Below are 56,313 nucleotides of genomic sequence, written 5' to 3' on the forward strand. Positions count from 1 at the left end.
GGACACCAGCACGCTTGATCAAGAAGTAGTCAACTACGAAGAGGTGGGGACTTCTACATGGCCACCAGCGGCGACACCCACTTGGCCGTTGACACCCCGACAGCCCCGTGGAGGCCTTGCAGGCGAGGTAAGGCCCGCAGGCACACCGGAGGCCACTCACGGGACCGTGGGCCGCTCACCATGCTCTCGAAGTCCGCGCAACGCACACTCACAGGGTCGTGATGCGGATTATCGACAAGACGACGTCCGAGGAGAGCGCGGCATGCGGCGGTGCCCACTCGCTCGGACAAACCCCCACACTTCCACTCCAAGATCCGAATCTCTCCGAACGATCTTTCTTCACGGCCAAACCCAGGGGGTGGAGGGCCCGCGGAGTGCATGCCTGGTCGGATGTGTACGCCTGAGGTTGTGGCGGTGTAAATCCGGAGGAACCGCGTGTGGCGAGCGGGCACCCTGTTGCGTCGACGACGGTAACCTCTCCTGGAGTGACCGGCATCGGCCCGGTGGATGAGGAGAAGCAGTGAGTCAGCATCGGCGGGGACTGGGCAAGGGACTCGGGGCACTCATCCCGACCGGTCCCATCGTTGACAACACCGGGACAGTCGCCCCCACGAATGGCGCAACGGGGGAGACCGCCGGCCCGAGGCCGATTGCCGGAGCGTACTTCAGAGAGATCGCCCTCAGCGCGATCGTCCCCAACCCACGTCAGCCGCGTGATGTCTTCGACGACGAGCGCCTCGTTGAGTTGTCCGCGTCCATCCGCGAGGTCGGTCTACTGCAACCGATCGTCGTGCGCTCGGTGGGTGGCGGCAAGTACGAGCTGATCATGGGAGAGCGCCGTTGGCGCGCCTGCCAACTGGCCGAGCTCGATCCGATCCCCGCGATCGTCCGCAACACCCAGGACGACGAACTCCTCAGAGACGCCCTGATCGAAAACCTCCAGCGCGAGCAACTCAACGCCTTGGAAGAAGCCGCCGCGTACCAGCAGCTCCTCGACGACTTCCGGGCGACACACGACCAGCTCGCCCAGAAGGTCGGCCGATCCCGTTCCCACATCACCAACACCCTTCGCCTGCTCAACCTCCCGCCGGAGGTTCAGCTCCGCGTCGCCGCCGGCACCGTCAGCGCCGGCCATGCCCGCGCCCTCCTCAGCCTCGATAGCCCGGAAGAGCAGATCCAACTGGCCAAGCGGATCGTCGCCGAACTCCTCTCGGTCAGAGCCGTAGAAGAGATCGTCTCTCTCGGCAGCTCAAAGGCGGCCCCCAAGACCACCCGCGACCGCCAGCCCAACAAGCCGACCGCACCAGGCCTGGTCCACCTCGCAGACCGCCTCTCGGACCACTTCGAGACCAAGGTTAAAGTCGACCTCGGCCGCCGTAAGGGACGCATCGTGGTGGAGTTCGCGACGATCGACGACCTTGAGCGCATCATCGGCACCATGGCTCCCGAGGCCGCCCGCGCCATGAAGGACACCGAAGACTGACCCCTGTTTCACGTGAAACCATTAGCCGTTTCACGTGAAACCATGGCCCCTAAGGCGCGGCGTCGCCTGGGGAACGACGGCGAGCGCATGCAGAAAGCCCGGCCGCGACATCAGCGAGGTGCTCGCGATGTCAGTGACCGAGGCCGAGAAGCCCTTCGGCGCCGACGAGGCGCGTACGCCGGGGCCCGCTGAACCCGATCTCCGATCTCTGATCTGTGGATGTCCGCCGGAGTAGCTCGTGTTTCACGTGAAACACCACCAGCTCCAACTCCACCAACCGCCGCCACTCGTAAGGAAAGTCGCCGAGCTTCGAGCGGCAATCTCGATGGACGCCCGGAGCGGCAACCCGAGCAGACGCCCGGAGCGGCCACGCGCAGGCCTTGCCCGGCCGGTCGACGATCTCGCGTCCCCGAGCAGACGCCCGGAGCAGACGCCCGGAGCGGCCACCCGAGCGGCCACCCGGAGCGGACGCCGGAGCGAGGCTCCCGAGTGAACCCCCCGAGTGGACCCCCCGAGTGGACCCCCCGAGTGGACCCCCCGAGTGGACCCCCCGAGTGGACCCCCCGAGTGGACCCCCCGAGTGGACCCTCCGAGTGGACCAGCGGACGCCGGAGCGAGGCTCCCGGTGGCCACCCCGAGCGGGCTCCCGAGTGGCGTGTCGGCGGCACCTGTGCGCGGGCCTCCTTAACCCCGGTTACCTGACCTTGCAGGGCTTCGGCGGTGTGGGCCGAGACGCGATCCACCCTGTCTCAGGCGCCTGCGCGGTGTAGTGAGTCAGGATGTCGCCTCTGGAGCCGCCCGGCACACAACTGGCCCGCGCCAGCGTGGCGCCGGTCTCCATGTCCAAGAAGGTGCGCGTGTACGCGGGGAGCGACTTCGATCCCCACGAGCGCAGAAATCAGGTTGGCCACCAGTGTGACTGCTATGACCATCGCGGTCGTGGCCACAGCCGAGCCCACCGCCCACACCCACACTCGCGTGCGGCAGCGGCCGGTGGCGAGGCGGGAGCGCGCGCCGTCACCGGCGAGGTGGCGTGAGCGGCGAGGAAGGCGCGAGGGGCGAGGTGGCGTGAGCGGCGAGGTGGCGTGAGCGGCGAGGAAGGCGCGAGCGCGAGCGACCACCTCGGGCGAGGGCGGAGGCCCCGTCCGGCAGTGCCCGGGCGAGCAGTTCGAGCTCATCCATCGATGTCCTCCTTCAGCGCGCCGAGCGCCGCGCGAAGATGCTTGCGTGCCCTGTTAAGGCGGGACGCGACGGTTCCGTAGGGAATGTCCAAGGCGGAGGCGACCTCGGCGTGGCTCAGGTCGCCCAACGCGATCAGCAGCACCACGTCGCGATCGCGCTGCTTCAGTGCGGCCAGCGCCCCCGCGAGCGGACCGGTGAAGCGCGCGGCGTCCACCCGATCGAGCACTCGGTTCAGTGCGGGATCCTCGTGGCCGTCCCAGTCACGCTCCGCCGCGCGGCTGAGTGCCTTCCACCGCGTGGTCTCGGTACGGCGGTGCCGTGCGACCAAGTTGGTAGCGATGCCGTACAGCCAGGGCCTGACCTCTCCCACATCTGGGTCGTATTCGCCATGCAACGCCGCGAGGAACACCCCGGCGGCGCTAGGTCATCAGCGTCGTCCGCAGGCAGGCGACGGGCGATGTACCGGTGGATCTCGGCGAAGTAGCGGTCGAAGAGATCGGCCGGAACCGCCGGTTGATCTCTCCCGCTACGCGTGTTGTACACGATCACACCTATTTCTTGTCGCGACGGTGAGAATGCCTTCACGCGCGCTGATCCACATCACCCGGGAAGCCGGCCCGGCCCATCCTCCGGGCGCCTGAACCAACCAAGCTCACCAGTGCTCATGATGATCTACTCCCGGACATCTACTCCCGGACATCTACTCCCGAAGGTTGCGTCCCTTCCCGCCGACAGGAAGAGCACCCCTCCCCGCTGTTAGGAAGATTTGAGCAACCCCTCGTGAAACCGTTCAGGCCAAGGTGTCAGACCGCAGCTCATAACTTGCCCCGGCCCGCCAACTTCATCCGGGAGGGACGCTTCCCGTCGCCCACCGTCTCCCTCGCTCGCGGGACTACGCCAGCTCATAACCTGTCCCGGCCGCCAACTTCATCCGGAAAGGACGCTTCCCGTCGCCCACTGCCTCCCTCGCTCGCGGGGCTACGCCGCCATGGGCGGTGTTCCACCCAATGGAGGATCAACGATCCCGTTGCGCGTTTCCGATGTGGGCGAGCAGGAGCCCGGTGCGGACCTCGCCGAGCTGCCCGGTTTCGACCGCCGGTTTCGACCGCCCGGCTCATCCTGGGCAGCATGGCCGCGCTCTGCGGGATGTCATCCATGGACGTTCCGCCTGCGGAGGGTGCTGTGAATGGGTTGCCGTTGTGCTGGCGGGTGGATGGTTTCACGTGAAACAAGGGCGTCGGTGGTGCGTCCGGCGTCCGGCGTTCGACTGAGTCTGGCGACGCCCTGCTGCGAGGCCGCGGGGCCCCGAGGCCGCGAAGCTGCCTCGGGCCAGAGGTCGAGGCCAGAGGTCGAGGCCAGAGGTCGAGGCCAGAGGTCGTCCTGATGCCAGGTCGTGAGCAACTGCTTGGCGGCCACCGTCGGCTTGGTCACCTGGCGCGACTGCGCGGCCGGGGGAGGGTTGTTTCACGTGAAACCGTGGGCTGCGGGCTTGTGGAGTGCGTGGGCGGGGAGCTCACGCGATTGTCCGGCCCAGGGGATCAGGGGATCACGAGGGACTTGCGGATGTCATCGAGGAAGTCGTCTATGTGGTCCGGGGTGGTGTCGAAGGCGGTCATCCAGCGGACGGTGCCGGCGGTCTCGTCCCAGTAGTGGAACAGGTAGCGGGTGAGGAGGGCGGCCGTGGCTGGTTTGGGGAGGGTGGCGAAGACGGCGTTCGATTGGACGGGGTAGGCGAGGGTGACGCCGGGGAGATCGGCTATGCCGTTGGCGAGGCGGGTGGCCATTTCGTTGGCGTGGGTTGCGTTGTGGCGCCAGAGGTCGTTCGTGAGGAGGGCCGAGAGTTGGGTTGAGACGAAGCGCATCTTGGAGGCCAGCTGGAGGGACTGGCGGCGGAGGAAGGGGATGGCGTGGGCGAGGGAAGAAGAGGAGAGGACTATTACTGCTTCAGCTGCCAACGCGCCGTTCTTGGTGCCGCCGAAGCTGAAGATGTCTACGCCGACTTCCGTGGTGATGGCGCTGAGGGTGGTGTTCAGGTGGGCGGCTGCGTTTGCCAGTCTGGCGCCGTCCACGTGGAGGAGTAGGCCGGCGGCGTGTGCCGTATCGGCGAGGGCGGCGATTTCTTCGGGGGAGTAGCAGGTGCCGAGTTCGGTTACCTGGGAGATGGAGACCACGCGGGGTTGGGAGTTGTGGTGGCTGCCCACGATGTCGAGGCGTGTGGTGATGTCCTGGGGGCGTAGCTTGCCGTCGGCTGTTGGGGTTGTCAGGAGCTTTGCGCCCAGTAGGCGTTCTGTCGCGCCTGTTTCGTGGGTGGCGATGTGGGCGGTGTCGGCGCAGATGATGGCGTCGTAGCGGCCGAGCATGGGTGCGAGGCCGACCATGTTGGCGCCGGCTCCGTTCAGGACGGCGAAGCCTTCCGCCCCAGGGCCGAAGACGTCCTTGATGTGGTCCTCGAAGGTTGATGTCCAGCGATCGCCACCGTAGGCGGGTGCGTCCCCTTGGTTCGCCGCAGCCATGGCTTCGAGGATGGTGGGGTGGACGCCTGCGTGATTGTCGCTGGCGAAGCTCTTGGGATAGGTCGAATCGATCGGCACTTGCCCAGGCTACTTTTGATGTTGGATCGCGAAGGCTAAGGGGGCGTGGTCCCGGGGTGCCGGGCGGGGAACCCGGGAACCCGGGAACCCGGGGGTCCGGGGTCCGGGGGTCCGTGAAAAGACGGGCGGACGAGAGAAGGCGGGCGGACGGGAGAAGACGAACACCGGGCGTGCGAAGGCCAGACAGGTCAGCGGCCAACGCTGCAGACCCGGAGGCATGGGTCGTGCCTCAGGGTTGAAGGCGGCGTGAGGTCAGTGCCAGGGGAGCGCGGGGGACGCGTGGACGTCAAGCGTGTACGCGGGCGGCGGCGTTCTGGAGGAGGATGCGACACAGGTCGCCCAGGTCTTGGCCCGCAGCCTCCGCGGCCATCGGTAGCAGCGACGTCTCCGTCATCCCGGGAGCCACGTTGACCTCCAGGAAGTGGGGCTGGCCTGAGGCGTCGACGATGAGGTCGGTGCGGGAGACGTCGCGGAGGCCCAGGGCGGTGTGAGCCTTCACGGCGGTTTCGGCGCAGGCGGCGGCTGCTTCGGCGGAGAGGCGGGCGGGTGCGAAGAACTCGGTGTGGCCGGCGGTGTAGCGGGCCGCGTAGTCGTAGACGCCCTCGTCCGGGACGATCTCCACGGCGGGCAGAGCGATCGGGCCGTTGCCCAGGTCGACGACCGAGACCGCCACTTCGACACCTTCCACGTAACGCTCGATCAGCGCCGTGTCGCCGTACGCGAAACAGCCGACCATCGCGGCCGGGAGCTCTTCGGCGGTGCGGACGATCGAGGCGCCCAGGGCGGAGCCGCCGCGGGCGGGCTTGACGAACAGGGGGAGGCCGAGATGTTCGACGATGCGGCCCAGGACGACCGTGGCGCCGAGGTCGTGGAAGGTCTCCTTGGGCAGGGTGACCGACTCGGGGGTGCGCAGGCCGACCGAGCGTACGACGCCCTTGGCGGTGGGCTTGTCGAAGGCGACGCGGCAGGCGTCGGGGTCGGCGCCGACATAGGGGACGTTCAGCAGTTCGAGGATGGAACGGATGGCGCCGTCCTCACCCGCGCCGCCGTGCAGCGTGACGAAGACCGCGTCCGGTGGGTCGGCCAGGATGGACGGCACGAGGGACGCGTCGGTGTCGCGGGCCTCCACGTCGATGCCCACCGCCCGCAGCACCTCACTCACCCGGCGACCAGAGCGCAGGGACACCTCCCGTTCGTAGGAGAGGCCCCCGGCCAGCACGAGCACGTGGCCCAGATCGCTCATTTGTTCTCCTCCGCTGATCGCACGCTGTCCAACCGTACCGGGGCTGGGGTGGAATGGTGTACGGCAGGCACTTTCTACCGTGCGGGCCATGACCAACGGAATGCATAGATATGCACTGCGAGGGAGAGCCGGCGTCCCAACCGAGACGCCGGCAGGCGAGAGAGGATCAGGCCAGGTCGGGCCCGGGCGTGTCCACGCCCGCGTGCCCCCGAGCCGACCCCGTCCCGAACGTGTCCCGCAGCTGGATCTCCTGCTCGATCACTCCAGCCAACCTCCGGACCCCTTCCCGGATCCGATCCGGCTCAGGGAAACAGTAGGACAGCCGCATCTGCCGAGCCCCACTCCCATCGGAGAAGAATCCGGTCCCTGGCACGAACGCCACCCGCTCCGCCACCGCCCGCGGCAGGATGGCCTTCGAGTCCAGGCCCTCCGGCAGCGTCGCCCACACGAAGAAGCCCCCGGCCGGTCGTGTCCAGGTGACCTCGGGGGGCATGAGCGCCGAGAGCGCGTCGAGCAGCGTGTCGCGTCGCTCGCGATAGAGCTCCTTGAACGATTTGATCTGCTCTTCCCACGGCTGCGTGGCGAGGTACTGGCCCACGGCCAGCTGGGTGAAGGACGAGTGCGACAGTACGGCCGACTCCATCGCCAGCACGAGCTTGTCGCGGACGGCGTGCGGCGCCAGCGCCCAGCCGACCCGGAACCCCGGGGCGAGCGTCTTGGAGAACGACCCGAGATAGACCACGCCGTCGGGATTGTCGGCCCGCAGCGCGCGCATGGGCTCGCCGTCGAAGCCGAGCAGCCCGTACGGGTTGTCCTCGATGATCAGTACTCCGGCCCGCTGGCAGATGTCGAGCACCTGCTGCCGCCGCGCCAGGTTCAGGGTGACACCGGCGGGGTTGTGGAAGGTCGGGATCGTGTAGAGGAACTTGATCGGGGCGCCCGCGGTCTCCAGCGCGTAGATGGTCTGCGCGAGCGACTCGGGAATGAGGCCCTGATCGTCCATGGCGATATGCACCACTTTGGCCTGGTACGCGGCGAAAGTGCCGAGGGCGCCCACGTACGACGGGCCTTCTGCCAGCACCACGTCACCCGGGTCGATGAAGATCCGGGTGACCAAATCAAGCGCTTGCTGCGAACCTACGGTGACGACCACGTCGTTCGCCCCGGCCTGGATCCCCTCCAGCCGCATCACGTCGCAGATCTGCTCGCGCAGGTGCGGATCGCCCTGGCCGGAGCCGTACTGCAGCGCGACGGGACCGCGCCTGGTGACCAGATCGGACACCAGCTCGCCGACCATGTCGAGGGGGAGGGCCGTGACGTACGGCATGCCGCCGGCGAGCGAGACCACCTCGGGCCTCGACGCGACGGCGAAAAGAGCTCGGATCTCGGAGGCGACCATCCCGGTAGCTCGTGCGGCGTACCGATCGACGTAGGCATCGATGCGCGACCCTTGGGTCGCGGGCGTCTGACCGTGATCCAGCTCTCCTGTCACGGTCCACCTCCTTGGTGTCATTTGTCGCTGAACTACCAGATTACGGTAGTCGGACATGTCGGCTGTGACCGGGCTCGACCGTCGTGCTACCCGATGGCGGGGCGTCACTGGGCTACGATGCCAGCTGGAGACGCGTTTTTCGCGCGCTTTTCCGGGTCAACGATTGGGGCCGTAGTTGTCGCGTCGGCTGGTCAACATCACCCTGGACAATCTGGACGATCTGCCGCGCCGCTGCCGGCGGTGCGTCTTCTGGGAGCTCGACCCGGTCAGCGGGGAGCGCGCGATCGACTCCGGTGGTCCAGAGCTGGAGAAAGAGGCATGGCTCTCCGGCACACTGCTCGAATGGGGCAGCTGCGGCAAGATCGTGTACGTCGACGGGGTGCCCGCCGGATTCGTCGTCTACAGCCCGCCGCTCTACAGCCCCCGCTCGGTGGCCTTTCCCACCTCACCGGTCAGCGCCGACGCGGTGCTGCTGATGACCGCGCACATCATTCCGGAGTTCTCGGGCGGCGGTCTGGGCCGGATGCTGATCCAGGGCGTGGCCAAGGACCTGACGCGACGCGGAGTGAAGGCCATCGAGGCGTTCGGCGACCTCAAGTGGGAGGAGCCGAGCTGCGTGGTTCCGGCTGACTACCTGCTTTCCGTGGGCTTCAAGACGGTACGCCCGCATCTGCGGTTCCCCCGGCTCCGGCTGGAGCTGAAGACGGCCGTCTCGTGGCGCGAGGACGTCGAGGTGGCCCTGGAACGCCTACTCGGCTCCATGAGCCCGGAACGCGCCCTTCGCCCCGTCTGACGCCTTCTCAAGGACGCTGCGGCCCAAAGGGCCAAACAGACAGAAGCCCCCTGGGCGCACCAGGGGGCTTCCAACTGCAACGCTGCGGGCGTCGTCAGATGATGCCTTCGAGCTCGCGAAGCAGCATGGCCTTCGGCTTGGCACCGATGATCTGCTTCACGACCTCTCCACCCTTGTAGACGTTCAGGGTGGGGATCTGGAGCACACCGTAGTCACGCGGGACATCCGGGTTCTCGTCGATGTTGAGCTTGACGATCTCCAGCTTGTCGCCGTGCTCCTTGGCGATCTCCTCGAGGATGGGCGATACCTGACGGCATGGGCCGCACCACTCGGCCCAGAAGTCAACGAGGACGGGCTTGTCGCTCTTGAGGACCTCGGCCTCGAAGGTGGCGTCGGTTACTGCCTTCACGGTGCGCTCCTTAGTTTTCGTTCGAGGCCAGCCAGCGCTCGGAGTCGAGTGACGCCGAGCAGCCGGTGCCAGCCGCGGTGATGGCCTGCCGGTAGATGTGGTCGACGACGTCGCCCGCGGCGAAGACGCCGTCGACGTTGGTCGCCGTGCTGGGCGCGTCGACCTTGACGTAGCCGTCGTCGTCGAGGTCGATCTGGCCCTTGACCAGCTCGCTGCGCGGATCGTGGCCGATCGCCAGGAACAGCGCGTCGGTGGCCAGCTCGCATTCCTCACCGGTCTTGAGGTTGCGCAGCTTGACGGCCTCGACCTTGTCGGCGCCGAGGACGTCGACGACTTCGGTGTCCCAGATGAAGCGGATCTTGTCGTTCGCGAACGCCCGCTCCTGCATGATCTTGCTTGCCCGCAGTTCGTCACGGCGGTGCACGACGGTGACCATGCGGCCGAAGCGGGTCAGGAACGTGGCCTCCTCCATCGCGGTGTCACCACCGCCGACGACCACGATGTCCTTGTTGCGGAAGAAGAAGCCGTCACAGGTGGCACACCAGGAGACGCCTCGCCCGGACAGGCGCTTCTCGTTGGGCAGGCCCAGCTCGCGGTAGCCGGAGCCCATCGCCAGGATGACCGACTTGGCGTAGTAGGTCTCGCTGTGGGTCTTGATCACCTTGGGGTTGGCCTCAAGGTCCACTTCGAGTACGTCGTCCGCGACCAGCTCGGCGCCGAACCGCTCGGCCTGCTTACGCAGGTTGTCCATCAGATCGGGGCCCATGATGCCGTCGGGGAAACCGGGGAAGTTCTCGACATCGGTGGTGTTCATCAGCGCGCCGCCCGCCGTGACCGAGCCCTCGAAGACCAGCGGCTTGAGCTCGGCGCGCGCGGAGTAGACGGCCGCCGTATATCCAGCGGGGCCGGATCCAATGATGATCACGTTACGCACGTCGCTCAACGCTCTCACGCCTTCCTAGTCTGCTCTTGCCTGTCGCCTCAACAGATCCTAGGCCGCCGTGATTCCCGGCCCCGTCCTCAACGCACGCCGAAACCGAAAGAGCCCGCCGAAGCGGGCTCTGACGTGGACGTCAACACATGCGCATCAAGGGATCAACGAGCTACCAGCGCCCCACCATCGGCTTACGCAGGTTCTTGCAGTTGAACGGGTCGACGATGTCGATGCGGAGCGTCTTGGCCGACTTGTTCTTCCAGGAGGTCATGATGATGGCCTCCGACCCGTTGTACTGGCCCTGGTCGACCGCGAAGACCTTGAGCTTCGTACGGTCCGCCACCCGGCTGACGCACTTGTTCACCACGGCGATGTCCGAGGAGCCGCCACCCACTATGGGCGCGGGCCCGAAGAGGCCTTCGAGCGGCTGGCGCAGCTCCTCGTCGCTGTAGTTGTGCCCGCTGTCGGTCAGCGCGTACGCCCTGGGCCGCACATCCGCCTTGGGCGGCGGCGATGACGCCTGCCCGGTCTGCAATTGCTTCCCACTGGCGATGGTGCCACCACCACCGCCCGCGAGCATGCTGGTGGAGAGCACCACGGTGCCCACCACAGCCGCCGCGGCAGCAGCGGCGACCGCGGGCATCGCCCATCGGCGCCGTCGTGCGGCCGTGCGTTTGGCAGGGACGATGGTGCCGTCGTCGGAGACCACTCCGAGGCGTACCGGCTCCGGCTCCCGCGGTGACTGCTCCCATGGGGAGTCCCGCATGAGCTCATCCCAGTTGGGGGGTTCCGCCAGGCCGACACCTCCCCCGCGCGCGGATCCCGCTTCGGCGGCCAGAGCCTTGTCGATGCGCAGTGCGACTCCCATCGGCATGGCCGGTGTCGGAGTCGCCGCGAGCACCTCGCGAACCGCTGCCAGGTCGGCCAGTAGCTCCCCACAGGGGTCGCATACCGCGAGATGCTCGCGGACCTGGCGGGCCGTGCCAGCGTCTAGGAGACCCTCGGCCAACTCGGCCAGGATTTCCAGATCGTAGTGCGTATCACCCGTCACGAAGTTCTGCTCCCTTCGCGGATGAGACGCGACTGAGGTCCGATCGGTTCCGCAGATGCGAAAGAATTGGGGCAAGTTTCGCGCGCCCCCGCGCGCACCGGCTCTTCACCGTCCCGCTGGGCACTTCAAGCACCTGAGCTGCGTCTTCGACCGAATAGCCCATCATGTCGACGAGAACCAGCGCGGCCCGCTGGTCGGTCGGAAGCAGTTTCAGCGCGGCCGAAACCTCCATCGAAACCTCACGCTCACCCGTCTGGTCGGGCATCGGCGTGTCACGCTCGGCGGCCTCGATGAGCTCGTCATCGGCGACCGGTCTGACGGACTTGCGGCGCATCCGGTCGAGGCAGGCGTTCACCACGATCCGGTGCAGCCAGGTCGTGACCGCGGCCTCGCCGCGGAACGTGCTCGCCTTCCGGTAGGCGGAGACGAAGGCGTCCTGCACCGCGTCGGCCGCTTCGTCGGGATCGCCCAGCGTGCGCAGGGCGACGGCCCACATGCGGTCACGGTGTCTCTTGACGATCTCGCTGAAGGCGTGAGGATCCCCGTTGATGTGCGCGGTCAGCAGCTCGGCGTCGGTGACGGCGGGCCGATCCGCGGAGGAAGGTGGCTCGGGTGGGGAGTTCACAAGAGGGATTCCTGGGTTATGCCGATCCGGGAGAATGCACCACTACTTCATAGATGGTGCCATGAAACTTGCCCGCATCTGCCGGAAGACGGGTAAACCAGATCAAAACGTACTTGCCGCTTGCGGCTTGATCAGGCTTCAAGGTGATCTTTCCGGACCCGTTCTTCTCCTTGGCGACGGTCTTCAGCGAGCCCAGCTCGGGCGAGTCGCCGACCTTCAGCTCGACGCTCGCGCCCGATGTATCGGCCAGCGTAGCCACCACGTCGCCGATCGGCATGCTCTTGCCCATATCGAGCAGCAATCCCACGCCGGCCTTGAGGTTGCCCAGGTCGGCGCTGTTGTAGTTCTCCGTTTTCCAGAGCGTGCTGGGCTTGCCGTCGATGGCGAGCGGCGCCATCTCGTTCTTCTCATCGCGGTCGGCGAGCGGATCGAAGCCGGTCGCCTTCTCCGGCTTCACGACGACCATCGGCTGCGCCGACGCGGAGGCCGAGGTGCTCGGCGAGGTCTCCGCCTGCGGGGCGTTCGGACTGCCCAGACTGCGGCCGATCGTCCAGGCCCCGACGCCGACCGCGGCGATGACGAGCAGCACCACGACGGTCATCAGCACCCGGTTGAGCATGCTGCCGCCGCTGGGCGCGCGGGGCGGCATGGGTCTGGGCTGCGTCGGCAACGGCGGGCGCGGCGGGCGCCGATCGGTCTCGATGCCCTCGGAGTGCGAGGCCGACTGCACCGCCGGCGTCTGGGGATAGGCCATCGGGATCGGCATGGGCCGGGCGACGTTGGCGAGCGCGTCGGCGATCTCGGACGGGCTCGACAGGGCGGCCTGCCCCTTGCGGGACTCGGGCAGGCAGGACCTGATGGTGACCGCGTCGAGGTATCCGGGCACTCCGGCGGTGACCTGGCGGGGCGTGCAGAAGTGCCCGTCGATCATCGGCGCCGTGGGCAGGCCGCCCTCTTCCTCGTCGCCCGGCCAGTGGCCGGACAGCCCCGCGTACAGCAGACGGCCCAGCCCCTCGGCGTCGTCGAGGGCGGGCTGGTCGGTGGTGAGGCCGGACAGGGCGGCGTCGACCGCGACGCCGAGCACCTTGACCGTGTTACCGGTCGTCCACACCAGGTGCGCGGGGCGCAGGCACAGGTGGTAGAGGTCGGCCTCGTGCGCGTGGGTCAGCGCCTCGGCGGCCTCGGCGACCAGGCCGGCGGCCCGCTCCGGCTCCAGCGGGCCGGCCGCGAGCAGGTCGGACAGGGTGTCGCCGGTGACCCACTCGCTGACCACGTACGAATGATCGTCGTGCTCGGCGGCGTCGAACACCTGCGTCAGGCGCGGATCGGTGAGCCTGCTGGCGGCGCGGGCGGCCGTGACCACCTCGTGGACGCGGGGAAAGTCAGGGGAGAAGGTGTGGACCGCGACGGGCCGGGCGAGGATCTCGTCGATGGCCTTCCACAGGGTGGCTCCATCGGACTCGGTGACCCGGTCTTCCAGCCGGAAGCGTTCGGCGAGACGGGTGCCGGGTTCGACCGACGACGTGCTCACTGACTGACTCCGCTCGGCCGCTCGGGGGTGCTCATGACTCGACTCACCTGCGTGGGGGTGTACCACGAAGGCACGCTATGCCGGGTGGATCCGCCCACGCCCCTCCTGCTTCCATTCGCGCCGTGTCGGCACCATGCTAGTGCCGCGCCGGTTCCACCCGCGTTCCTTACCTGCCTACCCGCCCGGCAACCATCCCAACGATCGAGTTGATCTCCGGGATGCGCATGCGATGGGCCACACCCAGATACAACAGCATGCCCAGACCGCCGCCCACAGCCAAGGCGATCACCGAGTTGAGGAAGGTGAGCCCGCCGAACACATCCTGAACCGCCCAGACGGCCACCAGCGCCAGCGCCGCCGCGGGCAGTGCGGACAGGTACATCCTCGTCAGAGCCATCCCGATCTTCCAGCCACCCAGCCCCTGGACCCGGCGGGCGGCGAGGATCCAGGCCCCGCCGGCCCCGATCGTGTAGGCGACGGCATAGGCGAAGGCCAACCCCATCACCGTGTATCGGGCCGGCAGCAGGACGTTGAAGACTACCATCAGCAGCGCGTTGACCGCGGTCGTCGCCGCGCCCACGTAAACGGGCGTCCGGGTGTCGCCGAAGCTGTAGAAGACCCGCAGCAGCAACTGGAAGATCGAGAACGGCACCAGCGCCAGGCCGTAGACCTGCAGCACATTGCCGATGTAGATGGCCGCGTCAGCCGAGGTGACGCCGTGGGCGTACAACGGCACAGTGATCGCCGGGCCGAGCACCATCAGCAGCAGCGAGACCGGGACCATCACCGAGCTGATCAACCGCACGCTCGACCCGAACTCGGTGCGGACCTCGCCGAGCTGCCCGGCCTCGACCGCCCGGCTCATCCTGGGCAGCATGGCCGTGATCACCGAGACGCCGATGACGCCGTAGGGCAGCTGGAAGAGCTGGAAGGCCAGGGTGTACGGGCTGATGCCGTGGCCGGGCACCGCGTCGCCCGCCGCGCTGGACAGGTTGGTCGTCAGCATGAAGCCGAGCTGCGTGACCACCACGTAGCCGATGGTCCAGATCCCGGCCCGGCCCATCTCGCCGAGCCGCGCGTTGCGCACGTCGAAGCGCGGGACGAAGGAGAACCCGATTCGCTTGAGCGCGACGATCAGCACGGCCGCCTGGGCCACGATGCCCGCCGTTGTGCCCAGGCCGAGCAGCGCGATCTGGCCGTTGGTGACCAGGCCGATGTCGCCCCCCGTCTTGCCGGCCACCACCATGTAGAGCACGAGCACACAGATGACCACGAGGTTGTTGATCACCGGCGCCCACATGGGAGCCGCGTAACGGTCACGCGTGTTGAGAATGGCCCCGGCCACCGCGCCGACACCGAAGAAGGCCAGCTGCGGCAGGATGAACCGGGCCAGCAACACCGCGACCTCGAACTTGCGGCTGCCGGGCAGCCAGTCGGTGGTGTAGAGGTCGATGAGCAGCGGGGCCGCCAGCACGGCGAGCACGGCGACGACCAGCAGCGCGGCCGTGGCCAGCGTCATGAGGCGCTGCTCGTAGGCCCGGCCGCCGTCGTAGTCGCGCTGCTGCGCCTTGACGATCATCGGCACCACGACGCTGCTGAGCACGCCGAGCAGCAGCAGGTCGAGAATGCTGTACGGGATCGCGTACGCGGCGTTGTAGGCGTCACCCATGGCGAAGGTGCCGATCGCCGAGGCGAGCACCATCGTCCGCACGAATCCCGTGACCCTGGACACCATCGTGCCCGCCGCCATGATGGCGCTGGCCCGCAACATGCGGCTCATACGGTCTCACTCTCCCGGCTCTTGGCGGCCCGAGCGAGCCGTTGCTGCGATCTGCGCCGAAGCACCCGTGTCACGACCGCGGCGAGCATGACCGCCAGCGCCGCCCCGACGATGACCAGGGCGATCCCCGTGTAGCCGGTGGTGCGGATCGTCAGCTTGACGGGCTTGCCGTACGGCAGACCGTCCCTGGTCGTCAGCTGGACGCTCACCGTGGCGTCACCGCTGGTCGTCGCGTTCATCGGCACCTGGACGCCGCCGTTCTGATCGTTGGGGATCGTCAGCAGCTTCTTGACCGGCGTGGTGTCGATCTGGAGGACTCCGGGGTTGTTGCTCTTCACGTCGATGTAGAGAGCGATCGTCTCACCGATCGAATTCTTCACGCTGATGGGCACCTGGCCGTTGCTTCCGGCCAGCTGGCGCAGCTGGTCGGGGGCGGCCCCGGTGATCGAGATCTTGTTCATCTGGGTCTGGACGGCCCCGTCGACCAGCTTGGTGGCCGCGCGGCCCGCGCGCGTGTTGTTGCGCCAGGACGAGGAGAGCATCCTGAGCACCGCGGCGTCGAAATCGGAGTGCGGCTTGGGCTCCGCGGCGATCAGGGCGGTGAGCTGCGCCTTCTCGGTGACGTTCTTGAGCGGGGCGAGGTATTTGGCGCTGAGCTCGTCCTTGCGGTCCTGGTCGGTGTAGGTGAGCCCGGCCCTGGGCACGGACGCCTTGCTCGGCTTGAGCGAGTCGAGCGAGGTCAACCTCAGCCACGGCAGCCGGTTCGCGGTATTGAGCAGGCTGTTGACCAGCTTCGGGTTGGGGTCCCAGCGGCGCGAGGGTGCGATGACCAGCGACCGGGGACTGATCTGACCAGGCTCGGCGGCGACCATCGCGGTCTCGGCGATGAAGCGCTGCTTGCTCAGGAAGACCGACTCCGGCGTGGTGGAGTCGGGCTCGAAGGTGCGCGTGAGCTCCGCGTCGGCGACCAGCGCGGTGACCGGCCCCTGGACGCTGTCGAGCGTGGTGACGGCGTCGGGCGTGAACGCGACCGGCGGCTGCGGCGGCAGGTTCGTGGAGTTGAGCAGGACCCGGTCGACCTTGGCGACGGAGAGCAGGTCGAGCGCGTCGGGATCGAGCACGCCCGCGACCGGCCAGTTCGTCGTCAGCGACACGTCGCCGCGCTTGAGCAGCTCCGTGGCGACCTGGCCGCCCATCGTGATCGCCGTGGCGGTCTGGCCGTCCAGCCCCTGGTGGGCGAGCGCGGCGACGTCGGGATCGGCGTACGGCGTGGCCACGACCGGGGAGGAGGCCAGCGCGGTGCGCAGCGAGTTGAGCCACTGCGCGGCGTTGGGGTCGGCGGCCTGGTCCTTGCCCTTGAGCCGGTGCTTGCGGGACAGAGCCTGCGCGTCGTCGAGGAGCGCGGGGTCCACGAACCAGGTGACGCTCTTGGGCGCCGTGGCGGCGATGCCGGCCAGCTCGGCGAGCCGGCCCTTGCCGGTCAGCTGCGTGCCCAGCTTGTCGTCGACGAAGTTGTCGTTCTCGGCGCGATGCGTCTGGTCGATGATGGGCAGCGCGATGGCCAGCCGGTTGCGCGGCGGTTTCTGCGGGGTCGGCGGCGCGTACGTCAGGTAGGTGCGCTGCGGCGTGGTGATCGGCGCACCGAACCGGGCCACTTCGACGGAGATCGGATAGACACCGAACGACCGCAGCCCGAGCTGCACGGGCGTCGCCAGGAGCTCGAAGGTCTTGGAGGCACCCGCCTCCAGCGCCGGGATGTCCATGAAGGAGACCTGCGTAGAGAGCCTGCGAGGCAGGGTCGCCGGGTTCTGGTCGGCCTGGTAGGCGGACATGATGGCCCGGTCGGTGAACCTCTGCTCCCAGTAACGCAGCTGAACCCGCAGGCTGGTCATCGCTTCGGCCGTGTCGTTGCGGACCACTCCGGCGATCTTGATCTGCGTGGTCTGGCTCGTAGGAACGTCGGGTGTGATGGACGTGATCGACACGTCCATCGACTGCCTGCTCGCCTTCCCGGCGGCTATGCCCGGCGTCTTCGTGGCAGCAGTACTCGGCGTCGTCGCGGCCATGGGCGCGAGCAACGCGGCGGACAGTACGGCGAGGAGCGTGACCTTACGGATCACGCGTCCGCCCGAGCTGGAGTACGACGCACGCCCGCAATGGTACGGGCTCAGTGCCGTATCGCGACCGCCTGGCGGGATCCTCTGGGCCTTGGGATGCGCAGGTTCACCGTCTTGCCGGGCAGGAGTGTCAGCAGGTCAAGGGCGCGCATGGTGAGGGCCGTGTGGCGTTCCCCGGTGGCTGTGAAGATCGCGTCGGCATCGGGGCGCAGGCGGTCGTCAACCGCCACGGCCACGCCCTCGGGCAGCAGCAACGGGCTGACGAGCCCGGCCGCGTAGTCGGTGACGGAATTGACCAGAAAGTCGGGGGCGGGGCGTACCTCCCGTACGCCGAGCGCGCCGCAGACGGCCCCGGCCTGCGGTGGGTCCGAGACGGCGGAGACCACGGCGACGACGACCTCGCGGCCGATTCTCGTGGCGACCTCGAACACCGTGACCGCCACGCACCGCTCGGGCGCGGCGGAGACCGCGTCGGGCAACTCGTCCACGCAAGTCATGGGGCGCGGAAGGCGTACGATCTCATGATGGACCTGGTGTGCGAGGAGCCAGCGGTGGATCGCGAGGGCGTCCTTCATAGAAGACCTCCTGGCCTGGTTCCATGGCCCCCGACGGTCCCCTGACCGACGGTAACCCCGACTCGATATTGCTCGGGGGATATGTTCCGGAATCAAAGGACCTACCCAGCTTGTCCGACTCAAATCTGACCGAAAGCCAGCAGCGGGCCATGACCGACCTGTTCCGCAAGATCGCTCCGGTGGCCGACGAGCTCGGCCGGTTGTTCGCCGCGCATGGGCACGAGCTGGCCCTCGTCGGCGGCCCGGTGCGCGACATCCTGCTCGGCCGCGTGGGCAACGATCTCGACCTGACCACCGATGCCCGGCCCGAACGGGTCCTGGAAATGGTCCGTGATTGGGCTGATTCGGTATGGACGATCGGCATCGACTTCGGCACGGTCGGCGTGCGGAAGGGCGGCTCGCTGCTGGAGATCACCACCTACCGCAGCGAGTCGTACGACCCGAAGTCCCGCAAGCCGGAGGTCATGTACGGCGAGACGCTGGAGGCCGACCTGGAGCGGCGCGACTTCGCGGTCAACGCGATGGCCGTGCGGTTGCCGGGGCACGAGTTCATCGACCCCTACGGCGGCCTGACCGACCTGTCGGCCAAGCTGCTACGCACGCCGGGCACGCCCGAGCAGTCCTTCGACGACGACCCGCTGCGCATGCTGCGCGCCGCCAGGTTCGCCTCGCAGCTCGGCTTCACGGTCGACGCCAAGGCCCTCGCGGCGATGACCGACATGGCGGAGCGCATCGAGATCGTCTCGGCCGAGCGCATCCGTGACGAGCTCGACAAGCTGACCTGCGGCACCTACCCGCGCGAGGGCCTGCGCCTGCTGGTCGAGACCGGGCTGGCCGCGCACGTGCTGCCCGAGCTGCCCAAGCTGCGCCTGGAGATCGACGAGCACCACCGGCACAAGGACGTCTACGAGCACACGCTGACGGTCCTCGACCAGGCCATCGCCCAGGAGGACGACGGCAAGCCCGACCGGATCCTGCGCTGGGCCGCGCTGCTGCACGACATCGGCAAGCCCAAGACGCGGCGGCACGAGGCGGGCGGGCGGGTCTCCTTCCATCACCACGAGGTGGTGGGGGCGCAGATGGCCAAGAAGCGCATGTCCGAGCTCAAGTTCCCCAAGGACGTGGTGGCCGACGTGTCGCAGCTGGTGGAGCTGCACCTGCGCTTCCACGGCTACGGCACGGGCGAGTGGACCGACAGCGCGGTGCGCCGCTACGTGCGCGACGCCGGTCACCTGCTCGACCGGCTCCACAAGCTGACCAGGGCCGACTGCACGACGCGCAACAAGCGCAAGGCGACCGCGCTGTCGCGTACGTACGACCAGCTTGAGGAGCGCATCGCCCGGCTGGCCGACGAGGAGGAGCTGGCCAAGATCCGTCCGGAGCTCGACGGCAACGAGATCCAGCGGATCCTCGGCGTCGGTCCCGGTCCGATCGTCGGGCGGGCGTACAAATTCCTGCTGGAGCTCCGCCTGGACAAGGGGATGGTCGGCAAGGAGACCGCCACCGAGGCGCTGCTGGAGTGGGCGCGGGAGAGCGGTGCGTCACCCGCCGACGACACGGCGCCGGCCTGATCTCAGCAGGAGGCCGTGGCGCGGCGCCCCGGATGATCAGCGGGAGGCCGTGGCGCGCGGCGTCGGGATGATCATCCGGTAGATCAGGGCGCCCGCCAGGTAGCCGGCCGTCACGATCACCACGGCCGTGTAGGACTTGCCGTTGGCGGGCAGGATCGCCGCGGACAGGGCGGCCGCCAGCACGTACATGCCGTTGAAGAGCATGTCGTAGATCGAGAAGGCGCGGCCCAGGTAGGCGTCCTCCACGTCGCGCTGGACCGTGACGTCGGCGCAGATCTTGACGCTCTGCCCGGCGATGCCGAGCACGAACCCGGCGATCGGCAGGCTCCACGGCTGGAACGGCACGACCAGCACCGCGGTGAGCACGCCGGCGATGACCAGCGCGATCGGCACCCACCGCTCGATCGTGAACCGCGCGGTGGCCCACGGAGTGACGATCACCGCGAGGAAGAAGCCGACGCCCGAGGTGGCCACGACCAGGCTGAGCCCACGCAGCGCCACCTCGGAATCGCCGCCGGAGAAGTAGTAGCGGTAGAGAATGATGCCGAGCGCGGTCGCCATGCCGTACATGAACCGGTGTGTCGCCATCGCGCCCATCGTGGCGGCGGCCGTGCGGTGGCCCACCAGGTGCTTGGCGCCGTCGGCGAGGCCGATGAGCACGTTGCGTACGGCCTCGCGGGCCTGCGGCCGCTCGGGGTCGAAGGAGGGGCCGAGCAGCGAGCGCTCCATCGTGCGGGCGATCAGCGCGCTCATCCCGGCGACCACGCCCGAGACGGCCAGCAGCAGCGCCACGCCGAAGTCGCCGCTGCCGAACAGCTCCCGCAGCAGGAACCCCACGCCGGCGCCGAGGAAGGTGAAAACCGTGCCCGAGGTGGGCGTGACCGCGTTGGCGGCCATCAGCCGGTCCTCAGGCACCACGTGCGGCAGCGACGCGCCGAGGGCGGCCAGGAAGAACCGGTTGGCCGCGAGCACGCCGAGCGCGGCCGCGTAGAAGACCGTGTCGGGCACGTCGGCGGCGACCAGCGCCGCCGCCACGACCAGCAGCGCGCCGCGCACGAGCGGCGCGACGACGAGGATCTGCCGCCGCGACCAGCGGTCGATGAAGACGCCGACGAACGGGCCCAGGATGCTGTACGGCAGCAGTAGCACGGCCAGCCCCGCGGCCACCTGCAGGGCCGTGGTCTGCGTCTCCGGACTGAAGAAGGCGAAGCCGACCACGGCGAACTGGAAGACCCCGTCGGAGAACTGGGAGACCAGCCGGGTGGCGAACAGCCGTCGGAAGTCCCTGCCCTTCAGGACCACGCGAAGATCGGCGACGAATGACACGCAGTCAGCCTACTTCCGCCCGATTCACAGGTTGGTACAGCAGGCAGTCATTCGTCGCCAGTGGCCAACATGATCACGTACGCTTCGTAGCGTGACGAAGGAAGAACACGTGGTGTTGGTCGACGGCGACGGCAACGCGATCGGCACCGCTCCCAAGACCACGGTGCACGGCCAGGAAACCCCGCTCCACCTGGCGTTCTCCAGTTACGTCTTCGACGAGGACAGCCGCGTCCTGCTCACCAGGCGCGCCGCGCGCAAACTGACCTGGCCGGGCGTGTGGACCAACAGCTGCTGCGGTCACCCGCTCCCCGGCGAGCCGCTGGACCAGGCGGTCATCCGCAGGCTGTCCTACGAGCTCGGCCTGACGGTCGAGCGGGCGGACCTCATGCTGCCGGCGTTCACCTACCGCGCGGTCATGCCCAACGGCATCGTCGAACACGAGCTCTGCCCCGTCTATCGCGTGACGGTCGACACTTCCGCCATCCCGAATCCGGAAGAGGTTGACGAAATCCGGTGGATGCCCTGGAAGGAGTTCGCGGACGGCGTCTTGAGCACCTTGCTGGCGATCAGCCCGTGGTGCCGCGAACAGGTCCCCATGCTGAACGAGTTGGGCACCAACCCCCTGGACTGGCGCCCGGCTCCGACGGAGGAGCTGCCTCCGGCCGCCCGAAGCGCTGCCCATGACGCTCTGTGAGGCGCCGCGCGGAGCGCACGGCGCCGCACCACGGACCTATCTGTCGACCTCGCCGCGGATGAACTTCTCGACGTAGTCGCGCGCGTCGTCGTCGGAGTACTGGACCGGCGGCGACTTCATGAAGTAGGAGGACGCGCTCAGGATCGGCCCCGCGATCCCCCGGTCGAGGGCGATCTTGGCGGCCCGCACCGCGTCGATGATGATCCCCGCCGAGTTGGGCGAGTCCCATACCTCCAGCTTGTACTCCAGGGTGAGCGGCGTGTCGCCGAACGAGCGCCCCTCCAGCCGCACGAAGGCCAGCTTCCGGTCGTCGAGCCACGGCACGTGGTCCGACGGGCCGATGTGCACGTCGGCCTTGGCCATCTCGTGCGGGATCTGCGAGGTGACCGACTGCGTCTTGGAGATCTTCTTCGACTGGAGGCGCTTGCGCTCCAGCATGTTCATGAAGTCCATGTTGCCGCCGACGTTGAGCTGGTACGTGCGCAGCAGCTCGACCCCGCGGTCCTCGAACAGCTTGGCCAGCACGCGGTGCGTGATGGTGGCGCCGACCTGCGACTTGATGTCGTCGCCGACGATCGGCACACCGGCCTGGGTGAACTTCTCCGCCCATTCCGGGTCGGAGGCGATGAACACCGGCAGCGCGTTGACGAACGCCACCTTGGCGTCCAGCGCGCACTGGGCGTAGAATCGGTCGGCCGCCTCGGAGCCCACCGGGAGGTAGGACACCAGGACGTCCACCTGGCTCTCGCGGAGCACCTGGACGACGTCGACCGGCGACTCGTCGGACTCCTCGATGATCTCGCGGTAGTACTCGCCAAGTCCGTCGTAGGTATGACCACGCTGGACGATCACCCCGGTGGGCGGCACGTCCGTGAACTTGATCGTGTTGTTCTCGCTGGCGCCGATCGCCTCGGACAGGTCGTGGCCGACCTTCTTGGCGTCGACGTCGAACGCGGCGACGAACTCGACGTCGCCCACGTGATAGTCGCCGAACTTCACGTGCATCAGGCCCGGCACCCGTGTGGCCGGGTCGGCGTCCTTGTAATAGTGAACGCCCTGAACCAGTGACGCCGCGCAGTTGCCAACACCGACAATGGCCACGCGAACCGAACCCATCGCACTCGCTCCCTTACTCATCAGTTGATCTCTCGGGGTTCTCCTCAGAGGAGCCCCGTCTCTCTGTCGCGATCAGCTCGTTCAGCCACCGCACCTCGCGTTCGACCGATTCGAGCCCGTGACGTTGCAGTTCGAGCGTGTAGCTGTCGAGGCGCTCCCTGGTGCGGGCCAGGGCGGTGCGCACGCTGTCGAGGCGTTCCTCCAGGCGGCTGCGGCGGCCTTCGAGGATCCGCAGTCTCACCTCCGCCTCCGTGTGCCTGAAGAACGCGAAGTGGACGCCGAAACTCTCGTCCTCCCACGCGGACGGCCCTGCCTGCGTCAGCAGGTCCTGGAGCCGTTCCTTGCCCTCCGCGGTCAGCTTGTAGACGATCTTCGAGCGGCCTCCGACGATCGCGGCGGGCGCCGGCTGCTCCTCCACGATGAGGCCCTGTTCCAGCAGTGAGCGCAGACAGGGGTAGAGCGACCCGTAGGAGAAGGCGCGGAACATGCCCAGCAAGGCATTGAGCCGTTTGCGCAGCTCATAGCCGTGTAGCGGCGTCTCGTGCAGCGACCCGAGCACGGCCAGCTCCAGCACTCTGCCCTGTCCGCTGGCCACTGGAACCGCCCCCTCTCACGTCGATGTATCGAGCCGATACATCCCGATGATACGTCGCGCCGCTATATCGCCGCAATTAACGACTTTGCCAAGGCGTTGGGAGGATTCAGCAAAACGCCGTAGTCTGGCGCTCATGTGGTCACTGGGAAAGGTGGTGGACTACGGCCTTGCCAAGCGGGCGGTGGTCGGCTCCCTGCACCCCAGGCGTACGTCGCCTGGGGATATTCGTGACGCACAGCCGCACCTCCTTCGCGCGGCGCGCCACTTCGGCGAACCGACCGAACACCTCTGCCCGGTGTGCGAGAGGGAGAACGTCACCAACGTGACCCACGTCTCCGGGGAGTCCCCGGAACGCCATGCCGGTGAGGCAAAGGTCGCGTCGGAACTCGCCGATATGGCCCATGATTACGATGAGTTCCGGGTGTACGTCGCCGAGGTCTGTCAAGGTTGTTCCTGGAACCACCTGACGGTGTCGTTCGTCCTCGGCAACGGACCGCCGGACCGCGTCGGGCGACCGTAGAAGACCGAGGACGGCGAAGGAGCCCCACGCCCATCCGCCGTGCTATCCGACGACGTTGTGAGGACGTGTGAGTAACAGCAGCAATGAGGGGACGGCTCGGCCTGGAAGGCGCCGTCGCTCCAACTCATCCCGTTCTGTGCCCCAAGACAACTCGCCGCAAACTGGCGAAGCGGGCTGGGGGGCGGCACAGCCTCAGCGTCGGCCGGAAGCCGCGTACGAGCAGACCGGCGCGATGGCCGCCCAGCCATACGCGGGCCCGCAGCAGCCGGGCCCCCAGCAAGTGGGCTCCCAGCAGCCGGGCATGCCGCAACCAGGCCCCCAGCAGCCGGGTCCGGGCGGTCCCGGCCCCCGCCAGCCGGGACGGCGCGAGGCCGCGCCCCGCGAGCCGGGGCGGCGCCAGGGCAGCCGCGAACGGTCGCGCGGCGAAGGCGAATACGACACCCGCGCCCGCAGCAACCAGGAGACCATGATCAGCGACGCCCCCAGGCGGGCGCGCGGGCGAGGCTCCGGCGGACCTCAAGGGCCTGGTGGCCCCGGCGGTCCCGAAGGTCCTGAGCGGCCCGAGGACGAGCGGCCGAAGTGGCGCCGCTTCATCCCCAGCTGGAAGATCGTCATGGCCTCGACGACGGTCCTCGCGGCCGGCATCTTCGGCATGATCGCGGTGGCCTACGCCAATACTCCGGTGCCCGACGAGAACGACACGCAGGCCGGGGCGACCGCCCAGGGCAGCACCGTCTACTACTCAGATGGCAAGACGGTCATCGCCAAGCTCGGCACGCCCCGGAAGATCATCGATATCAGCCAGATGTCCGAGAAACTCCAGCACGCCACGGTGGCCATCGAGAACGACACGTTCTACGAGGACTCCGGCATCTCCATCTCCGGCATGGCCCGCTCGCTGTGGATGACCGCGACGGGCCAGCAGTTGCAGGGCGCCTCGACGATCACCCAGCAGATGGCCCGCGGTTACTACGGCGGCCTCAGCTCGGAGGTCTCGATCAAGCGCAAGGTCAGCGAGATCTTCATCGCGGTCAAGATCAACCAGACGAAGTCCAAAGAGAAAATCCTTCAGACCTACCTCAACACCGTCAACTTCGGCCGGGCCTACGGCGTCGAGGCGGCAGCCCAGGCGTATTTCGGCACGAAGAAGCACGCCTCGAACCTCACCCTGTCGGAGGCGGCCTACCTGGCCGCGCACATCCAGACGCCGAGCTGGGGCTCTGAGGACCCCGCGCTCAAATACCGCTGGAAGACCGTCCTGGACTACATGGCCAAGCAGTGGCCGGACAAATACGCCGCGGAAGCGAAGACGGCGGAGTGGCCCAAGATCAAGAAGTCCAACACGGACAGCGCCTACGCGGGTCTCAACGGCTACATGCTCGAGGCGGTCACCCGGGAACTCGAGGCGCGCGGCATCACCATGGACGCCATCAAGAGCAGCGGCTACGAGATCGTCACCACCTTCGACAAGAGGCTCATGCAGGCCGCCAAGACCGCGGTGCTGGAGTCGACGCGGGGCAAGTCGAGGGAGTACCACACCAGTCTCGCCGCCGTCGACCCCAGGAACGGCCGTGTGGTGGCCTTCTACGGAGGCACTGACTACCTCAAGGACCCGTGGAACGAGCCCTTCGACTCGGCCAAGCAGGCCGCCTCCGCGTTCAAGCCCTACGTCCTGGCCGCGTGGCTGAAGGCCGGGAAATCGATCAACAGTTACGTGCCGGGCAGCGTTACGGTGCCGAAGGAACTGCCTGGGCAGCAGCCCGGCGGATTCAAGAACAGTCACAACGTGGGCGCCTCGATCGACGTGGTCAAGGCGACCGCGCAGTCCGTCAACACCGCCTACGTGTCGATGGCGTACGCGCTGCCCGAGAAGCTCGACGATGTCAGGAACCTCGTTGAGGCGGCCGGGTTCAGCAAGGCGCGCATGGATGAGGACGTCCGGAAGCACGGCTTCGGGTTCGCCATCGGCAGCGCACCGGTGACCGCCGTGGAGCAGGCGGCCGGCTACTCGATCTTCGCCAACGGTGGCAAGTACACCAAGTATCACGTGGTGGAGAAGATCAAGCTGAACAAGCAGATCGCCTACCCCGAGCAGAGGGCCGTCAAGAACGTGATCAGCCCTGAGGCCGCCGCCGACGCGACGGTCGCCATGCAGGAGGTGCTGCGGAGCGGCACCGCGGCGGGCAAGGGCCTGGGCAACCGCCCGGCGGCGGGCAAGACCGGCACGAACAACGACGAGAAGGAAGCCTGGTTCGTCGGTTACACCCCGCAGCTTTCTACCGCAGTGGGTATGTACCGCGAGGTGTGCAAGACGAAGAAGGGCACCGTCGTCCAGCCCATCAACTCGAACTGCCCCAGCACCCCGAGGGGCAAGCCTTCCAAGAAATACAGCGCCGAGAAGCCCTACACCACGGCGTTTGAGACGACTCTGGGCTTCGAGGGTGCGGACACGCCCACGACGATCTGGCGCGCGTTCATGACTGCCGCCCTCCAGAACAAGCCGGTCGAGCAGTTCCCCGACAGGTCCGACATCGGGCAGCCGGAGAACATCGTGCCGAGTCCCACACCCACGCCGACGCCCACCGAGGACGACCCGTCCCTCGACGACCCCAACGCCAACTGTGGCGTCGTCCCGCCGTGCACCGGCGACGACCCCGACCAGATCATCACGGTCGACCCCAACGAGAACGGCGAGCCGCAGGACGACGGCGGCGGTTTCGACGGGCGGGGCAGCCAGGGTCAGGGGGTCAACCCGGTCATCGTTCCCGGTCCGATGCCGAGCAGACGCGAGGACTGGTGAAGTCGAGCACCGAGGTCCGCCCACCGCTCATGAACCGGGCCGTGCCGTACCTTCCCCTGGGGCTGTTCGCGGCCCTGGGGGCCACGCTCGCCTACATCGTGCGGCTGCCCTGCCGCACGGGCGGGTGGAACGACCAGGTCTCGACGTACACGAACTTCTGCTACACCGACATCTACCCGCTCTACTTCGACCGGCAGCTGGCGACGCAGAACCCCTACTTCGCCGACGTGCCGTTCGACAAGCACGTCGAATACCCGGTGGTCCTCGGCGAGGTCATGCAGGTGATCAGCTGGATCGCCCGCTGGCTGGAGCGCGACGTGGTCGCCCAGGCGGTCAGGTTCTACGACATCACCGTCATCCTGCTCGGCGTCTGCCTGGTGGCCGGCGTGCTGCTGATGGCGGCGGTGGCGGGGCCGACCAGGCGGTGGGACGCGCTCTGGTACGCGCTCGCCCCGTCGATCGTCCTGGCCGCCTACATCAACTGGGACCTGGTCGCGGGCGCGCTGTCGATGGGCATGCTGCTGGCCTGGGCCCGGAAGCGGCAGGTGCTGGCGGGCGTGCTGCTCGGCCTGGCGATCGCGACGAAGTTCTACCCGATCATGTTCGTCGGCGCGCTCTTTCTGCTCACCATGCGCACCGCGCGCTGGCGGCCGTTCCTCGTCACGATGGGCGCGACCGCCGGGTCGTGGCTGGTGGTCAACGTGCCGTTCATGGTGCTGGCCTGGGACGGCTGGCGCCGGTTCTACGTCTTCTCCGAGGAACGCGGCGTCGACTGGGGCTCGCCCTGGCTGTTCTTCCAGAGCAAGGGCTGGCCGATCCTGGGCGACACCGACGTCAGCCGCCTGGGCATGGTCTCGCTGGGCCTGCTGTGCCTGGGCATCGCGGCCCTCACGCTGATGGCGCCGCGCCGGCCGAGACTGGCGCAGATCTGCTTCCTCGCGCTGGCCGCGTTCATGATGACGAACAAGGTGTGGTCGCCGCAGTTCGTCCTGTGGCTGGTGCCCTTCGCGGTGCTGGCCAGGCCCAACTGGAAGCCGATCGCGCTCTGGCAGGTCGCCGAGATCTGGTACTTCTGCGCGATCTGGCTCTATCTGCTCTCCCAGTCTCCGGTCAGCCGTCCCGACCTGGGCATCGGTGACAACACCTACTTCACCGCCGTATGGGGACGGGTCCTCACGATCGCCATCATGATGGCCTTCGTGGTACGTGACATCCTGCGTCCCGACAAGGACGTCATCCGGCAGACCGGCATCGACGACCAGGTCGGCGGGGTCTTCGACGGCGCCCCGGACCGGTTCACCCTGCGCCCGGCCTAGCCATGATCACCCGCTCGGCCGACCGCGACGCGACGCTCCTCTGGTTCGCCTCGCGTGGCGGGCTGCTGGTGGCGACGCTGCTCGGCGTCGCGCTGCACGACTACGTGGGCACGTGGCGGAAGTGGGACGCCGGGCTGTTCATCACGATCGCCGAGCACGGCTATGACGGCGACCCCGGCAGGCCGCCGGACGCCGGGCTGCCCGCGTTCTTCCCCGGCCTGCCGCTGGCGATGCGGGTGGTCCACCTCGTGGTGCCGGACTGGACGGCCTGCGGGCTGATCGTCTCGCTGGTCGCCGGGCTGGTGGCGGTGGTGGCGCTGGCCAGGCTGACCGAGTGGGAGGGCGGCTCGGGATGGGCCGCGGTGGCCGGGCTGCTGCTGTTCCCGATGGCCGTCTTCCTGGTCGCCGGTTACAGCGAGGCGCTGTTCCTGGCCTTCGCGATCCCCGCCTGGCTGGCCGCCCGCCAGGGCCGATGGCCGCTCGCCGCCGCCCTGGCCGCGGGCGCCTCCTGCGTACGCATCACCGGGCTGTTCCTGGCTGTCGCGCTGATCGTGGAGTTCCTCACCAGCAGGCAGCCCGTACGGCGGGCGCCGTGGCTGCTGGTCCCCTTCCTGCCGCTGGTGGCGTACTCCTTCTTCCACTACAGCCGCTCGGGAGACTGGCTCGCCTGGAAGCACGCCCAGGAGGCCGGGTGGGGACGGCAGATGGTGTGGCCGTGGCAGGCGTGGAGCACCACGTGGCAGTCGGCCCTGGGCGCCGGTGACTTCGCGGTCGCCTTCCGGATGGAGCTGGCCGGTGCGGTGGTGACCGTGGCCGCGCTCATCTGGCTGCTGGTCATGCGCCGGTGGAGCGAGCTGGTCTACACGGGGTTACAGGCAGGCGCGCTGATGACCTCGGCGTACTATCTGTCGATCCCGCGCTCGCTGCTGCTGTGGTTCCCGCTGTGGGTGGCGTTCGGCCGGCTGGTGGCCCGGCATCCATGGGTGATGGTGGTGTACGCCCTGGTGTCGGGGCCGCTCATGCTGCTCGACGTGGTCCGCTTCCTGAGCGGCGCCTGGGCAGGATGATCTCCATACCCACTTCCGGGACTCGGTAATCCAGATAAGTTATCCACAGGCTGTGTGTAATCGTTAGAGGTTCTTCCTCAGGAACGCGATGTCGTCGGCCTGGCCCTCGCCGGGCGTCTCCACCACGATGGGCGCGGCGGCCGCGCGGCAGACCGCCAGGATGAGCTCGGGGTCGATCTTCCCGTTGCCCAGGTTGGCGTGCCGGTCGGCGCCGGAGTCGAACTCGTCGCGCGAGTCGTTGCAGTGCACCAGGTCGATGCGGCCGGTGATCGCCTTGACCCGGTCGACCAGGTCGAGGAGCTCCTCGCCGCCCGCGTGCGCGTGGCAGGTGTCGAGGCAGAAGCCCACGTCGAAGCCGTCGAGCGCGTCCCAGAGCCGGGCGATGCGGTCGAGCCTGCGGGCAATCGCGTTGTCGCCACCCGCGGTGTTCTCGATCAGCACCGGGATCGGGCACTCCATGCGCTCGAACACCTTGCGCCAGTTGTCGAACCCGATCTGCGGGTCCTCGTTCTTGTTCAGGTGGCCGCCGTGCACGATCAGGCCCTTGGCGCCGAGCCCGGCCGCCGCCTCCAGGTGCTGGGCGAGCAGCTTGCGGCTGGGAATCCTGATGCGGTTGTTGGTGGTGGCCACGTTGATCAGGTAGGGCGCGTGGATGTAGATGTCGACGCCCTCGACCGGCTCGGCCGGCAGCACGGGCTTCTTGTAGCCCTGTGGATCGCCCAGGAAGAACTGCACCACCTCGGCCCCGATCGCGGCCGCGTGAGCGGCTGGGTCGTCCTGGCCTACGTGAGCTCCGATGCGCACCATGTCACGAGCTTATCCGTTTGGAGCAGAGGGCTCAGGGAAGTCGCCAGGCGCCCCCTACGCGAGGAGAACGATATGACGCGCTGGCGCTGGCGCTCACTGATCTTCTTATTCTGGGTTCTTATCGGCATATATGTGGCCTGGGTCTACCACTACATCACGCCGGGGATCCTCCGGAACATCGCCGAGGCGCTCCTCGCGGTCTTCCTCTGGTTCCTGGTGCTGCTCGGCGTGGATCTGCATATCGGCAAGTGAGCTGAAACGAACGGTCCCGGCCCGGCCGGGACCGTTTCGTGTGCCACGAGCGGCTTACGGCAGGAATCCGCCGTGCGCGATGCCGAGCGCGACGCCGACGAATGACGCCACCAGGCCGATGATGTTCAGCGTGCGCTGGGGCGTGGTCACCGAGACGTACTGGGAGTAGAGCCCCATCCCAAATCCCAGCGTGCCGAACCACGCGGAGATCGGGTGGGCGGCGACGAAGAACGTCGAGATGAAGGCCACCAGCCCGCACACGAGCGTGGCGACGGCCAGGATGTTCTCGATCGGATGCGGCGCCCCGTCGCTGTTGAGCGTGAGTCTGAACCGCTGGGTCTCCGGTGGTTGAAGGATGTGCGGCACTAATGTCACCCCCATGGGTTTCCTACAGGTCCTTCCCATCCGCGAGCGGCTGGTAACCTGGTCAAGCTGCGTTGTGATGGGTGATCCATCAGCCTGAGACGCCGAAAGGGGTGTCCGGGTCCTGACGTCAGCGTCCTCCTGTCACGGCAGAGTGTCGTGACCGCAAAAGTCCAGAGGAGGTTGGAGTCCCGCATGCGTCGTTACGAAGTAATGGTCATTCTGGACCCTTCGCTCGATGAGCGCACTGTGGCGCCGTCCCTCGACCAGTTCCTCACCGTCGTCCGCAACGACGGCGGCACTGTGGAGAAGGTCGACGTCTGGGGCCGTCGCCGTCTTGCCTACGACATCGACAAGAAGTCTGAAGGCATCTACGCCGTCATCGACCTGTCCGCGGAGCCCGCGACGGTCAAGGAGCTCGACCGGCAGATGAACCTCAACGAGGGCATCCTGCGCACCAAGGTTCTCCGCCCCGACGTGCACTAAGCAGCCGTTGCCCGGCTTTTTGTCGGGCGGCAGCCGTACTCTGAGCCGTAACCAAAGCGAAGGCGTGCAGGAAGGCGAGCGCAAGCCATGGCAGCAGGCGACACCGTAATCACCATCGTCGGCAATCTTGTCGACGATCCGGAGCTGCGCTTCACCCCCACGGGTCAAGCCGTGGCTCGATTCCGCATCGCGTCCACTCCGCGGTTCATGGACCGCCAGACCAACGAGTGGAAAGACGGCGAAAGCCTCTTTCTGACCTGCAACGTGTGGCGGCAGGCGGCGGAGAACGCCGCCGAGAGCCTCCAGCGCGGCATGCGGGTCATCGTGCAGGGGCGGCTCAAGCAGCGGTCTTACGAGACCAAGGAAGGCGAGAAGCGCACGGTCTACGAGGTCGAGGTCGACGAGGTCGGCCCGTCTCTGCGTAACGCCACGGCCAAGGTCAACCGCACCACCCGTCAGGGTGGCGGCGGTGGCGGCGGCTTCGGCGGCGGCCCGGCCGACGACCCGTGGGCCTCCGCGTCGCCCGCTCCGCCCCAGGGCGGCGGCGGTTTCGGCGGCGGCGGCGGCGGTGGCGGCTTCCAGGGCGGCGGTCAGCAGGGCGGCTCCGGCGGCGGCGGCTTCGGCGGCGGCGGCAACGACTTCAGCGACGAACCGCCTTTCTAATTCCAGTTCACCAGCCCGAGTCCATTCCCGCTTGACGGCGGGGCTCTGAAAGGAGCACCACGATGGCAAAGCCGGCACTGCGCAAGCCCAAGAAGAAGGTTTGCCTGTTCTGCCACGACAAGATCTCCTACGTCGACTACAAGGACACGGCTCTGCTGCGGAAGTTCATCTCCGACCGCGGCAAGATCCGGGCCCGCCGGGTGACGGGCAACTGCACCCAGCACCAGCGTGACGTGGCGACCGCGATCAAGAACGCCCGTGAGGTGGCTCTGCTGCCTTACACGAGCACCGCGCGCTAAGGGAGGACTGTCGATATGAAGCTCATCCTCACCAACGAGGTCTCCGGCCTCGGCACCCCTGGCGACATCGTCGAGGTCAAGGACGGCTACGGCCGTAACTTCCTCATCCCGCGCGGCTACGCCATGCGCTGGACGCGTGGCGCCGAGAAGCAGATCGAGTCGATCAAGAAGGCTCGTGACGCTCGCGAGATCCGCGACCTGGGCACGGCCAAGGAGGTCGCCGGCCAGCTCGGCGCCCTGCGCGTCCGCCTGGTCACCCGCGCGGGCGACTCCGGCCGCCTGTTCGGGTCGATCACCACGGGTGACGTCGCCGAGGCCGTCAAGGCCGCCGGCGGTCCCATCCTCGACCGCCGCCGCATCGAGATCGTCAACCCGATCAAGAGCGTCGGCTCGCACAAGGTCAGCGTCAAGCTGCACCCCGAGGTCTCGGCGTCGGTCGACGTCGAGGTCGTCGCCGGCTGACGACTCTCAGCCTCGTCGCTGCCCCCTCTCGCCTGCGAGAGGGGGCAGTGCTGTCTCTATGGCCGGTATGGGTGCAGGTGGGGGACATGGTTAACCGTCCCGCAGCGTAGGATTTGCTCGTTCTTCCCGCGCCCCTTCCCTGGAGGCCCCCAGCCATGGCCCGACCCTCGACGCTGCTGGCCCTTGGCGTGCTCGCGGCGGCGGCCGTCGCCTGCGCCCCCGCCGACACTCCGCCCAGCGGCGCCACGCTCAGTCCCACGGCGTCCACTGCGTGCACCAAGGACCAGCTCAAACTGGTCAACGCGGGCAAACTGACGATCGCCACCGACAAGCCCGCCTTCGAGCCGTGGTTCAAGGACGACGACCCGAGCAACGGCCAGGGCTTCGAGAGCGCGGTCGCGTTCGCCGTCGCGGGCGAGCTCGGCTTCGACCGCTCCGAGGTGCAGTGGAGCACGGTCAAGTTCGACTCCGCCTTCGCGCCGGGCGCCAAGCAGTTCGACTTCGACATCAACGAGGTCTCGATCACCCCGGACCGGGCCAAGGCGGTCGACTTCAGCCACGGCTACTACACGGTCAAGCAGGCCGTCGTGGCCATGGGGGACGGCAAGTTCGCCGCCGCGAAGAGCCTGGCCGAGCTCAAGGACGCCAAGATAGGCGTACAGGTCGGCACGACCTCCCTCAACGCGGTCAAGGAGGTCATCAAGCCCGGCGCCGAGCCCAACGTCTACACCGATCAGATCGACGCCATCAACGCGCTGAAGAACAAGCAGGTAGACGCGATCGTCGTGGACCTGCCCACGGCCTTCTACGTGACGGCCGCGCAGGTCGAGAAGTCGAAGATCGTCGGCCAGTTCGGCTCGACCGGCGGGACGCCCGAGGAGTTCGGCCTGGTCATGGAGAAGGGCAGCGCGCTCAAGCCGTGCGTCGACAAGGCCGTCGACGCGCTGAAGTCCAAGGGCGAGCTGACCAAGATCGAGCAGCAGTGGCTCAGCGCGGCCGCGGGCGCGCCCGAGCTGAAGTGAGCGAGCCTTCTGTGAGCGAGCCTTCAGCGAGTGAGAGCGCTGGGGGCTGGGTCAAGAGCGAGCGGCAGCTCGAACGCGAGCGGGTCCGCAGGTCGCGGGCCCGGCGCTCGACGTCCATCGCCAGCGCCTCGACGATCATCTTCCTCGTCCTGGTCGTGGTGGTGGTCACCCACTCGCCCGGCTGGCCGCGGGTGCGGGAGGCGTTCTTCAACCCGGAGTGGTTCGTCAAGGCGCTGCCGGAGGTCCTGACCGGGTTCCTGCTCAACATCAAGATCTTCCTGATCGCGGAGCCGCTGATCCTGCTCGTCGGGGTGCTGGTGGCCCTGGCCCGCACCGTCACGGCGCCCGCCTTCTTCCCGATCCGGGCGCTGGCCACGCTCTACACCGACATCTTCCGCGGCGTGCCGACGATTCTGGTCATCTACCTGGTCGGCTTCGGGTTGCCGGCGCTCAGGCTGCAGGGCATTCCGACGGATCTGGCCACGCTCGGCATCATCGGCCTGACGCTCTCGTACGGCGCGTACGTGGCCGAGGTGTTCCGCGCGGGCATCGAGTCGGTCCATCCCAGCCAGGTGGCGGCGGCCCGCTCGCTGGGCCTGAGCCACGCCAAGGCGATGCGCTTCGTCGTGCTCCCGCAGGCCACCCGCCGGGTCGTCCCGCCGCTGCTCAACGACTTCATCTCCCTGCAGAAGGACACAGCGCTGGTGGCCACCATCGGGCCGCTGGAGGCGCTGAGGCAGGCGCAGATCATCGCGGCCAGCAAGTTCAACTACACGCCTTACCTGGTGGCGTCGCTGCTGTTCATCCTGCTCACGATCCCGATGGCACGCTTCACCGACCACCTGGCCGCCCGTACGCGAAGGAGGCGCGGATGAGCCTGCTGACCATCGACGGGGTGTGGAAGAACTTCCGCGGCCACAGCGTCCTGCGCGGCATCGACCTGGAGGTACGCCCGCACGAGGTCGTCAGCCTGATCGGCGCGTCGGGGTCGGGCAAGTCCACGCTGCTGCGCTGCGTCAACCTGCTGGAGACCGTCGACGACGGCGCGATCCACCTCGATGGGCAGGAGATCACCGACCCTCGGGCGGACGTCGACGACGTACGCAGGCGGCTGGGCATCGTGTTCCAGGCGTTCAACCTGTTCCCGCACATGACGGTGCTCGACAACATCACGCTCGCGCCCCGGCGGGTGCACGGGGTGGCCAAGGCCGAGGCGGAGGAGCAGGCGGGCGAGCTGCTGGCCAGGTTCGGGCTGGCGGACAAGGCCCGCTCCTATCCCGACCAGCTCTCCGGCGGCCAGCAGCAGCGGGTGGCCATCGTCCGCGCGCTGGCCACCAAGCCACGGCTGATGCTGCTCGACGAGGTCACCTCGGCGCTCGACCCGGTGCTGGTGGTGGAGGTGCTCCAGGTCATCAGGGAGCTCAAGGACTCGGGGATGACGATGATCCTGGCGACCCACGAGATGGGCTTCTGTCGCGACATCTCCGACACGGTGTGCTTCCTGGACGGCGGGGTCATGCTGGAGAAGGGCCCACCGGAGCTGATCTTCACCGACCCGGAGCACGCCCGTACGAGGGACTTCCTACGGGCGGTGCTGGACTCCGGGCGGCTCTAGGGCGGTATCCCAGCCACCACGGAGCGGTCGCGACGAACCACCCGGGCAGGGTTCTCAACGCCGGTGGCGGCCTCTGGAGTGGTTCAGCGGAGGCAGCTCCGGCTCCGCCAGCAGGCTGTGGCGCCGGCCGTACCCGAGGTAGACGAGCAGCCCGAAAGCCATCCACAGGGCGAACCACACCCAGGTGAGCACCTGCAGGTTCACCATCAGCCAGAGCGTCGCCACCAGGGACAGCGCGGGCAGGAGCGGCGAGAGCGGGACCCGGAAGCCGCGGTCGAGGTGCGGCATCCGGCGCCGCATGACGATCACCCCCGCCGCGACGAACAGGAACGCGAACAGCGTCCCGATCACCACCAGCTGCTGCAGCGTGAACACCGGTACAAGCTCGGCCAGCAGGATCGCGACCACTCCGATGAGCAGCGTCACCCGCGTGGGGGTGTGATACCTGCGGCTGATCGTGGCCAGACGGCGCGGCATCAGACCGTCGCGGGCGATGGAGAACAGTACACGCGTCTGCCCCACGATCAGCACCAGGATGACCGTGGTCAGCCCGAGCACCGCGCCGATGTCGATGACGTGCGCCATCCAGTCGACGCCCACCACACGGAACGCGCTGGACAGCGGCGCGTCGGGGGAGATGCCGGTGTAGGGGATCATGCCGATCATGACCACGGCCACCGCGAGGTAGATGATCGTGGCGATCACCAGGCTGCGGATCATGCCCTTGGGGATGGCCCTGGAGGCGTTCACGGTCTCCTCGGCGGCGGTGGCGACGACGTCGAAGCCGATGTACGCGAACGCGATGGCCGAGGCCGCCGCGAACACACCGAACCAGCCGAACGCGTGACTCTGCCCCACGATCATGTCGAGCACGGTCGCCGCCGGGGTGGCCGGAGGCTTCGGCTCGGTGTAGAGGTCGCCGAAGTTGGCCACTTTGACGTACCGCGCCCCGACGACGATGACCGCCCCGATGGCCAGCAGCTTGGCCGCCACCATCACCCACAGCGCCCGCAGCCCGACCCGCGCGTTGAGCGCGACGACGCCCGTCAGCACCACCAGGATGAACAGGACGAACACGTCCTCGACCACGTTCTGGTACGGCAGGCGCACCCCGAACCCGGTGATCGCCCGGACCGTGATCAGCGCCCAGGCCCTGGCCACCACGGCGGCGGCCAGCTCCAGCTCCAGGATCAGCGCCCAGCCGATGATCCACGCCCATACCTCGCCGAAGATGACGTAGGTGAAGGTGTAGGCGCTGCCCGACGTCGGCATCGTGGACGACAGCTCGGCGTAACACAGGCAGGCCAGCAGGCAGGCGATCCCGGCGATCATGAACGACAGGATCACTCCGGGGCCGGCCATGGTCGCGGCCTGCTGCCCGGCGATGCTGAAGATGCCCGCGCCGATCATCACGCCGAGTCCGAGCACGACCAGATCGGCGGGCCGGTAGAGCTCGGCGAGGCTGTGGCGCGCGCCTGTGCGTAACCCGGTCGCCGCTTCGGGCGGCAGCCGCCGGAGGATCGTGGACAAAGGCACACCCCGCTCAGGGAACCCGCCCACAGTGCCGCACCACACGCGTAACAGCAAGCACGGGACGATTACGCCCCGGTCACCAGCCATGCCGTGCCGAGCGCCCGCTGTCCCAGCGTGATCAAACGTGCGATCATCCACGCCCCGAGCGCGCACCAAAGTGCGACGATGCCGAACTCCGAGGCGAGAAAGGCACAGGGCAGATACGCGAGCGTCGTCCACAGGGCCGCCCACGCGAGGTAGCGCTGGTCACCCGCGCCGATCAGCACCCCGTCGAGCACGAACACCACGCCGCAGACCGGCTGGAACAGCGCTACCGGCCAGAGCACGGCCAGCAACTGCTCGGTCACCTGTGGATCGGCGTCGAACAGGCCGGGCAGCAGCGGCCGGGCGGCGACGACGAGCACACCGAGCACGAACCCCGACCAGAGGCCCCACTGCACCATGCGCCGGGTCGCGGCCCTGGTGGCGGCCACGTCGCCGGCGCCGAGCGTACGGCCGGTGATGGCCTGGCCGGCGATGGCGATGGCGTCCAGGGCGAAGGCCAGCAGCGTCCAGACCTGGGTGGCGATGGCGTACGCGGCCAGCTGGGCCTGGCCCATCCTGGTGGCCACCACGGTCGCCACGACCAGCACGACGCGCAGGCAGAGGGTCCTGATGAGCAGCGCGAAGCCGGCCGTACCCGCCTGCTTGACGCCCGCCAGGTGGGGCGTGAGCGGTATGCCGAGCCGCAGCGCGCCCCTGGCCACCACGACGAGGTAGACGGCCGCCCCCAGCGTCTGGGCCAGCACGGTGCCCCAGGCCGAGCCCGCGATGCCCCAGTGCAGTCCGAGCACGAACCACGCGTTCAGTCCCGCGTTGAGCGCGAACGAGCCCACCGCGACGGTCAGCGGGGTGACCGTGTCCTGCAGGCCGCGCAGCACGCCCGTCCCGGCCAGCACGACCAGCATGCCGGGCGCGCCGAGCAGCGAGATGCGCAGGTACGTCGTGGCCTGCCCGGCCTGCTCCGGGACCGCCCCGAACAGTCCGACGATCGGCGGGGCGAGCGGCCAGCAGACCGCGATGAGGGCGGCGCCGATGGCCAGCGCGAGCCAGATGCCGTCCACGCCGCTGCGCATCGCCGTGGCGTGATGGCCCGCGCCGGTCTGGCGGGCCACGGACGCCGTCGTGCCGTACGCGAGGAAGACGCAGAGGTTCACCACCGTGGCCAGGATCGTGCCCGCGACGCCCAAGGCGCCCAGGGCGGTGGTGCCCAGCCCGTGCCCCACGATGGCATAGTCGGCGAGCAGGAAGAGCGGCTCGGCGACCAGCGCGCCGAACGCGGGCACGGCCAGGCGCAGAATCTCCCTGTCCTGCGGCGTAATGGGCATTTACCCATTATGGCCATTACACGGCGTGTCGGGCCAACTTTCTTTCCTCCACAGCCGGTGGGCAAAGTTTGTGCAGGTCATCGCGGGTGCTGTGGATTGTGAACAGAGTTATCCACAGCTCCGTCCACAGTTGTTTCACACCCTGAGCCGAATAGTGCACAGCTTGACCACAGGGTTGTCCACAGGCCGCGTTGCCGTCTCACCGCGAACCCGCGAAACTGTCAGACCGGTCGACTACAAGTGGGGGTGGTGCGACCGCCTGCAAGGTGTTGAGGGGGCGCGGTGAGCATTGACGAAGAGGGCGGCGGAGGCCCGGGTTTCGAGCGCACGCCGCCCAGCAACATCGAGGCGGAGCAGTCGGTGCTGGGCGGCATGTTGCTGTCCAAGGACGCGATCGCCGACGTGGTGGAGCTCATCCGCTCCGACGACTTCTACCGGCCCGCCCACCAGATGATCTATGACGTCATCACCGACCTCTACGGCCGCGGCGAGCCCGCCGACGCCGTCACGGTCTTCGACGATCTGCAGAAGCGCGGCGAGATGGCCCGCGTCGGGGGTGCCGCCTACCTCCACACGCTGACGGCCGTCGTCCCCACCGCGGCCAACGCCGGCTACTACGCGAAGATCGTCCGCGAGCAGGCCATTCTCCGCCGCCTCATCGAGGCCGGCACGCGCATCGTCTCCTTCGGCTACGGCGGCCAGAACGAAGAGGTCGACGACCTGGTCGACCGCGCGCAGGCGGAGATCTACAAGGTCACCGAGCGGCGCACGTCCGAGGACTACGCGCCGCTGGCCGACATCATGCCGGGCGCCCTCGACGAACTGGAGGCCATCGGCAGCCGCAGCGGCCAGATGGTCGGCGTGCCGACCGGCTTCCAGGACCTCGACCAGCTCACCAACGGCCTGCACCCGGGCCAGATGATCGTTGTCGCCGCCCGCCCGGCCATCGGCAAGGCACTGGCGCTCGACACGCCGCTGCCGACCCCGACGGGCTGGACGACCATGGGCGAGGTCGCGGTCGGCGAGCGGCTCCTCGGGGGCGACGGCAGGCCGACGCGGGTGGTCGCGGCCACCGAGGTCATGCGTGACAGGCCGTGTTACGAGGTGGAGTTCAGCGACGGCACGGTGATCGTCGCGGACGCCGGGCACCAGTGGCGGACGGCGCACGGGGTGCTGACCACGGAGGAGATCTTCAAGGCTGACGGAGGGGCGGCCCACGCGGTCGCGGTGTCGGCGCCGTTCGCGCTCGACGAGCAGGAGCTTCCCGTGCCGCCGTACGAGCTCGGAGTCCGGCTTGGCGACCGCACCAGCGCCGATGCGGACCAGCACATCCCCTCGCCCTACCTGCGCGCCTCAGAGGGACAGCGACGCGACCTGCTGGCCGGCCTGCTCGCTTCGGACGGTTTCGCCGGGGAAGAGGGGCGGATCCTGTTCGGGGGAGCCGTGGCGAGCCGGCGGCTCGCTCATGACGTGCGCGAGCTCGTCCTGAGTCTTGGCTACAACGTCACCACCACGCAGGCCGACCAGCGCTACTCACTCGACTTCAGCACAGAGGCCCGCTCCATCGTGGACGTGCGCCCGGTCCCCTCTCAGCCGGTCCGCTGCGTCGAGGTGGACAACGCCGACCACCTCTACCTGGCGGGCAGGACGTGCGTCCCCACCCACAACAGCACCTTGGGGCTGGACTTCGCCCGTTCCGCGGCGATCAAGCATGGGATGACCACCGTCATCTTCTCGCTGGAAATGTCGCGCAATGAGATCACGATGCGTCTGTTGTCGGCCGAGGCGCGGGTGGCGCTGCACTCCATGCGCTCGGGCACGATGGGCGATGACGACTGGACCAGGCTGGCCCGGCGGATGAGCGAGGTGGCCGAGGCGCCGCTGTTCATCGACGACTCGCCCAACATGTCGATGATGGAGATCCGGGCCAAGTGCCGGCGCCTGAAGCAGCGCAACGACCTGCGCTTCGTGGTCATCGACTACCTCCAGCTGATGAGCTCGCCGAAGAAGACCGAGAGCCGCCAGAACGAGGTCTCGGAGATCTCCCGTGCGATCAAGCTGCTGGCCAAGGAGCTGGAGGTGCCGGTCATCGCGATCTCCCAGCTCAACCGAGGCCCCGAGCAGCGCACCGACAAGCGGCCCGCGGTCAGCGACCTGCGCGAGTCCGGCTGCCTGACGGCAGACACCCGCGTCCTTCGGGCCGACACGGGCGCGGAGGTGTCGCTGGGGGAGCTTCTGGAGTCTGGCGCACGCGACATCCCCGTGTGGTCGCTGGATGAGAAGTTGCGGCTCGTGCCGCGGACCATGACGCATGTCTTTCCCAGCGGAACCAAGGAAGTCTTCAGGCTGCGGCTGACGTCGGGCCGCGAGATCGAGGCGACGGCCAATCACCCCTTCATGACCTACGACGGCTGGCGACCTCTGGGGGAGATCGGACCGGGCACTCGCCTTGCCGTTCCGCGCCACGTTCCCGCCCCTCAAGATCTTCAGGAGTGGCCCGAGGAGGAGGTCATCCTCCTCGGGCACATGATCGGAGATGGTTCGTTCGTCAGGAACCAGCCGATTCGGTACGCAAGCACGGACGAGACTTGCCTGGAAGCTGTGACGATGGCCGCCACGCATTTCGGAGTGGGTGCGGTCCGGGACGACTATGCCGCCGGGCCGGTCACCACACTGCGGCTACCTGCCCCCTATCGGCTCACGCACGGCAAGCGCGACCCCATCGCCGCCTGGCTCGACGGCCTGGGTCTGTTCGGCCTTCGCAGTCACGACAAGTTCGTTCCCCAGGAAGTCTTCTCTCTGCCGAAGAAGCAGATCGCCCTGTTCCTGCGTCACCTGTGGGCGGCAGACGGATGCGTCTGGTGGGACGAAAAGCTCGGCCAGTCGCGGATCTCCTATGCCTCGACGAGCCGGCGGCTGATCGATGACGTCGCGCGGCTGCTGCTCCGGTTCAACGTGATGACTCGCATCAAGACAACCCGGAAGGGCGACTACCGGCCGGGGTATCAACTGCACATCTACGGCGCGGAGAACCAGCTCCGGTTCCTGGAGGAGGTGGGCGTGGTCGGCGAACGAGCAAAGCATGCCGCTCGCTGCCTTCCAGCGCTGCGGGCAGCCAAGAGCAACACCAACCTCGACACGGTTCCCCGTGAGATCTGGGACCGTGTTCGGGACGTGCTGACACAGAAGAGCATGACCCATCGGGCGTTCTCGAACGCGCCGGGGACCCAACTCTGCGGCAGCGCCTTGGGGAAGCACGCACCCAGCCGGGAGCGTCTGGGTCGGGTGGCGGCGATTCTGGATGACGCCCAGATGGAGATGCTGGCGACGAACGACGTCTTCTGGGACGAGGTGGTTTCGATCGAGAGCCTAGGAGAGCAGCCGGTCTATGACGCCACGGTGCTGGGAACCCACAACTTCGTCGCCAACGGGATCTCCGTCCACAACAGCATCGAGCAGGACGCCGACATGGTCATCCTGCTGCACCGCGAAGACGCCTACGAACGGGAGTCGCCGCGGGCGGGCGAGGCGGACCTGATCGTAGCCAAGCACCGAAACGGCCCCACGGCGACCGTCACGGTGGCCTTCCAGGGCCACTACAGCCGCTTCGTCGACATGGCCCAGCATTAGCGCGGCGTCTGTTGTCGCGCCGGCCGTCGATCTGACGAAGCTCGTGCGGTCTCACATCCGGGCTGTCAGGACGTCGACCTCGCAGCCTGGCAAGAACGGGTCGAAGCCGTGCTCGACCAGCCAGCGGATCGCCAGCAGGCTTCGCGACGACCACCATCCGCGGATCACGTCGAGGTCGACGTCCGTGCCGTAGCCGGCGACGACGTCGCCAAGGCGCTCCTCGTGCCCGAGCGTCAAGCTGGCGAGGTCGTACAGGGCATCGCCCTGGGCCGCCTCGGACCAGTCGATCACGCCGGTGATCTCGTCACCGTCGACGAACATGTGGGTGATCTGCAGGTCGCCGTGCGTGAACACCGGTGTCCACGGCCGCAGCGCGGCCTCGGCGACCCGGCGGTTGCGCGTGACCAGGTCGGCGGGAAGGACGCCGTTCGTGACGAGCCACTCGCATTCGCCGTCGAGGTGCGATGCGATCTCGTCGAGGCTTCGACCGGGCCAGGGCGGCAGCGGCGCGTCGTGCAGCGTCCGGACAGCGGCACCCGCCGCGGCCCACGCCGCCGACGACGCGGTCGACGGCTCGCCGAGGCGGCCGAGTGCCGTCCCCGGGAGGGCGGCGAGCGCGAGCACGGGCGGCTTGCGCCACAGGACCTCCGGGGTCGGGATCGGCGCCATGGCCATCGCCTCGACCTCGACGTCGGTGCGTGTCTGATCAGCGTCGATCTTCAGGAACACGTCGCCGACGCGCAGGGTCGCGCGCTCGGAATGGGCGACGACGACCTCGACCTCCTCCACGTCGGCCATTATCGCGGGACGATCATCGACGTCGCCACGGGTTTATCGCGTGCGACCGCGCGGGGTCGTGTGACGCCCCCCGGGGACCATGGTGGCCGTCGCGCCCACTGATCATCGGGCGAGAAAGAAGGCTCCCAGCAGGTTCAGTAGCCGATGGTGAAGCGCCGCTGGACGAAACGCGGCAGTTCCGCCTCGTCGACGAGGGCGACGGCGGCGTCCTCCGAGGAGATGCGACTGCGTCCGTCGGCGTCGAGGACCGGTTGGTCGCCACCGATCCGGAAGCGGCCGGTGCGCCGGCCGGGAGCGATGTCCTCGGCCGGGCTGAAGTAGGTCCAGAGCCGGTTGGACGTGCGCAGGACGTTCAGGGCGTCCCGATGCCCGCGTACGGCGGCGGCGTACTCCCTCGGCAGCCCAATCTGATCGAGGGTCTCGTGCAGGAGTTCGTCGGAGTCGGCTCGTACGAGGCCAGGCTCGATCTCCAGGCTCCCGGCGCCGCCGATCACGATCAGCCGAGTACGGGGATGACTCTCCAGCGCCTTGAGCAGCGCCCGGGCGGCGGTGGCGTAGGCCGTGGGGTCGGCGATCGAACGCGACACAGTGTCGGCGAAGTCGTCGGCGGCGTTGCCGGGCTGGTATCCGCTGATCAGTACGTCCAGCCCCGGCAGGACCGCGGCGATGCTCGCGGCATCGAGGACGTCAACGCTCTTCCAGACGACGTTCTCGCGCTCTTCGCTGATCCGGGTGGCGTCGCGGCTGAACGCTGTGACGTGATGCCCCCGGTGGAGGGCTTCGGTGACGACGCGGCTTCCGATGCCGCCCGTGGCGCCGATGATGCCGATGTGCATGGGTTCTCCCTATGTGGCGCTGTCAGATGGGAGGAGACTATACGGCGTGAAGTTTTTATACGGCAAGCAGTCTGGGGACGCTGTAGAGTGGCCGCTGTGGGAAGCACGGGAGGACGCCGCGAACGGCTGCGGGCCGAGACGACAGCGGAGATCCAGCAGGTCGCGCTCAAACTGATGGCCTCGGGCGGACCCGACGCCATCACGCTGCGGGCCATCGCCCGCGAGATGGGCATGACCGCCAACGCGATCTACGGCTACTTCGCCACCCGCGACGATCTGGTCACGACGCTGATCAACGAGGTCTACACCGCGCTGGCCGACGCCGTGGACGCCGCATGGGCCAAGGCCCCGGCGGCGCGTCCGGCCAGTCGGATCCAGACGTGGGCGCGCGCCTTCCGGGACTGGGCTCTGGCCAATCCCGAGGGATTTCGCCTCATCTACGGCGACCCCGTGCCCGGCTATCAAGCTCCCGAGGGCGGCGCCGCTCCGGACGCCGCGCACCGAGTCTGTACGGGCATCGCCGCCCTCGCGGACGCCGCCTGGCCACACGCCGAACACCTTTACGCGCACAGCGACTTCCAATGGTCCGACTTCGACGCCGGGCTTCTCGGCAAGGTCCGCCCGGCGTTCCCCACCCTGCCGCCGGCCGGCGTGGCGCTCGCGCTGCGTATCTGGGGCCACCTGCACGGCCTGGTGTCACTGGAGATCTACGGGCATCTGCGTACCCAGACGATCAGTCCCGACAAGCTTTTCCAGGAAGAACTGGCCCAGCTCGTCCGGTCACTGGGCATCGAATCCGTGGCATGACGGCCCTGCGCCGCGACGCCCCTTGACCATGCTTCCGGTCAGAGCGGCCTGAGTCGTTCGGCGACGTCGAGCCAGACGGTGACCTCGGTGGCGGTGAAGTGCCGGATCGCCCAGTCGACCATGCGCAGGCTCATGTGCGCCCAGCAGGCCCGCTCCGCCTCCTCGGACACCATGCCGTCGAGCAGCCGAGCGAGCTCCGGAGCCCGGTGCGTGAGGTCGAAGCGCAGCGTGAAGAGGTCGAAGTCCGCGTCACCCCGCGTGGCGCCGTCCCAGTCGATCACTCCGGTGACCGTGCCCGAGGCGTCGACCAGCACGTTCTCGGGATGGAAGTCGGTGTGGACGAGGTCGTCGCCGTCCAGCCGCTCCGGTAGGGCGGCGCCGATCTCCTCGACCTGGTCGAGCAGTCGCCGCGTGCGGCTGTCGTAGGTCCGCAGCGGCTCGTGCAGGCAGAAGCCCGGCCCGTCGGTACGCAGGAAGAGCGCGAACCCGGGCAGGTCCTTACGGCCGGCCAGCAGGCCGCGGCAGCGCCGGTTGACGTTGAGCATCGACTCGATCGTGACCCGGGAGGGCTCGCGCGGGGGAGAGCCCGGCAGCAACTCCTGCACCACGACCGGCGGGCGCACCAGCTCGTACCGGGGCGCCGGGACCCCGGCCGCGCGGGCCACCTCCAGCAGCGCGCCGACATCGGGTCCGCGGGTGAGCACCGACCGGTGGCCGTCGGGCCAGCGTACGTACGCGGCGCCGACCTGGCCGCCGGGGCACGGGCCTTCATAGATGAGGGGGACGTCGAGCTCGCGCAGGACGCCGTCGATGTCGAGGCGTGGCACGCGGGGGAGAGTCACGAAGACCGATCCTCGCCGGTTCTTCAGCTGCGACACAACAGCTTTGTGACACAACAGACAGCGGCTCCCGGAATCCCGGCTGATCGTCCCAGTGCTGCAACGAGAGAGTGAGCTTCAACTGAAGGGGAGCACGCCATGACCATCCTCGTCGCCTACGACGGCTCAGCCGACTCGCGCGCCGCCATCGAGTTCGCGGCCAAGCACCTGGCCGCCGAGCCCACGCTCATCGTGACCGTGTGGGAGCCGCTGCTCGTGCAGCTCAAGAGGTATCCGCTGGCCGGTGCCGCCGTGGTCGCCGACTCCAGTGAGGAGTGGCGGGTCCAGGCCGAGCAGTACGCCAAGGAGGGGGCCGAGCTGGCGATCGCCGCCGGGCTCGCGGATGTGACGTATCGGGCGGTGGCCGACAGAGAGTCGATCTGGCGGACGATCGTGGACGTGGCGGACGAGGTCGACGCGTCGCTGGTCGTCACGGGGTCGCGAGGACTGGCCGGCGTGCGCTCCGTGCTCCTGGGCAGCGTCTCCAACCACGTGCTGCACCACGCCCACCGGCCGACCCTGATCGTCCCGCCGGCCAAGCACTGATCGGTGCGCTAGCAGGCGGCCTGTGGGGCCGAGCAGCTCTCCTTGGCCGAGGTGAGCCGGGTGTCGATGCGCCTCGCGCCCGGTCCCTCGTTGCCCAGCCGGTCGTGCGGGTTGGCCAGCGCGCACCGGTCGAGCGACAGGCACCCGCACCCGATGCACTCGGTGAGGTCGTCGCGGAGCCGCTGCAGCTGCTCGATCCGGTCGTCGAGCTCGCTGCGCCAGGCCGCCGACAGCCGCGCCCAGTCATCACGGGTGGGCGTGCGCTCCTCGGGCAGCTCGCCCAGGGCGTCCTTGATGGTCCGCAGCGGGATGCCCAGCCGCTGCGACAGCCGGACGAACGCGACCCGGCGCAGCGTGTCACGGGTGTAGCGCCGCTGGTTGCCCGCGGTTCGGCGGCTCCCGATGAGCCCCTTGGCCTCGTAGAAGTGCAGCGCGGACACGGCCACGCCGCTGCGCTCGGCGAGCTGGCCGACCGTCAGCTCCTTGGAGTTCCACGCCACCTTGGTCATAACCTCAATATTACTTGAGGATTACCGGCCGGAAGTGGGTGACCAGCTGCCGGCCGTCGAAGATGTGCAGCGCGTACGCGGGCGGCAGGTCGTACGAGACGGGGATCTCGGCCTCGGTCTCCGCGCCGGTCAGGCAGGTGGAGATGACGCCGGGCGCGACGACGAGCGGCAGTCCGGCGAACCGGGCCGACACGGCGGTGTGCGCGTGGCCGGTCAGCACCCCGGCCACGTTCGGGTGCCGTGATAGCAGGTCCGCCAGCCGTTCCGGCTCGCGCAGCCGGATCTGGTCGACGTACGGGATGCCCAGCTCGATCGGCGGATGGTGCATCCCCACGAACGCCGGGACGCCGGGCCGCTCCGACAGCACCTCGTCGAGCCAGGCCAGCGTCTCGTCGGCCAGGTAGCCGTGGTGGTGACCGGGCACGCTCGAATCGGCCAGGGCGATGGTCAGGTCGCCGAGCCTGAGCGCCTGGTTGGCCGGGCCGAGCAGCTTCTCGAACTCCGGCACCGCGTCATGGTTGCCCGGACAGACGGCCAGCGGCCGCTCGTCGCGGAGCAGCTCCTCCGCGATCGCGTATTCCGCCGGCAACGCGTGGTCGGCGATGTCACCCGTGACCAGGACGGCGTCGAGGCGCAACGTCCGCAGGTGCTCCATGACCTGCCGCGTACGCTCGACGCTCTCGTCGGAGCCACCGATGTGGGTATCACTGATCTGCGCAAAAATCGCCACCTGAGCACCCTATTCCACGTGTACGGGCCGCTCGAAGAACGTCTCCAGCACGACGACCGTCTGGGTCCCGGTCACGCCGTCCACCTCGAACACCTGCCGCAGCACCTGCTGTAACTCCCTCGTGTCGGCCGTGCGGACCTTGAGCAGCACCGAGGCCGGACCGGCGATGACGTGCGCCTCCTCGACCGGCGCGATCGCGGCCAGCCGCGCGGCGGCGTCCCCCATCCAGGCGCCGCCGTCGACCAGCACGTACGCCACCACCTCGCGCCCGAGCGCGGCCGGGTCCACCTCGATCGTGGTGCGCTTGATCACCCCACGCTCGCGCAGCTTGCGCACCCGCTCGTGCGCCGCCCCGCCCGACAGGCCGACCGCCTTGCCGAGCACCGCGTACGACCGCGTGGCGTCTTCCTGAAGCAGGCCGATCAGCATCTTGTCGATCTCGTCCATGACAGTATGCTATTCGACCATGCAGCCATTTCACCAAACACCATATGGACACATCCCCACGGAGCTAGAGGTGCTGGACGAGCGCTTCGCCACGGTCGGCGGTGACGACCTGGTCGAGCGCCTCTACTTCGGCACCCGCTGGGCCGAGGGGCCCGTCTATTTCCCGGCGGGCCGCTTCCTGGTCTGGAGCGACATCCCCAACGACCGGATGCTGCGCTGGGACGAGATGACCGGCGCCGTGGGCCCGTTCCGGCAGCCCGCCGGCTACGTCAACGGCAACACGCTCGACCGCCAGGGCCGTCTGATCTCGTGCGAGCAGGGTCTGCGCCGGGTCACCCGTACCGAGGCCGACGGCTCCATCACCGTGATCGCCGACCGGTGGCAGGGCAAGCGGCTCAACAGCCCGAACGACGCGGTGGTCCGCTCCGACGGCTCCATCTGGTTCACCGACCCCGCCTATGGCATCGACAGCGACTACGAGGGCTTTCGGGCCGAGCCGGAGATCGACGGCTGTCACGTCTACCGCGTCGATCCGGTGACGGGCGAGGTGAGCCGGGTGGCCGACGACTTCGACCGGCCCAACGGCCTGGCCTTCTCGCTGGAGGAGTCCCGTCTCTTCATTGCCGACACCCGCCGCAGGCACATACGGGTGCTCGACGTGCACGACAACGGCACGCTCTCGGGCGGCGAGGTTTTCGCGCAGGGAGGCGACGACGACCGCTTCGACGGCATGCGCCTGGACGACACGGGCCGGGTGTGGGCGGCGGCGGGCAAGGCGGTGCTCTGCCACGACCCCGACGGGACGCTGATCGGCCGGCTCCGCCTGCCTGACGATGTCGCCAACCTGGTGTTCGGCGGACTCAAGCGCAACAGGCTCTTCATCGCGTCCTCGTCCTCGCTCTACTCGGTGATGCTGAACGTCACGGGCGCCCGCCCCATCTGGTCCTAGCGCTACACCCAGCGTCATTCCCAGCGGAACAACCGGATCGCGATCCCGCCGAAGACCAGCAGGCCGACCGCCATGACGACGAGGTGCAGCGGCTGCGGCGCGTGGCCCGCCCAGGTGTCGCGCAACGCCTGGGCGAACGGCCCCGCCACCGAATAGTCGCTCACCGCCCGCAGCGCGTCCGGCATGAACTCACGCGGGATCCACATGCCCGACACGAACATCAGCGGAAACATCACCACCGACCCGATCCCCGGCGCCGCCTTCCCCGACGGCGCGACCGAGGCGATCACCAGCCCTAGAGCCAGCAGCGCGGCCGAGCCGAGCAGGAAGACCAGCGCGAAACCGGGGAGCTGCTTGGGTATCGCGACGCCGCGCACCAGGTTCCCGACCACCACCAGGAGGACGACCGACACGGTGCCGATGGCCAGGTTGATGATGAGCTGGGCGGCCAGCAGCCGCCCCGGCGCAACGGGCGTCGTCGACATCCGCCTGAGCACCCCCTGCTCGCGATAGGTGACCAGGACGGCCGGCAGCACCGTGCAGGCGAGCGTCAGCACCGAGAGCAAGGTCATCTGGGCCGGCAGCTGGGTGTCGATCATCCGCTGGCCGTCCAGCGCCGGATCGGCCTTGGACAGGTCGGGGATGCCGCCGAGCACCAGCAGCAGGGCGAGCGGCAGGCCGAGGGTGAAGACGATCGTGGACCACTGCCGCAGATGCAGCTTGGTCTCGACGAAGAGGATCTTCCTCATGACAGCTTCCTTCCGGTCAGAGCGAGGAACGCGTCGTCGAGCGTGGCCTGCTCGATGCGCAGGTCGGCGGGTACGACCTCATGCCGGGCGAGCGTCAGCATGACGGAGGTGGCCAGGTCGCCGGTGCCCGTCACCACGACCTGCTCGCCGGTCCTGGCGACCTCGCTCACCTCGGGCAGGGCCAGCAGGAGGTCGTCGGAGAAGGGCGCGGTCGGCCGGAACCGCAGCCGCTGCGCCCCGCCCACCTGGGCGATCAGCCCTGCGGGCGTGTCAGTGGCGACGACCCGGCCCGCGTCGATGAGCGCGACGCGGTCGCAGAGCCGCTCGGCCTCCTCCATGAAGTGGGTGACGAGCACGATCGTCACGCCGGAGTCGCGTACCTGCTCGACCAGCTGCCAGGTGTCCCTGCGGGCCTGCGGGTCGAGGCCGGTGGTGAGCTCGTCGAGCACCGCGACACGCGGCCGGCCCACCAACGCCAGCGCGATGGACAGGCGCTGCCGCTGACCGCCGGAGAGCTTGGCGAAGCGCTCCTCCCGATTGCCGCCGAGCCCGACGCGCTCGATCAGCTCGGACCAGTCGGCCGGATCCGGATAGAAGGAGGCGTAGAGATCCAGCGCCTCCCACACCTTGATCTTGTCGGGCAGCGCGGCACTCTGCAGCTGCGCGCCGAGCACCCGCCGTAACGCGTCCCTGTCCTGATGGGGGTCGATCCCGGTCACGCGTACGGTGCCTCGATCGGGAGTGCGCAACCCCGCGACGCACTCGACGGTCGTGGTCTTGCCGGCGCCGTTCGGGCCGAGGATGCCGAAGATCTCGCCCTCCGACACCTCGAACGACACGTCGTCCACCGCCACATGGTTCGGGTACCGCTTGTGGAGGTTCCTGACCTCGATGACTTTCATGCCTTAGACGCTAGGAATTCCGGCTCTCGCCGAGAATCGGGCTGGGTACCCGGCGAAGGTGTATCTAGGTGCAATATGCGCGATGCCGCGGATCGCGCACACTGGGAGCATGCTGAGAAGGTACGGCCAGGTCGCGGCCCTGCTGGCGCTGATCCTCGTCGAGGTGCCCACTGCCGTCGTCTCCTTCGGCCTGCTCGTCCTGACCTTCGGCCTCGGCGTGGTCCCCCTCTTCCCGCTGCAGGTGCGGCTGGCCAGGCAGGTGGCGGAGCACAGGAGACGACTGGCCGGGGAGTGGTTAGGAGTCCGGATCGACTCGCCGTACCTGCCCAAGCCGCCGCCCCCGCAGCGGCAGGCCGACGGGATGTACCGCTCGCACCGCACGCTGTACAAGTCGCCGCGGGTGCCGGCCTGGAACGACCGGTGGAAGTGGCTGGTCTCCGACCCGGCGACCTGGCGCGACTGCGTCTGGCTGGTCCTGGACCCGGTGGTCAAACTGGGCCTGCTGCCCCTGCTCCTGCTGCTGCCCGACCGCGGGCTGCGCGTCTACGGCATGTGGTGCGAGCTGGTGCTGTCCGCGACCGCGGCGAGCCGCCTGGCGGGGCAGGTCAGCCACCTTCAGCGGGTACGCAACCTGGCGGCCGACACCCAGTCCGCGGAGATGCGCAGGATCGAGCGAGACCTGCATGACGGCACGCAGGCGCGGCTGGTGGCGATCGGCATGACGCTCGGCGCCGTCGAACAGCTCGTCGACACCGACCCGGCCGCGGCCAAGGCGCTGCTGTCCAAGGCCAAGGAGGCGTCCTCGGAGACGCTCACCGAGCTGCGTACGGTCATCCGCGGCATCCACCCGCCGGTGCTGGCCGAGCGCGGGCTCGCCGACGCGGTGCGCGCCCTGGCCATCGACAGCCCGCTCCGGGTGAACGTGGACGTCGACCTGCCGCACCGCCCGGAGCCGCCGGTGGAGGCCGCCGCCTACTTCGCGGTCAGTGAGCTGCTGTCCAACGCCGCCAGGCACGGCGGTGCCGCCACGGCCACCGTCGACCTCAGCGGCAACGGCCCCGACCTGCGGATCTCCGTGACCGACGACGGCATGGGCGGCGCCGACCCCGGCAAGGGCAGCGGCCTCATGGGCATAGAGCGGCGGCTGGCCGCCTTCGACGGGGTGCTCGCGGTGAACAGCCCGCCCGGCGGGCCGACCACGGTGACCATGAGCATGCCCAAGGTCCTGCCGAACCACTGGGCGGGCAGCCTGCCCAAGCTGCCGCGCTGGAAGGCCGCCGTGGTGGTCACGCTCTGGCTGACCTCCTGGTGCCCGCTGTTCCCGCAGGGCATCGTGGCGGGCATCTTCAAGGTCTTCGGCATCCCGGAGAAGGCCTGGTTCCTCGCGTTGTACATGCCCGAGCCGTGGCAGTGGCCGGTCATCCTGTTCATGATCGCGCTCGGTTGCGCCATGTACCTGACCGCCACCGTGATCCCGGCCTGCCACAACAGGGATCGCTGGTGGGCGGAGGCGACACCTCGCCGTCTATGGTTCAGCAGATGAACCGCGTTCTCGTCGCCGAAGACCTCTACCTGCTCAGAGACGGCCTGGTCCACCTGCTCCAGGCGCACGGCTTCACGGTCGTGGCCGCCGTGGAGAGCGGTCCCGAGCTGCTCAAGGGGCTGATCGAGCTGCGCCCGGACGTCTCGATCGTGGACGTACGGCTGCCGCCCACCTTCACCGACGAGGGCCTGCAGGCCGCGCTGGCAGCCCGCCAGCAGGTGCCCGGACTGCCCATCCTGGTGCTGTCGCAGCACGTCGAGCAGCTGTACGCGCGTGAGCTGCTCGCCGATGGGTCCGGCGCGATCGGCTACCTGCTCAAGGACCGGGTGTTCAACGCCGAGCAGTTCATCGACGCCGTACGCCGGGTCGCCCAGGGCGGCACCGCGATGGACCCCGACGTGATCGCCAAGCTGTTGGCCAGCAATGCCAGGAACGAGCCGCTGGCCGCCCTCACGCCACGCGAGCGGGAGGTGCTGGAGGCGATGGCCGAAGGGCGCTCCAACGCCGCCATCTCCCAGCGGCTCTACCTCAGCGAGAGCGCGGTGGCCAAGCACACGGCCGGCATCTTCGCCAAGCTGGGTCTGGCGCCTTCTGACGACGACAATCGCCGGGTCCTGGCGGTGCTCGCCTACCTCAACAGCAGATAGCCGCATTGTCGGTGGCACCGGCTACCTTTCATAGGAGGCAGCAACGCGAAAGGGTGGGTCAGGTGAAAATCCGGGTAAACCGCGATGTTCTGGCAGACGCGGTGGCATGGGCCGCCAGGGTGCTGCCAAGCCGCCCTGTGGTGCCCGTGCTCTCGGGCCTGCTGCTGGGGGCCGATGAGGAGCTGAGCCTGTCCGCGTACGACTACGACGTCTCGGCCCAGGCCAGGATCGAGGCCGACGTGGCCGAGCAGGGCCAGGTGCTCATCCCGGGCCGGCTGCTCGCGGAGATCAGCCGCAGCCTGCCCGCCGAGGACGTCGAGATCGTCACCGAGGGGCAGGAGGCGGTCCTGACCTGTGGCAGCGCCGAGTTCGGCCTGATCACGATGCCCGTCGAAGACTTCCCGACCATGCCCACGATGCCGCCGAGCATCGGCGCCATCGGCGGCGGCGTCTTCGCCTCGGCCGTGGGCCAGGTCGCGCCCGCCTCCAGCCGCGACGACACGCTGCCGATGCTCACCGGCATCAGGGTCGACATCGAGGGCGAGTCGATCACGATGGCGGCCACCGACCGCTACCGCATCGCGGCCCGCGACCTCACCTGGCGCCCGGCCACGCCTGACGTCGCGGTGTCCGCCATGGTGCCCGCCCGCGTGCTGGTCGACGTGGCCAAGACGCTGCGCGGCGGCGAGGTGGCGGTGGCGCTGGGCGACGGCGTGGCGGGCTTCGAGAGCGTCGGCCGCAGCACCACGGTCCGCCTGCTCGACGAGCAGTTCATCGACTATCGCACCAGGCTGACCGCCGACTGGTCGATCAGGGCCGACGTCCCGGTGACGGCGTTCGTCAACGCCATCAAGCGGGTGGCGCTGGTGGCCGAGCGCAACACCGCGATCCGGCTGTCGTTCAGCCAGGGGCACGTACGCATCCAGGCCGGCGGCGGCGACATCGGCCGCGGCTCCGAGGTGGTCGAGTGCGAGCTGCGCGGCGACGACATCCAGATCGCCTTCCAGTCGCAGTTCCTCCTCGACGGCCTGACCGGCATAGAGACCGACCTGGCCCGCCTCAACATGGAGTCACCGACGAGGGCCGCCCTGATCCAGGACGTTCCTGGTGACGGGCAGCCCAGCTTCCGCTACTTGGTGATGTCGCTGCGCCTCGGGTGAGGGTTATTCGCCTTCGGTGAGCGCGATGAGAATGTGCTCCATGCAGGCGTGCCCGGCGCGCTCGGCGGCCGTGGCGTCGCCCGAGGAGATGGCGCGCGCGATGGCGTCGTGGGGGATGTAGCTCTTGTTCAGCGACGTGCCCGCGGCCGTGATGCTGGCCCGCAGTGCCGCCGAGAAGTCCTCATAGAGGTCGATCAGCACGAGGTTGTGCGTGGCGTGCGCCACGGACATGTGGAAGGCCAGGTCGGCCTCGACGAAGGCTTCCGGGTCGTCCAGCTCCCAGGCGCGGTCGCGCTCGGCCAGAGCGGCCTCGATGCGCAGGATGTCCTCGTCGGTGCGCCTGGTGGCGGCCAGGCGAGCAGATTCGACCTCCAGTGCGCGGCGCACCTCGAGAATCTCCAACTGCTCGGCCTGGCGCAGGCGCCTCAGCATGGCGCCGGAGAGCTCGCTGGTGGCGCGGACATAGGTCCCGTCACCCTGGCGGCACTCCAGCAGCCCGGCGTGTGTAAGCGCGCGTACGGCCTCGCGAACGGTGTTGCGTCCCACTCCGAGCTGCTCAGCGAGCACCGTCTCAGTTGGGATCTTGCCGTTCATCTGCCACAACCCTGAGGTGATCTGCTCCTTGAGCTGATCGATCACCTGGTCGACGAGCGAAGCTCGCTGAGCCGTACGCAGACTCACAGTCCGCCTCCTCCGGGGGTGCCAGTCATCCCATGAGTCAATGACTGGTAGACCCTAATTATTCCAGACTCAAAAACCAAATCTGGAGCTCCCGGAGGGCTAGCGGTTCACTGAAACGTCGATCTTCACCCCTGCCAGTGCGGAATGGACTCCGGCGGCCTCCAACGCCCTGCGATAGGCGCTGGTCTGCTGGGCCTTGTCCCCGGAGCTGCCGTAAAGGTCGCCCAGTTCTCGCCAGCAGCGTGCGGCCTGCCTGTCAGAGCCGAACACCGGACGGTTGAGCGTCTCGAGCAGCTGCCGAGCCTCGCCGAGCGGTCTCGACATGTCGGCGTCCAGGGCGAGCGCCACGGTGGCGAGCACGAGGTGGGCCTCGGCCGGTGCCGTGCCCGGGGCGTCGTGCACCAGGTCGAGCGCCGAGGTGGCCAGCTCGCCCGCCCGCACGGCGTCTCGCGCCCGCAGCTTGACCCTGGCGTGCGCGATGAGGCTCTCGCCATGCTCCTGCGTGCTGCCCGCGGTGCTCGCGAACACGCGAGTCGCCGCTTCGGCCCACTGGTCGGCCTCGGCGATCGGCGCGGAGTCGATCCTGGCCCAGTGCATGGCCACGCGGGCCAGCTGCAGCGTGAGCCTGGCCGGTCGGCCGGCCATGATCGCGTCGTCGGCCAGGCGGACGGCCAGCGCGGAGTCCTCGCCACCGGCCGCGGCCACACTGGCCTGCCAGAGGGCGTGGATCTCAGCGGAACGGTCCACAATCTCAGGCACGCCGCTGGCGTCGAGCACCCGCCGGACGAAGCCGAGCTCGGGAGAGTCGCCCTCGCGTCCGCTGCGCACCTCTACCAGCGCGGCGGCCAGATCGATGGCGATCTCGCCTTGCGTGACCGCCAGCCGCTCCGCCTGCTCCAGCGCGTGCGCGGCCAGGTCGCGAGCCCGCAGACGGTCGCCCGCCCGCTGGTAGCAGCGGCTCAGCGCGACGGTGAGCGGCAGGTCGGCCAGCCGCTCAGGATGGGCCGCCGCCTCCCTGCGCAGCCGCTCGAACGCCTCGACCGCCTGGCCGAGCCGTCCCTGCGCTTCGAGGGCGCGGGCCCTGCCGAGGCGAGCGTGCGCGGTCAGCAGCGCGTTCTCCTCGTCGGCCGCTTTCACGATCTCCGTGAAGCGGTCGGCCGCGACGGCCGGGTCACCATGCTGTAGTTCCAGCTCAGCGTGGCGCAGGCCGAGCTCGGTATCGATGCGCTGCCGAGGTTCGATCCCATGCAGGAGGAACTCGGTGGTGCACCCCAGGCGCTCGGCCAGGAGTCTTGCTACAACCGGAGTCGGAGTCCGCTTGCCCGACTCGATGAGCGAGACATAACTGTCAGACAGGTCGGGTCCGGCCAGTTGGGCCTGTGACATCCGCCTGTTTAGCCGCAGTCCTCGGACGCGGTCACCGATGGTTCCCTGACTCGGCATCTCATCTCTCAAGGCGGGGAAGGGTCAACACTCCGCAATGATTGCATGAAGTGGCGCAATCGGGTATCCCCACGTGAAGAATTCCCCACGGCAGGATTAATCGTCGCTGTCGTCCTTGCTGGGGAAAAGCATCTGGCACACTTCGAGGTACAGAGTCTCCGGATACGGAATGTACTCGACCGTTGACAGTGCCTGATCCTGACCAGCGGATTCAAGGATGAACTCACCGTAACCGAGCATGCGCCCAAGGAGAGATCTTTGGAAGCTCATGTCGGTGACCTTGCCCAACGGCATCATCGCGACTTTGCGGGTGATGAGGCCCGTGGTGAGCAACATCCGTTTTGAGGTGACCACAAAGTAGTCGACCGACCACTCCGCGACTTTCCATACAAAGCGGATCAAGAGCAGAAGCCAGAGCCACCAGACGACGACGAGAGCCGTGCTGCTCCCCTCGCCGCCGAAAATCTTGCTGAGCAGCCCGGCGATGATCAGGCCGCCGAAGACCTCGGCGACCGGGCGAAGCAGCACGGCTGGGTGACGCCGCACCATGATGACCTGTTGTTCGTGGGGGAGTAGGTAGCGGTTGACCGACGCCGGAGCAGAGTCCCCGTGGGTCACAAGTCTCATGCGAGGTTGTTCACAAATTGGGCCAGTGAGTCGGCCGCGTTGATCACGTTGTCGAACACCCCTCTGACCGCGTCAGCGGCATCGGTTGGTCGCGCGAACAGGTAGTACGCCACAAAAGCCATACCACCGTATGTGAGGACCTTTTTGACCTGCACTGTCGCCTCCGTACCACTTACCTACTCCACCCGCTCTCTACATTACCCACCCCAATGCCGGGGTAAAGGTAACTTGACGGGATAGTTTTGATCTTGCTTAGCCACGCTCGCTGGCCACGAGAGCCAGGACGTGAAGGTGCTTGCGCGCGATCCGCTCGACGAGACTCGGATGGGCGTAGCCCGTGACCTCCAGCGCGCCGTAGTGCGCCGCTTCGACGCAGCGCGTTACGGTGATCGCGGAGTGGATGCCGGCGAACTCCTCGCGGAGTGCCGTCTCCACGTCCGCGTACGGACTTGGCTCCGCCTCGGTGTGGTCGCTCACGACAACACCTCGGTAGCCGGAAAAACGCTCATCGTTGCTCCCCACCACGCGCGTGCGGAAGTTGCCTTCCTCTCACCTCATACCCACGTGACAACAGTATGTAACGAAGTGAGTGCGCAGCGTGACGAGTCAGACCACCCCGTACAAACGATCTCCGGCGTCACCCAGTCCTGGAACGATGTAACCGTTCTCGTTCAGCCGCTCGTCGAGGGCGGCGGTCACGACGCGGATCGGCTTGCCGGAGTTGGCGAACACCTTGTCCATGTACGCCAGC

General features: G+C 68.3%; 56 protein-coding genes (1 of these 56 only partly in view). 23 read left to right on the forward strand and 33 right to left on the reverse strand.

The genetic code is table 11. From position 1 onward, the window contains the following. Positions 1-520 precede the first annotated feature (520 nt). Complete coding sequence (locus AB0B61_RS51200; RefSeq protein WP_358448578.1) at positions 521-1,483, forward strand: ParB/RepB/Spo0J family partition protein; 963 nt, start codon at positions 521-523, stop codon at positions 1,481-1,483. 1,174 nt (positions 1,484-2,657) lie between these two features. Here the strand turns inward: AB0B61_RS51200 and AB0B61_RS51205 are convergent. From AB0B61_RS51205 to AB0B61_RS51220, 4 genes are all read right to left on the reverse strand, one after another. Continuing rightward, complete coding sequence (locus AB0B61_RS51205) at positions 2,658-3,074, reverse strand: RNA polymerase sigma factor (protein ID WP_358448579.1); 417 nt, start codon at positions 3,072-3,074, stop codon at positions 2,658-2,660. A gap of 1,129 nt (positions 3,075-4,203) precedes the next feature. Then, complete coding sequence (locus AB0B61_RS51210; RefSeq protein WP_358448581.1) at positions 4,204-5,256, reverse strand: aminotransferase class V-fold PLP-dependent enzyme; 1,053 nt, start codon at positions 5,254-5,256, stop codon at positions 4,204-4,206. Positions 5,257-5,542: 286 nt separating this feature from the next. Next, a complete protein-coding gene (locus tag AB0B61_RS51215; RefSeq protein ID WP_358448583.1) occupies positions 5,543-6,499 on the reverse strand; it encodes a D-alanine--D-alanine ligase in 957 nt (318 codons plus the stop codon). A gap of 166 nt (positions 6,500-6,665) precedes the next feature. After that, positions 6,666-7,898: a PLP-dependent aminotransferase family protein gene (locus AB0B61_RS51220; protein ID WP_358448658.1), complete on the reverse strand. Its 1,233-nt coding sequence runs from the start codon at positions 7,896-7,898 to the stop codon at positions 6,666-6,668. A 268-nt stretch (positions 7,899-8,166) separates the two neighbouring features. On the opposite strand from AB0B61_RS51220, the gene AB0B61_RS51225 reads away from it, so the two are divergent. Continuing rightward, complete coding sequence (locus AB0B61_RS51225; RefSeq protein WP_358448585.1) at positions 8,167-8,784, forward strand: GNAT family N-acetyltransferase; 618 nt, start codon at positions 8,167-8,169, stop codon at positions 8,782-8,784. A 94-nt stretch (positions 8,785-8,878) separates the two neighbouring features. Here the strand turns inward: AB0B61_RS51225 and trxA are convergent, their stop codons facing one another. The 8 genes from trxA to AB0B61_RS51265 all read right to left on the reverse strand — a co-directional run bounded on the left by trxA (position 8,879) and on the right by AB0B61_RS51265 (position 17,806). Next, on the reverse strand, positions 8,879-9,193 hold the full coding sequence (gene trxA / locus AB0B61_RS51230; protein ID WP_225300927.1) for a thioredoxin: 315 nt from the start codon (positions 9,191-9,193) through the stop codon (positions 8,879-8,881). 10 nt (positions 9,194-9,203) lie between these two features. Next, entirely contained in the window at positions 9,204-10,136 is a 933-nt protein-coding gene (gene trxB, locus AB0B61_RS51235; protein WP_358448659.1) for a thioredoxin-disulfide reductase, read from the reverse strand. Between the two features lie 160 nt (positions 10,137-10,296). Then, complete coding sequence (locus AB0B61_RS51240; RefSeq protein ID WP_358448587.1) at positions 10,297-11,178, reverse strand: zf-HC2 domain-containing protein; 882 nt, start codon at positions 11,176-11,178, stop codon at positions 10,297-10,299. Further along, complete coding sequence (gene sigM, locus AB0B61_RS51245; RefSeq protein WP_358448589.1) at positions 11,168-11,803, reverse strand: RNA polymerase sigma factor SigM; 636 nt, start codon at positions 11,801-11,803, stop codon at positions 11,168-11,170. Before sigM ends, AB0B61_RS51240 begins: the two co-directional genes overlap by 11 nt. A 16-nt stretch (positions 11,804-11,819) precedes the next feature. Continuing rightward, positions 11,820-13,334 (reverse strand): protein kinase family protein, encoded by a 1,515-nt coding sequence (locus AB0B61_RS51250; protein WP_358448590.1) that lies wholly within the window; start codon positions 13,332-13,334, stop codon positions 11,820-11,822. Positions 13,335-13,500: 166 nt separating this feature from the next. Beyond that, entirely contained in the window at positions 13,501-15,114 is a 1,614-nt protein-coding gene (gene murJ, locus AB0B61_RS51255) for a murein biosynthesis integral membrane protein MurJ (protein WP_358448592.1), read from the reverse strand. Next, positions 15,111-17,234 (reverse strand): DUF6049 family protein, encoded by a 2,124-nt coding sequence (locus AB0B61_RS51260; protein WP_358448594.1) that lies wholly within the window; start codon positions 17,232-17,234, stop codon positions 15,111-15,113. The genes murJ and AB0B61_RS51260 overlap by 4 nt, the downstream gene beginning before the upstream one ends. A gap of 47 nt (positions 17,235-17,281) precedes the next feature. Next, positions 17,282-17,806, reverse strand: a complete 525-nt coding sequence (locus tag AB0B61_RS51265; protein WP_225300933.1) for a YbaK/EbsC family protein — start codon at positions 17,804-17,806, stop codon at positions 17,282-17,284. Positions 17,807-17,955: 149 nt separating this feature from the next. On the opposite strand from AB0B61_RS51265, the gene AB0B61_RS51270 reads away from it, so the two are divergent. Next, the gene (locus tag AB0B61_RS51270) at positions 17,956-19,377 is read left to right on the forward strand and encodes a CCA tRNA nucleotidyltransferase (protein ID WP_358448660.1); all 1,422 of its coding nucleotides are present in this window, start codon (positions 17,956-17,958) and stop codon (positions 19,375-19,377) included. A gap of 36 nt (positions 19,378-19,413) precedes the next feature. Here AB0B61_RS51270 and AB0B61_RS51275 read toward each other — a convergent pair whose 3' ends face one another. After that, positions 19,414-20,703, reverse strand: a complete 1,290-nt coding sequence (locus AB0B61_RS51275; protein ID WP_358448596.1) for an MFS transporter — start codon at positions 20,701-20,703, stop codon at positions 19,414-19,416. Positions 20,704-20,794: 91 nt separating this feature from the next. Here AB0B61_RS51275 and idi point away from each other — a divergent pair, with 91 nt between their 5' ends. Continuing rightward, positions 20,795-21,397 (forward strand): isopentenyl-diphosphate Delta-isomerase, encoded by a 603-nt coding sequence (gene idi / locus AB0B61_RS51280; protein ID WP_358448598.1) that lies wholly within the window; start codon positions 20,795-20,797, stop codon positions 21,395-21,397. 36 nt (positions 21,398-21,433) lie between these two features. On the opposite strand, the gene AB0B61_RS51285 is transcribed toward idi, so the two are convergent. Together AB0B61_RS51285 and AB0B61_RS51290 are read right to left on the reverse strand one after the other, a co-directional pair. Then, positions 21,434-22,513 carry an inositol-3-phosphate synthase gene (locus tag AB0B61_RS51285; protein WP_358448600.1) on the reverse strand — a complete coding sequence of 360 codons (1,080 nt, stop codon included), beginning with the start codon at positions 22,511-22,513 and terminating at the stop codon, positions 21,434-21,436. A 13-nt stretch (positions 22,514-22,526) separates the two neighbouring features. Beyond that, entirely contained in the window at positions 22,527-23,108 is a 582-nt protein-coding gene (locus tag AB0B61_RS51290) for a PadR family transcriptional regulator (protein WP_357655325.1), read from the reverse strand. Positions 23,109-23,241: 133 nt separating this feature from the next. On the opposite strand from AB0B61_RS51290, the gene AB0B61_RS51295 reads away from it, so the two are divergent. The 4 genes from AB0B61_RS51295 to AB0B61_RS51310 all read left to right on the forward strand — a co-directional run bounded on the left by AB0B61_RS51295 (position 23,242) and on the right by AB0B61_RS51310 (position 28,811). Beyond that, positions 23,242-23,628, forward strand: a complete 387-nt coding sequence (locus AB0B61_RS51295; protein WP_358448601.1) for a DUF5318 family protein — start codon at positions 23,242-23,244, stop codon at positions 23,626-23,628. Between the two features lie 232 nt (positions 23,629-23,860). Next, positions 23,861-26,428 carry a transglycosylase domain-containing protein gene (locus AB0B61_RS51300; RefSeq protein WP_358448603.1) on the forward strand — a complete coding sequence of 856 codons (2,568 nt, stop codon included), beginning with the start codon at positions 23,861-23,863 and terminating at the stop codon, positions 26,426-26,428. Continuing rightward, positions 26,425-27,744: a glycosyltransferase 87 family protein gene (locus tag AB0B61_RS51305; RefSeq protein ID WP_358448605.1), complete on the forward strand. Its 1,320-nt coding sequence runs from the start codon at positions 26,425-26,427 to the stop codon at positions 27,742-27,744. Before AB0B61_RS51300 ends, AB0B61_RS51305 begins: the two co-directional genes overlap by 4 nt. Before the next feature lie 2 nt (positions 27,745-27,746). After that, the gene (locus AB0B61_RS51310) at positions 27,747-28,811 is read left to right on the forward strand and encodes a mannosyltransferase family protein (protein WP_358448607.1); all 1,065 of its coding nucleotides are present in this window, start codon (positions 27,747-27,749) and stop codon (positions 28,809-28,811) included. A gap of 63 nt (positions 28,812-28,874) precedes the next feature. Here AB0B61_RS51310 and AB0B61_RS51315 read toward each other — a convergent pair whose 3' ends face one another. Then, on the reverse strand, positions 28,875-29,618 hold the full coding sequence (locus AB0B61_RS51315; RefSeq protein WP_225300942.1) for a deoxyribonuclease IV: 744 nt from the start codon (positions 29,616-29,618) through the stop codon (positions 28,875-28,877). A 72-nt stretch (positions 29,619-29,690) separates the two neighbouring features. Here AB0B61_RS51315 and AB0B61_RS51320 point away from each other — a divergent pair, with 72 nt between their 5' ends. Further along, positions 29,691-29,870: a hypothetical protein gene (locus AB0B61_RS51320; RefSeq protein WP_357655312.1), complete on the forward strand. Its 180-nt coding sequence runs from the start codon at positions 29,691-29,693 to the stop codon at positions 29,868-29,870. A gap of 54 nt (positions 29,871-29,924) precedes the next feature. Here AB0B61_RS51320 and AB0B61_RS51325 read toward each other — a convergent pair whose 3' ends face one another. After that, positions 29,925-30,251 (reverse strand): hypothetical protein, encoded by a 327-nt coding sequence (locus tag AB0B61_RS51325; protein ID WP_358448608.1) that lies wholly within the window; start codon positions 30,249-30,251, stop codon positions 29,925-29,927. A gap of 177 nt (positions 30,252-30,428) precedes the next feature. Between AB0B61_RS51325 and rpsF the strand changes: the two genes are divergently transcribed. The 7 genes from rpsF (at position 30,429) to AB0B61_RS51360 (ending at position 34,780) form a co-directional block, all read left to right on the forward strand. Continuing rightward, positions 30,429-30,719: a 30S ribosomal protein S6 gene (rpsF, locus tag AB0B61_RS51330; RefSeq protein ID WP_026214314.1), complete on the forward strand. Its 291-nt coding sequence runs from the start codon at positions 30,429-30,431 to the stop codon at positions 30,717-30,719. Positions 30,720-30,806: 87 nt separating this feature from the next. Further along, a complete protein-coding gene (locus AB0B61_RS51335) occupies positions 30,807-31,382 on the forward strand; it encodes a single-stranded DNA-binding protein (RefSeq protein WP_358448609.1) in 576 nt (191 codons plus the stop codon). A gap of 62 nt (positions 31,383-31,444) precedes the next feature. Then, positions 31,445-31,681 carry a 30S ribosomal protein S18 gene (gene rpsR, locus AB0B61_RS51340; RefSeq protein ID WP_020543048.1) on the forward strand — a complete coding sequence of 79 codons (237 nt, stop codon included), beginning with the start codon at positions 31,445-31,447 and terminating at the stop codon, positions 31,679-31,681. Between the two features lie 15 nt (positions 31,682-31,696). Further along, a complete protein-coding gene (gene rplI, locus AB0B61_RS51345) occupies positions 31,697-32,143 on the forward strand; it encodes a 50S ribosomal protein L9 (protein WP_225300946.1) in 447 nt (148 codons plus the stop codon). A 155-nt stretch (positions 32,144-32,298) separates the two neighbouring features. Beyond that, a complete protein-coding gene (locus AB0B61_RS51350) occupies positions 32,299-33,165 on the forward strand; it encodes an ABC transporter substrate-binding protein (RefSeq protein WP_358448611.1) in 867 nt (288 codons plus the stop codon). Between the two features lie 11 nt (positions 33,166-33,176). After that, a complete protein-coding gene (locus AB0B61_RS51355) occupies positions 33,177-34,040 on the forward strand; it encodes an amino acid ABC transporter permease (protein ID WP_358448613.1) in 864 nt (287 codons plus the stop codon). Beyond that, positions 34,037-34,780 carry an amino acid ABC transporter ATP-binding protein gene (locus tag AB0B61_RS51360; RefSeq protein ID WP_358448615.1) on the forward strand — a complete coding sequence of 248 codons (744 nt, stop codon included), beginning with the start codon at positions 34,037-34,039 and terminating at the stop codon, positions 34,778-34,780. Before AB0B61_RS51355 ends, AB0B61_RS51360 begins: the two co-directional genes overlap by 4 nt. Positions 34,781-34,834: 54 nt before the next feature. Here AB0B61_RS51360 and AB0B61_RS51365 read toward each other — a convergent pair whose 3' ends face one another. Next, positions 34,835-36,316, reverse strand: coding sequence for an amino acid permease (locus AB0B61_RS51365; RefSeq protein WP_358448661.1), 1,482 nt, complete (start codon positions 36,314-36,316; stop codon positions 34,835-34,837). A 62-nt stretch (positions 36,317-36,378) separates the two neighbouring features. Then, positions 36,379-37,680, reverse strand: a complete 1,302-nt coding sequence (locus AB0B61_RS51370; protein ID WP_358448617.1) for an MATE family efflux transporter — start codon at positions 37,678-37,680, stop codon at positions 36,379-36,381. 342 nt (positions 37,681-38,022) lie between these two features. Between AB0B61_RS51370 and AB0B61_RS51375 the strand changes: the two genes are divergently transcribed. Further along, positions 38,023-41,310: a replicative DNA helicase gene (locus AB0B61_RS51375; RefSeq protein WP_358448662.1), complete on the forward strand. Its 3,288-nt coding sequence runs from the start codon at positions 38,023-38,025 to the stop codon at positions 41,308-41,310. A gap of 51 nt (positions 41,311-41,361) precedes the next feature. Here the strand turns inward: AB0B61_RS51375 and AB0B61_RS51380 are convergent, their stop codons facing one another. Then, entirely contained in the window at positions 41,362-42,099 is a 738-nt protein-coding gene (locus AB0B61_RS51380) for a phosphotransferase (RefSeq protein ID WP_358448619.1), read from the reverse strand. Between the two features lie 143 nt (positions 42,100-42,242). Continuing rightward, positions 42,243-42,944: an NAD(P)H-binding protein gene (locus AB0B61_RS51385; RefSeq protein ID WP_358448621.1), complete on the reverse strand. Its 702-nt coding sequence runs from the start codon at positions 42,942-42,944 to the stop codon at positions 42,243-42,245. 96 nt (positions 42,945-43,040) lie between these two features. On the opposite strand from AB0B61_RS51385, the gene AB0B61_RS51390 reads away from it, so the two are divergent. Continuing rightward, positions 43,041-43,751: a TetR/AcrR family transcriptional regulator gene (locus AB0B61_RS51390; protein ID WP_358448623.1), complete on the forward strand. Its 711-nt coding sequence runs from the start codon at positions 43,041-43,043 to the stop codon at positions 43,749-43,751. Positions 43,752-43,789: 38 nt separating this feature from the next. Here AB0B61_RS51390 and AB0B61_RS51395 read toward each other — a convergent pair whose 3' ends face one another. Further along, complete coding sequence (locus AB0B61_RS51395; protein WP_358448625.1) at positions 43,790-44,593, reverse strand: phosphotransferase; 804 nt, start codon at positions 44,591-44,593, stop codon at positions 43,790-43,792. Positions 44,594-44,728: 135 nt separating this feature from the next. Between AB0B61_RS51395 and AB0B61_RS51400 the strand changes: the two genes are divergently transcribed. Beyond that, the gene (locus tag AB0B61_RS51400) at positions 44,729-45,175 is read left to right on the forward strand and encodes a universal stress protein (RefSeq protein WP_358448627.1); all 447 of its coding nucleotides are present in this window, start codon (positions 44,729-44,731) and stop codon (positions 45,173-45,175) included. Between the two features lie 8 nt (positions 45,176-45,183). On the opposite strand, the gene soxR is transcribed toward AB0B61_RS51400, so the two are convergent. From soxR to AB0B61_RS51415, 3 genes are read right to left on the reverse strand one after another with little or no spacing between them, the layout of a single operon-like run. Continuing rightward, positions 45,184-45,684 carry a redox-sensitive transcriptional activator SoxR gene (soxR, locus tag AB0B61_RS51405; protein ID WP_358448629.1) on the reverse strand — a complete coding sequence of 167 codons (501 nt, stop codon included), beginning with the start codon at positions 45,682-45,684 and terminating at the stop codon, positions 45,184-45,186. Positions 45,685-45,694: 10 nt separating this feature from the next. Next, entirely contained in the window at positions 45,695-46,414 is a 720-nt protein-coding gene (locus tag AB0B61_RS51410) for a metallophosphoesterase (RefSeq protein ID WP_358448631.1), read from the reverse strand. Between the two features lie 9 nt (positions 46,415-46,423). After that, positions 46,424-46,861: an Lrp/AsnC family transcriptional regulator gene (locus AB0B61_RS51415; protein WP_225300965.1), complete on the reverse strand. Its 438-nt coding sequence runs from the start codon at positions 46,859-46,861 to the stop codon at positions 46,424-46,426. A 70-nt stretch (positions 46,862-46,931) separates the two neighbouring features. On the opposite strand from AB0B61_RS51415, the gene AB0B61_RS51420 reads away from it, so the two are divergent. Then, a complete protein-coding gene (locus tag AB0B61_RS51420; protein ID WP_358448633.1) occupies positions 46,932-47,810 on the forward strand; it encodes an SMP-30/gluconolactonase/LRE family protein in 879 nt (292 codons plus the stop codon). 14 nt (positions 47,811-47,824) lie between these two features. Here AB0B61_RS51420 and AB0B61_RS51425 read toward each other — a convergent pair whose 3' ends face one another. Both AB0B61_RS51425 and AB0B61_RS51430 read right to left on the reverse strand, forming a co-directional pair. Then, the gene (locus AB0B61_RS51425; RefSeq protein WP_358448635.1) at positions 47,825-48,559 is read right to left on the reverse strand and encodes an ABC transporter permease; all 735 of its coding nucleotides are present in this window, start codon (positions 48,557-48,559) and stop codon (positions 47,825-47,827) included. Then, the gene (locus tag AB0B61_RS51430) at positions 48,556-49,461 is read right to left on the reverse strand and encodes an ABC transporter ATP-binding protein (RefSeq protein ID WP_358448637.1); all 906 of its coding nucleotides are present in this window, start codon (positions 49,459-49,461) and stop codon (positions 48,556-48,558) included. Before AB0B61_RS51430 ends, AB0B61_RS51425 begins: the two co-directional genes overlap by 4 nt. A gap of 109 nt (positions 49,462-49,570) precedes the next feature. Here AB0B61_RS51430 and AB0B61_RS51435 point away from each other — a divergent pair, with 109 nt between their 5' ends. From AB0B61_RS51435 to dnaN, 3 genes are all read left to right on the forward strand, one after another. Continuing rightward, positions 49,571-51,004 (forward strand): histidine kinase, encoded by a 1,434-nt coding sequence (locus AB0B61_RS51435; RefSeq protein WP_358448638.1) that lies wholly within the window; start codon positions 49,571-49,573, stop codon positions 51,002-51,004. Beyond that, on the forward strand, positions 51,001-51,651 hold the full coding sequence (locus tag AB0B61_RS51440) for a response regulator transcription factor (RefSeq protein WP_225300970.1): 651 nt from the start codon (positions 51,001-51,003) through the stop codon (positions 51,649-51,651). The genes AB0B61_RS51435 and AB0B61_RS51440 overlap by 4 nt, the downstream gene beginning before the upstream one ends. Before the next feature lie 62 nt (positions 51,652-51,713). Continuing rightward, a complete protein-coding gene (gene dnaN / locus AB0B61_RS51445; protein WP_358448640.1) occupies positions 51,714-52,811 on the forward strand; it encodes a DNA polymerase III subunit beta in 1,098 nt (365 codons plus the stop codon). 3 nt (positions 52,812-52,814) lie between these two features. Here the strand turns inward: dnaN and AB0B61_RS51450 are convergent, their stop codons facing one another. The 6 genes from AB0B61_RS51450 to upp all read right to left on the reverse strand — a co-directional run. Then, on the reverse strand, positions 52,815-53,492 hold the full coding sequence (locus AB0B61_RS51450; RefSeq protein WP_357655257.1) for a FadR/GntR family transcriptional regulator: 678 nt from the start codon (positions 53,490-53,492) through the stop codon (positions 52,815-52,817). 99 nt (positions 53,493-53,591) lie between these two features. Further along, the gene (locus AB0B61_RS51455; protein WP_358448642.1) at positions 53,592-54,935 is read right to left on the reverse strand and encodes a helix-turn-helix transcriptional regulator; all 1,344 of its coding nucleotides are present in this window, start codon (positions 54,933-54,935) and stop codon (positions 53,592-53,594) included. Positions 54,936-55,031: 96 nt separating this feature from the next. Then, the gene (locus AB0B61_RS51460; protein ID WP_225300974.1) at positions 55,032-55,562 is read right to left on the reverse strand and encodes a PH domain-containing protein; all 531 of its coding nucleotides are present in this window, start codon (positions 55,560-55,562) and stop codon (positions 55,032-55,034) included. Further along, complete coding sequence (locus tag AB0B61_RS51465; protein WP_225300975.1) at positions 55,559-55,717, reverse strand: hypothetical protein; 159 nt, start codon at positions 55,715-55,717, stop codon at positions 55,559-55,561. The genes AB0B61_RS51460 and AB0B61_RS51465 overlap by 4 nt, the downstream gene beginning before the upstream one ends. A 97-nt stretch (positions 55,718-55,814) precedes the next feature. Continuing rightward, positions 55,815-56,039, reverse strand: a complete 225-nt coding sequence (locus AB0B61_RS51470; RefSeq protein ID WP_357655252.1) for a hypothetical protein — start codon at positions 56,037-56,039, stop codon at positions 55,815-55,817. Positions 56,040-56,168: 129 nt separating this feature from the next. Next, a protein-coding gene (gene upp, locus AB0B61_RS51475; protein WP_358448644.1) for a uracil phosphoribosyltransferase crosses the window boundary here: on the reverse strand, positions 56,169-56,313 show its final stretch. 494 nt of this gene lie beyond the right edge of the window; the window shows 145 of its 639 coding nt (coding positions 495-639); its start codon lies beyond the right edge, outside the window; its stop codon occupies positions 56,169-56,171.

It is taken from the genome of Nonomuraea sp. NPDC049158 (assembly GCF_040648335.1).
Classification (GTDB): domain Bacteria; phylum Actinomycetota; class Actinomycetes; order Streptosporangiales; family Streptosporangiaceae; genus Nonomuraea.

What these genes read in the sequence shown, in the direction of transcription:
- AB0B61_RS51270 (WP_358448660.1), top strand. Translation starts at nt 17,956, where the DNA reads ATGACCGACCTGTTCCGCAAGATCGCTCCGGTGGCCGACGAGCTCGGC.
- AB0B61_RS51415 (WP_225300965.1), bottom strand. Translation starts at nt 46,861, where the DNA reads ATGGACGAGATCGACAAGATGCTGATCGGCCTGCTTCAGGAAGACGCC.
- AB0B61_RS51440 (WP_225300970.1), top strand. Translation starts at nt 51,001, where the DNA reads ATGAACCGCGTTCTCGTCGCCGAAGACCTCTACCTGCTCAGAGACGGC.
- AB0B61_RS51325 (WP_358448608.1), bottom strand. Translation starts at nt 30,251, where the DNA reads ATGGGGGTGACATTAGTGCCGCACATCCTTCAACCACCGGAGACCCAG.
- AB0B61_RS51300 (WP_358448603.1), top strand. Translation starts at nt 23,861, where the DNA reads ATGGCCGCCCAGCCATACGCGGGCCCGCAGCAGCCGGGCCCCCAGCAA.
- AB0B61_RS51385 (WP_358448621.1), bottom strand. Translation starts at nt 42,944, where the DNA reads ATGCACATCGGCATCATCGGCGCCACGGGCGGCATCGGAAGCCGCGTC.
- AB0B61_RS51460 (WP_225300974.1), bottom strand. Translation starts at nt 55,562, where the DNA reads ATGAGACTTGTGACCCACGGGGACTCTGCTCCGGCGTCGGTCAACCGC.
- AB0B61_RS51220 (WP_358448658.1), bottom strand. Translation starts at nt 7,898, where the DNA reads ATGGTCGCCTCCGAGATCCGAGCTCTTTTCGCCGTCGCGTCGAGGCCC.
- AB0B61_RS51295 (WP_358448601.1), top strand. Translation starts at nt 23,242, where the DNA reads ATGTGGTCACTGGGAAAGGTGGTGGACTACGGCCTTGCCAAGCGGGCG.
- AB0B61_RS51455 (WP_358448642.1), bottom strand. Translation starts at nt 54,935, where the DNA reads ATGCCGAGTCAGGGAACCATCGGTGACCGCGTCCGAGGACTGCGGCTA.
- AB0B61_RS51370 (WP_358448617.1), bottom strand. Translation starts at nt 37,680, where the DNA reads ATGCCCATTACGCCGCAGGACAGGGAGATTCTGCGCCTGGCCGTGCCC.
- rpsR (WP_020543048.1), top strand. Translation starts at nt 31,445, where the DNA reads ATGGCAAAGCCGGCACTGCGCAAGCCCAAGAAGAAGGTTTGCCTGTTC.
- AB0B61_RS51285 (WP_358448600.1), bottom strand. Translation starts at nt 22,513, where the DNA reads ATGGGTTCGGTTCGCGTGGCCATTGTCGGTGTTGGCAACTGCGCGGCG.
- AB0B61_RS51315 (WP_225300942.1), bottom strand. Translation starts at nt 29,618, where the DNA reads ATGGTGCGCATCGGAGCTCACGTAGGCCAGGACGACCCAGCCGCTCAC.
- murJ (WP_358448592.1), bottom strand. Translation starts at nt 15,114, where the DNA reads ATGAGCCGCATGTTGCGGGCCAGCGCCATCATGGCGGCGGGCACGATG.
- AB0B61_RS51310 (WP_358448607.1), top strand. Translation starts at nt 27,747, where the DNA reads ATGATCACCCGCTCGGCCGACCGCGACGCGACGCTCCTCTGGTTCGCC.
- AB0B61_RS51350 (WP_358448611.1), top strand. Translation starts at nt 32,299, where the DNA reads ATGGCCCGACCCTCGACGCTGCTGGCCCTTGGCGTGCTCGCGGCGGCG.
- rplI (WP_225300946.1), top strand. Translation starts at nt 31,697, where the DNA reads ATGAAGCTCATCCTCACCAACGAGGTCTCCGGCCTCGGCACCCCTGGC.
- AB0B61_RS51400 (WP_358448627.1), top strand. Translation starts at nt 44,729, where the DNA reads ATGACCATCCTCGTCGCCTACGACGGCTCAGCCGACTCGCGCGCCGCC.
- AB0B61_RS51335 (WP_358448609.1), top strand. Translation starts at nt 30,807, where the DNA reads ATGGCAGCAGGCGACACCGTAATCACCATCGTCGGCAATCTTGTCGAC.
- rpsF (WP_026214314.1), top strand. Translation starts at nt 30,429, where the DNA reads ATGCGTCGTTACGAAGTAATGGTCATTCTGGACCCTTCGCTCGATGAG.
- AB0B61_RS51215 (WP_358448583.1), bottom strand. Translation starts at nt 6,499, where the DNA reads ATGAGCGATCTGGGCCACGTGCTCGTGCTGGCCGGGGGCCTCTCCTAC.
- AB0B61_RS51430 (WP_358448637.1), bottom strand. Translation starts at nt 49,461, where the DNA reads ATGAAAGTCATCGAGGTCAGGAACCTCCACAAGCGGTACCCGAACCAT.
- AB0B61_RS51265 (WP_225300933.1), bottom strand. Translation starts at nt 17,806, where the DNA reads ATGAAGGACGCCCTCGCGATCCACCGCTGGCTCCTCGCACACCAGGTC.
- AB0B61_RS51425 (WP_358448635.1), bottom strand. Translation starts at nt 48,559, where the DNA reads ATGAGGAAGATCCTCTTCGTCGAGACCAAGCTGCATCTGCGGCAGTGG.
- AB0B61_RS51360 (WP_358448615.1), top strand. Translation starts at nt 34,037, where the DNA reads ATGAGCCTGCTGACCATCGACGGGGTGTGGAAGAACTTCCGCGGCCAC.
- soxR (WP_358448629.1), bottom strand. Translation starts at nt 45,684, where the DNA reads ATGACCAAGGTGGCGTGGAACTCCAAGGAGCTGACGGTCGGCCAGCTC.
- AB0B61_RS51435 (WP_358448638.1), top strand. Translation starts at nt 49,571, where the DNA reads ATGCTGAGAAGGTACGGCCAGGTCGCGGCCCTGCTGGCGCTGATCCTC.
- AB0B61_RS51320 (WP_357655312.1), top strand. Translation starts at nt 29,691, where the DNA reads ATGACGCGCTGGCGCTGGCGCTCACTGATCTTCTTATTCTGGGTTCTT.